The following is a 55,474-nucleotide window of genomic DNA, read 5'->3' as shown; positions in this document are numbered from 1 at the left end:
GCCGGAGCGCTGCTGGTGATTATCGGCGTTCTGCTCCCTTCCGAGGATAACAGCAGCGAGGTTCAGGCCAGCCGCGAGGCGAATCTCAACCTGCAATCCCAGTCGCAGCCCTCTTCCGGTAATCAGGCTGTCCCGCTGCCGCCCATCACCAATACGCCGCCCGTGAACGATGCCGATCAGGTGGCGCCGGTCGCGCCGGAGCCGATTCAGGATGAGCAGCCGGATCAGCCGCAGCAGCAGGCCGCTTCCCAGCCGTATCAGGAGCCGCAGTCGACGCCGGGCATCGAGCAGCAGTGGCGGACCTACCGCATTGAATCGGGGAAAACTCTCGCGCAGCTGTTCCGCGACCACAACCTGCCGCCGACCGACGTTTACGCCATGGCCCAGGTGGAAGGCGCAGGAAAACCGCTAAGCTCACTGCAAACCGGGCAGACGGTACAGATCCGTCAGAACGCCAATGGCGTAGTCACCGGGCTGACCATCGATACCGGCGGCGGCCAGCAGGTGCTGTTTACCCGCCAGTCGAACGGCAGCTTTATTCGCGTCCGTTAAGATCTCACGGCCGGGTAACTGACCCGGCCAGCCGTGAAGCTTTGCCGGGCTTATTTACCCACCAGATCCCGGTGCACACCAGCGCCAGCGCAACCGCATATTTCAGCTCAAGAATATTCTCGCCGAGGAAGATGGCCGACAGCACGGTGCCGGCAACCGGGACCACAAAGTTGAACGGCGCAATCATACTCACGCGGTTATGCTTAAGCAGCACGCTCCATAGCGCAAAAGCGATGGAAGAGAGCAGGGTCAAATAAGCCAGCACCAGCGCAGCAGCGGCGCTGTGGACCGCCAGGGTTCCGCCGGTCAGGTAACCGCCGCCAACCAGCACCAGGCCGCCAAACGCCAGCTGCCAGCCGGTCATCACCGTCGGGTCAACCGTCTGCGAAATGCGCTTACCGTACAGCGTCGCCGCCGACAGGATAAAAGCCGCCAGCACCACAAAACCGTCGCCCTGCCAGACAAAGCTAAAATCGCTCAATGAATGATTAACGTTCACCAGCATCACGCCGGCAAAACCGAGAATGCAGCCGACGGCTTTGTTGTAGCTCAGCCTGTCATTCTGATAGATAAAGTGCGCCAGCAGGACGCTGAAGAAGGTGCCGGTGGCGTTCATAATCGAGCCCTTCACGCCGGTGGTAAACGCCAGGCCAACGTAGAAGAAAATGTACTGGATGGACGTTTGCGTGACGCCCAGTATCGCCAGTTGGCCGCACTGACGGGAATTTAAGCAGGCGATCGGCTTACGCTGCGCCAGCGCGAAGAGCAGCAGTAGCGCTCCGGCAAACAGGAAGCGATAGCCAGCGAAGACGATTTTAGACGGCACATCATCAGTGGCAATCTGAAATAGTTCATAGCCGCTTTTAATCGCCGGGTAGGAGCTTCCCCACAGCAGGCAGCAGAGGGTTGCGCAGGCATAAGCCACTTTCTTGCGGGTAAAAATCGAGGGTGCGTCCATTCACTTCACCAGAAATAAAATAGTGTTTTATTTTATTATCCAGAAAGTTGCTAAGAATAGCCACCATACCAGGAAAAGATTCAGCAAAGACAGAAAAGCAAAACGCCGGCACAAGGCCGGCGTCTCGACGTGAGTTGAGTAATAAATTACTCAGCTACAACGTTAACAACCAGTTTAGCGAAAACTTCGCTGTGAACCTGGAAGTCCACTTCGTGCTCACCGGTGGTGCGCAGAACGCCGTTCGGCAGACGAACTTCGCTCTTAGCAACGGCAACGCCAGCTGCAGTTACAGCGTCAGCGATGTCGCGAGTACCGATGGAACCGAACAGTTTACCTTCGTCGCCAGATTTAGACGCGATGGTAACGGTGCCCAGTGCGTTGATTGCTTCAGCACGTGCGTTAGCAGCGCCCAGAACTTCTGCCAGTTTGGCTTCCAGTTCAGCACGGCGTGCTTCGAAGAACTCAACGTTTTTCTTGGTAGCAGGAACAGCTTTACCCTGTGGTACCAGGAAGTTACGAGCATAGCCCGCTTTAACGTTAACCTGATCACCCAGGCTACCCAGGTTTGCTACTTTATCAAGCAGAATAACTTGCATTACCTTATCCTCTCAAAGTCGTATTAATGGACCGTGACCGATTACTGATGACGATCAGTGTACGGCAGCAGGGACAGGTAGCGAGCGCGTTTGATAGCGCGTGCCAGCTGACGCTGATATTTTGCACGGGTACCGGTGATACGGCTCGGGACAATCTTACCGCTTTCGGTGATGTAGTTTTTCAGCGTAGCGATATCTTTATAGTCGATCTCTTGAACGCCTTCCGCGGTGAAACGGCAGAACTTGCGACGACGGAAATAACGTGCCATATGGCTAGTCTCCAGAATCTATCAATTCAATCTGCTCGGCATGCAGAACCATTTTGCTCAAGCCGTTCTTTGCCTTGTGGCAAGAGATGAACCCTCGAACGATTACTGCGCTACCGACCGTTATACTGTGAGTAATGGCCTGGTTCTCGTGTCCGCTGATTATCACGGGCATTTGGCACCATGCCTGCCGGTGAAAACCGGCTTCCTCCTGCACTGAACGATGCTCAAGCACGAACTGGCAGTGTGGAATTCCTGACGGGCTGACCTTACGAAGTGGAGTCCTGCATACAATGCCGGACAGCTCCAGACGGTTGGTCATCAGGATTACTCTTCAGAATCCCCAGCTTCAGAATCATCTGCGGTTTCGTTGGCGAAATCTTCGCGACGCTCGCGGCGCTCGTCTTTCGCTTTAACCATCGGAGATGCTTCGGTAACAGCGTGCTTAGTACGCATTACCATGCTGCGGATAACGGCGTCGTTGAAGCGGAAGTTAGTTTCCAGCTCATCGATCGCTTCCTGCGGCGCTTCAACGTTCAGCAGAACGTAGTGAGCTTTGTGCAGTTTGTTGATCGGATAAGCCAGCTGACGGCGGCCCCAGTCTTCCAGACGGTGGATCGTACCTTCTGCTGCAGTGATTGCACCAGTGTAACGTTCGATCATGCCCGGAACCTGTTCGCTCTGGTCAGGATGGACCATAAAAACGATTTCGTAATGACGCATCGAATTGCTCCTTACGGATTATTCAGCCTCCTGTCTGGGTCAGCCGCGGCCCATGGAGGCAAGGAACGTGTTAAAGGGCGGCTGAAAAATTGACGCGTCATAATACGGGCGAGCGGGTTTTAAGACAAGTGAATTGTGCAAATAATTCGCACTAAGCGCGAAGTGGCCTTAAGCCAGTGATTTAAAATTAATCAACGGCGGAAGCGACAATTTTTTGAACAACTGCATCAGAAATGGTCGCGATACGCCAGCGAGGCAGCGATTACACTTAGATTAGAAGCAATCCATACCCCAGGGAAGCGGGTTAACGTCAGGACTGTCATAAGGAGCGTAGATGATGAAATACATCCTCATAACCATGATGGCAGCGCTTTTGTTGAGCGCCAACGCGCTGGCTGCTATTAAAATCGATGCCCGCCAGGCCCGCAACATGGACGATGTGCAGAGCCTCGGCGTTATCTATATCAACCACAACATCGCCACCGAGCAGGAAGCCGACCAGGCGCTTAGCCAGCAGAGCGATGCTCAGGGAGCGAAATACTTCCAGCCGATCCTCATTCATGAACCGGGAAGCGACGGTCCGATTCACGCCAGTGCGGCCATTTACCGTTAATTTGCCTGTTTTTTGACTTCGCCCGATAGTCAGGGCGAAGTCTTAATGCAATTGAGAATTATTTTTCTTCGTGCCTTATCAGCAGGAACGTAACCTGATTTAATCTCTCTTTAACCACATGATTATCCGGAGTGATTCATGGTTCCGCGTTTTGCCACGCTAAGCCGTATCCCGAAAGGGGTTTGGGTTCTTGGCGGCGTTAGCCTGCTGATGGATGTTTCGTCAGAGATGATCCACAGCCTTCTTCCTCTATTTATGGCCACCACGCTGGGGGCCAGCGTGATTATTATCGGCATTATCGAAGGCGTTGCTGAAGCTACCGCGCTGATGCTGAAGGTTTTCTCTGGCGTCATCAGTGATTATGTCGGCAAACGCAAAGGCCTTGCGCTGCTCGGCTATGGCCTGGGGGCGCTAAGCAAACCTCTTTTCGCCATCGCGCCAACCTCCGGCGTGGTGTTCAGCGCGCGAATGATCGACCGCGTGGGCAAAGGGATACGCGGCGCGCCGAGGGATGCGCTGGTCGCCGACGTCACTCCGCCGGAAATCCGCGGCGCCGCCTACGGGCTGCGCCAGGCGCTGGACACTATCGGCGCTTTTCTGGGACCGCTGCTTGCCGTCGCGCTGATGTTTCTCTGGGATAACGACTTCCAGTCTATTTTCTGGGTCGCGGTCATTCCTGCCGCGCTCTCCATCGCTTTATTAGGCTTTGGGCTAAAAGAGCCAAAAACGCCGATCACCCGGAAACGGACCAATCCCCTGCGCCGCGAGAACCTAAAAAAGCTTTCAGCCGCCTACTGGTGGGTTGTGGTTATCGGCTCGATTTTTACCCTCGCCCGCTTCAGCGAAGCGTTTCTGGTGCTGCGCGCCCAGCAGATGGCGATCCCGCTGTTCGCGATTCCGCTGGTGATGGTCGCGATGAACCTGGTGTACAGCCTGACCGCCTATCCGTTCGGTAAACTATCGGACAGCATGAGCCACAGCAAAATGCTGCAGTGGGGTCTGCTGGTGCTGATCGCCGCCGATATCGTGCTGGCCTTAAGCAGCCACTGGAGCACGCTTTTAGCCGGCGTGGCGCTATGGGGCATTCATATGGGGATGACGCAGGGACTGCTGGCGGCGATGGTGGCGCATACCGCCCCGCCGGAGCTGCGCGGAACGGCGTTCGGGATGTTCAACCTGATGAGCGGCGTTGCGCTGCTGCTGGCCAGCGCAGGTGCGGGCGTGCTGTGGGAAGTATTCGGTGCCGCCTCGACGTTTTACGCCGGCGCGGTAATCTGCGTGCTGACGCTGATCGGTATGCGCTGTATGCCGTCGGCTTATCAGCAAAACTAAAAATGGCTCCGGAGCAGACCGGTTGATTCATCATAAAGATGAATGCTCCGGAGCACGTCTTTCACTTTTGCCCGTAATAGGCATCTGGCCCGTGCTTACGCATAAAGTGCTTGTCCATCAGCCAGCTATCGATGGGCTTCAGCTGCGGGTTGATCCCGCGCGCAATCCACGCCATCCGCGCCACTTCTTCCATCACCACCGCGTTATGCACCGCATCGTGCGCATCTTTGCCCCAGGCAAAAGGCCCGTGCTGATAGACCACGATGCCCGGCGTATGCAGCGGCTCAACGTCGCCCAGCGTTTCAATAATTACGCGGCCGGTGTTCAGCTCATAAGCCTCAGCCACTTCCTGCGCGCTTAACGCCCGGGTGCAGGGAATATCGCCAAAGAAGTAGTCCGCGTGGGTCGTCCCCAGCGCGGGAATGGCCAGGCCCGCCTGCGCCCAGGCCGTCGCGTGCGTCGAGTGGGTATGCACCACGCCGCCGAGGCTTGGATAGCGACGATACAGCGCCAGGTGCGTGGCGGTATCGGAAGAAGGACGATAGCGCCCCTCCACCACCTTACCCTTGAGATCGACTACCACCATATCGTCCGCTTTCATGGTCTCATAGGCGACGCCGCTGGGCTTAATCGCCACCAGCCCACGTTCACGGTCGATGGCGCTGACGTTACCCCAGGTAAAAGTGACCAGTCCGTAACGCGGCAAATCCATATTAGCGTCAAAGACCTGCTGTTTTAACGTTTGCATTATGCCGCCTCCACCAGACCGGCGCTGGCCATCCGCGCCTTCACCCAATCGCGCGCTTTCGCAACTTCAGCGGCCGGATCGTCGGTCGTTTCGCTCCACATTTCAATCAGATACGGGCCGCAATAGCCGCTCTGCCTGAGCGTTTCAAAGCAGCGCTCGAAATCGACAACGCCTTCGCCAAACGGCACGTTCTTGAATACGCCCGGTTTAGTATCCTTCACATGTACGGCAACGATATGCCCGATCCCGGCCTGCAATTCCATCTGTACGTCGTTATCCCATGCCGACAGATTGCCGATATCAGGGTAAAGCTGGAACCACGGATTATTGAGATAGTGGGCATAGCCCAACGCCTTGCTGATCGAGTTCATCAGCGGGTAGTCCATGATTTCCATCGCCAGCGTCACCTGCGCGCGGCTCGCCATTTCGACGCTCTCTTTTAGCCCGTCGCGGAAACGACGGCGCGTCTCGTTATTGGCTTGCTGGTAGTAAACGTCGTAACCCGCCAGTTGGATAACGCGAATACCCACATCCTGCGCCAGCCGAATCGCTTTGCGCATAATCTCCAGGCCCTGCGCCCGAACCGCGTCGTCTTCGCTACCGAGCGGAAAGCGGCGATGGGCGCTCAGGCACATAGAGGGTACCCGCACCCCGGTTTCAGCAATCGCGTTGACCAGCGCAAGGCGCTGCTCCCGGCTCCAGTCGAGCCGCGCCAGACGGGCGTCAGTTTCATCGACCGACATTTCGACGAAATCAAAGCCGAGCTCTTTCGCCAGCCGTAGGCGTTCCTGCCAGCACTCCCCCGCGGGGAGCGCTTTTTCATAGATACCGAGCGGAATTTGTTTTGACAGCATGACCGCTCCTTAGCCCCACAGCTGGGCGATAGAACGTTTAAACTGCCGGGCGGCCTCTACCGGAGAAGCGGCGTCGCGAATGCTGCGACCGGCGATAAAGACGTGAATGAGAATACCTTTAAACAGCGGTAAATCTTCCAGCGCCAGGCCGCCGGTGACGGTGACTTTAAAGCCCATTTCGGACAAGCGTTTGATCGCGCTGATATCCGCCTCGCCCCACGCCACACCGGCCGCCTGGGCATCGCGGCTACGGTGATAAACCACCTGCTGAATACCCGCTTCGCGCCACTCCTGCGCCTGCTCCCAGGTCCAGTAGCCGGTCAGTTCGATCTGGACGTCGCCGTTGAACTCTTTCGCGACGTCCAGCGCGCCTTTGGTGGTGTTGATGTCCGCGCAGCAGATCACGGTGACCCAATCGGCGTTGGCTTCAAAGCACATGCGGGAGAGAATTTTACCGGCATCGGCGATTTTGGCGTCCGCCAGCACGATTTTATTGGGATAGAGCGCCTTCAGGTCGCGAACGGCGCGTACGCCTTCAGCCACACAAAGAATGGTGCCGACTTCAATAATGTCCACTTCATCGGCTATCAGGCGCGTCGTTTCATACGCGGAAGACATGGATTGATTATCGAGCGCAACCTGCAACATAGGTAATGACATTGTAGTGTTCCTTTTAAACGGCCGCCGCCGTGGCGTTATCAATTAATTCCAGCACTTCCTGCGCGGTGCGGCAGGCGCGTAAACGGTCAAAATTGGCTTCATCTTCAAACAGGTTGACGATCTGCATGATGCCGACTTCCTGATGGGTATTGGCATCCACGGCCGCCATGGTGATCAGAATATCGACCGGGTCGTTATCCTCGTGATTAAAAACCAGCGGCGTTTTCAGCGTGACCAGCGCAAAGCCGGTTTTCTTAACCCCCTCTTCCGGGCGGCCGTGCGGCATCGCCAGACCGGGAGCAATCACAAAATAGGGGCCATGCTGGGCTACGCCATCGAGAATGGCCTGGTAGTAGCGCGGCTCAACGACATCCGCCTTCACCAGTAAATCAACGCTCAGCTTGACGGCTTCCTGCCAGGTACTGGCGTCGGCCTGGAGAAGGATGGAGTTATTCTCCACCAGCGAATCGCGTAATTTCATTTGGTCTCCTTACTTCACATCCTGCGGGAAGTGCGCTTTGATCACTTCCAGCAGTTTTGGGCCAAAATCCGCAGGCGAGAGCATGTTGCGCACGCCAACCACATATTTGTTGCCGGAGACGCTAATCTCACCGGCGATATGGGTGGAGGCGATGATGATGTCCGCGCCGTTTAGTTCACTTTTGTATTCACCCACCGCGCAGCTGTTCACCGTGTGATCGATATTTGACTGGGTCAAAAACTGGTCCACCTTCATCTTCATGATCATGGAACTTCCTTGCCCGTTGCCACATACAGCCAGAATACGTACGGTCATAGTCAAAACTCCTTATTGAGCAGAAGCATCTGCCAGTTGTTTTTCCGCGTCCTCTTCAGCACGCAGCGTGCGCCCTGCGAAGAACATATAAGCCAGTGCGATAATGATGATGACGGCCATAAACGCGATACCGATGGAGGCGAAGCCCTGCATCATCGGCGGCGCCAGAATTGACCAGTCCGCCATACCCATCCAGGCGCTCATACCGGTCAGCTTCACCGCCCAGACGCAGCCAAAAATTTCGATCATCCCCATTACCAGACAAATTTTGAGCGCCGCGCGCCAGCCGCCAAAGTGGTTAGCAAACACGCCGATGGTGGCGTTAGAGAAGAACATTGGGATAAAGCCCGGAATAATCAGAATGGAAGAGCCGAAGCCGACCAGAATACCGACGGCGATCAGTTGGCCGATGGTGCCCCACATAAACCCCCAGACGACGGCGTTTGGCGCAAAGCTATAAATCGCGGCGCAGTCAATCGCCAGCACGGCACCGGGAATCAGGCGCTGGGAAATGCCGTTGAACGCTTCAGAAAGTTCGGCGACGAACATGCGCACGCCCTGGGTGATAATGAAAATAGCGACGGCGAACGAGAAGCCGGTTTGCAGGATATAGATCGTCCAGTGGGTTTTACCCGCCATCGCCTGTACGGTGTCGATGCCGAAGGAGAGCAAAATCGCGCCGAAGAAAATGGTCATCACGATGGCCGTGGAGACGATGTTGTCGTGAAAGATGTTCAGCCAGCCCGGCAGCTTGAGATCCTCAACGCTCTCCTCTTTTTTACCCAGATACGGGGCGACCTTGTAAGCAATCCATGAAGCGAACTGCTGCTGGTGTCCGATGGAGAAGCCGCAGCCGTCGGTCACTTCCTGGGTCGGCTTATACATCATGTTCGAGGTAATGCCCCAATAGAGCGACACCAGCACCGCCGTGCAGATAATCGTCGTCCACATCGGGTAGCCGAAGATATAAAAAAAGACGGCAATCAGCCCCGCCTGCTGGAACATGATGTGCCCGGTCAGCATGATGGTACGAATACCGGTAATACGCCGCAGCAGGACATAACAAATATTCAGCGCCAGGGCTAACAGCACGGCATAGCCCACCCAGCTGTAGGCATCGCCCATCCGCTCAATGGTCGCCATCATGGAGGCGTAGGTATCAGAAATAGCGCCGTTGATGCCGTAAACCTCAGACATTTTCGCCACCACCGGTTTAAACGTGCTGGTCAGAATGCCGGAGCCGGCCTGCAGCAGCATAAAACCGATAATGGTTTTAATTGTTCCTTTAACGATAACGCTGGCGCTTTTGCGCAGCAGGATATAACCCAGGCAGGTCACAATACCCAGCAGCAGCGGGGCGTTGGTCATAACCTGGTTAAAGAACACGGTAAAGATGTGGTAGAGAATCTCCATAACACACTCCAGAAGGTGGACGCTCTGAACGCACGCTACGCCCAGGTTGGTTGTTGCGATCACTCTAATAATCAAAAATAATCACAACAAGATTATATTTGATTAAATGTGACGCACGCCGCAAATAATCACACAATCCGTCATGGTATTAATTCTCATTTTCATAACCTGAAAAATAGTATATGTAAATCAATTAAATAAAATAACACGCATATCATGAAGTATGCCTCCGCCTCTTTTTAACCCCCACTATTCCTCTCATGAAGGGCGAAATTCAGGATTGCAATCCTGAACAAACGATGCCAGTATTCGTCAAAACAAATCACATCGTGATTACTTTTGATAATATGTGAGGGAAAAACAAATGAGTAAAGTGCAAACCATCACCCGCGAATCATGGATCCTGAACACTTTTCCGGAATGGGGTAGCTGGCTGAATGAAGAAATTGAACAAGAGCAGGTTGCGCCGGGCACCTTTGCGATGTGGTGGTTGGGTTGTACGGGCATCTGGCTGAAATCCGAAGGCGGAGCCAATATCTGCGTCGATTTCTGGTGCGGTACCGGCAAGCAAAGCCACGGGAATCCGCTGATGAAAACCGGCCACCAGATGCAGCGTATGGCCGGCGTGAAGAAGCTCCAGCCCAACCTGCGCACCACCCCGTTTGTTCTCGATCCGTTCGCTATTCGCCAGATCGACGCCGTGCTGTCTACCCACGATCATAACGATCACATTGATGTGAACGTGGCCGCCGCGGTTATGCAGAACTGCGCCGATGACGTGCCGTTTATCGGCCCGCAAACCTGCGTCGATCTGTGGATTGGCTGGGGCGTACCGAAAGAGCGCTGCATCGTGATGAAGCCGGGCGATGTGGTCAAAATAAAAGATGTTGAAATTCATGCGCTCGACGCTTTTGACCGTACGGCTCTGATTACCTTACCCGCGGATCAAAAAGCGGCAGGCGTACTGCCGGACGGAATGGATCAGCGCGCGGTGAACTACCTGTTCAAAACGCCGGGGGGCAACCTGTACCATAGCGGCGATTCCCACTACTCCAACTATTACGCGAAGCACGGTAACGAACACCAGATCGACGTGGCTCTCGGTTCCTATGGCGAGAACCCGCGCGGTATCACCGACAAAATGACCAGCGCCGATATCCTGCGCATGGCCGAATCGCTGAATGCCAAAGTGGTGATCCCGTTCCATCACGATATCTGGTCAAACTTCCAGGCCGATCCGCAGGAAATCCGCGTTCTGTGGGAAATGAAAAAAGACCGTCTGAAGTATGGCTTTAAGCCTTTCATCTGGCAGGTGGGTGGGAAATTCACCTGGCCGCTGGATAAAGATAACTTCGAATACCACTATCCGCGCGGATTCGACGATTGCTTCACCATGGAGCCGGACCTGCCCTTTAAGTCTTTCCTGTAAGGCTTCTCCGGCGGGACCGCCCGCCGGAAATTATCCCCGTCAGCATTAGTATTTTCACCTGATTTCAAATATCATCTTTGCTTATCACTTTTAATCGGATTTGCTCATGACGGAAGCGCAAAGACATCAAATTTTACTGGATTTGCTGGCACAAACGGGATTTGTCACCGTGGAGCAGGTGATTTCCCGGCTGGGAATTTCTCCGGCGACGGCACGACGCGATATCAACAAACTCGACGAAAGCGGCAAGCTGAAAAAAGTCCGCAACGGCGCAGAAGCCGTCAGCGAGCAGCGCCCGCGCTGGTCGCCAATGAATATTCACCAGGCGCAAAACCACGATGAGAAGGTACGGATTGCGCGCGCGGCTTCGCAGCTGGTGAACCCGGGCGAAAGCATCGTCATAAACTGCGGCTCTACCGCATTCCTGCTTGGGCAAGAACTGTGCGGTAAACCGGTGCAGATCATCACCAACTATTTGCCGCTGGCTAACTACCTGATCGATCAGGAACACGACAGCGTCATTATTATGGGCGGGCAGTATAACCGCAGCCACTCCATCACGCTGAGCCCTCAGGGCAGCGAAAACAGCCTGTACGCTGGGCACTGGATGTTTACCAGCGGCAAAGGGTTGACCGCGGAGGGGCTATATAAAACCGATATGCTGACGGCGATGGCGGAGCAAAAGATGCTTAACGTCGTCGGCAAACTCGCGGTACTGGTCGACAGCAGCAAAGTTGGCGAACGCGCCGGAATGCTCTTCAGCCAGGCCGGGCAAATCGACCTGGTGATAACCGGTAAACAGGCGGATGAAGCGATTCTCAAGCAGCTTGAAGATCAGGGCGTTCAGGTGATTCGCGTTTAAAGGTGACGTTGAAAAAAAGCCACCGTCGCAGCTAACGCTTCCGGCGTAATGCGGTGACGGACGCCTTTCTGCCAGATGCAGGTTAGGTTGTCGGCCAGTGCGTTTTGCTGCAGCGCCTGCTGCAGACGGAAGGTCTCCCCCGGCGGTACCACATCATCCTCATCGCCGTGCCAGAGCAGCAGCGGTCGGCTGGCGAGGGTCGCCAGCTGCTGGCTGACGTCCCACTCCGCCAGCTGCCCTGCCTCCCACGAAGGCGAAGGAAAAAGCGTCTGCGAGAGCGTACTGAAATAGCCTGACCCCATCAGGCAGGCGACGCTTTTCAGCTCCGGGTGATGGGTCATAATCCCCAGCGCAGTCATTCCACCCATCGATGCGCCGGCCACCGCCAGCCTGTCGCCCGCAAGCCATCCTTGCTCCCGAATCGCCTCCTGTAATGCCGGAAACTCAACAAAATTGTGCGTCAGAATCGGCCAGAAGCGCTGCATCCGCCCCTGTTCGTCTCCCCGGTAGCGCGCGCCGTGTTCCGCAGCATCAGGCATAATCACCCGAAACCCCGCCTCTGCAAGCGCAACGGCGAAATAGCTGTAGACCAGCTTAGAAGAGGTAAAGCCATGATAAAAGACAATGCAGGGAAGCGGAGTATCCGCGGCGCCCTGCGGGTACGCATGGAGAACCTCCCCGCCCGCAAGGTTACGCATTTCTAGTGCGATCATTTACCGTCTCCTTTCTCTAAAGTGATGTTATGTTAGTACTCAAGCCACGCGTTCGCACATGATTCATAATCTTGAGAACCAGATTACGCTTTCACGATATTTTCATTCGAAAATCGCGTACGGGATAACAATTTGGGAACATTCCCCGGCAATGACATTCAGGCTACCACTACACTATGGCTAACAGGAAACGAGATATGGTTATGCGTAGGTTTACACCGTGGTTACTGGCAATCGCTTTAACCGGCTGTAGCGCCCTACAGGGGACGCCAAAGGCGCCGCCGCCAGCAACCAACCATCCACAAGAGATCCAGCGTAACCAGACGACGGGTCTGCAGAAGATGGGGACGGTGAGCGTATTAATGTACGGCTCGCCGATGGATGTAGAGGCTGCGCTGAAGGTCAAAGCAGAGGCGGCTAAGGCGGATTACTACGTCATCATTATGATTGATGACACCATGGTTCCAGGCCAGTGGTATTCGCAGGCAATTTTGTACCGTCAATAGCGGTCAACCTTTAAGCCAGCTTGACACTGCTTTGCATCCATTCACGTTCTCCTGCGCCTAATAACGTTCAGCCAGCCGTAAACCTGGCAGAACGTTAGCAACGGACTGCCCTCAGGACTATGTGAAATGGAGCTGACGATGAAACGAACTTTTACCCTACCCAGCCTGATGCTGACCTCCGCCACGGCCAATACTTCCGCGCAGTCGGCGGAGTTTGCCAGCGCTGACTGCGTAACTGGCCTGAACGAAATTGGCCTGATTTGCGTTAACAACATCTCCGGCAGCCAGCAGGATGTGGAGCACGCCATCGCCGTGCAGGCCGACGAGCAGGGCGCGTCCTGGTATCGCATCGTCCAGATGTACGAGGAGCAGCAGCCGGATAACTGGCGGGTACAGGCCATTCTTTATGCCTGAGGCGCCTGGCGTCCGCGCCCCATTGCCCGTAACAGTAAGTCGTCGAGCGTTTGCTCATCCAGGCGCATGCCGCCGCGCGTATCGAGCATCATCCGGCACCAGGCTTCAGCCAGCGGCGGTGAAGCGAAGCGTAATACCTGCGCGCCAACGCCAAGCAGATAAACCAGCCGGGTAATCTCCCGTCCCTGCTCTTCCAGAGGGCGCCGTAGCCACTGCTGCAGCTGCCGCCACGCCCGATCGAAATGACGATTTTGCCCTTTCACTTCCGCGCACTCCGCCGCCAGAAGCTCAAGCGCCGCCGGCTGCTTCATCACAACCCGCATCACGTCCAGACACATAATATTCCCTGAACCTTCCCAGATGCTGTTTACCGGCATTTCACGGTACAAACGCGGCAGTTCACTTTCTTCACAGTAGCCGGAGCCGCCCAGCACCTCCATCGCCTCGGCGACGAAGGCGATCCCGGATTTGCAGATAGCAAATTTCGCCGCGGGCGTGAACAACCTTGCCCATAGCGCTTCCTGCGCATCATCGCGCCTGTCCCATGCCCGCGCCAGGCGGAACAGAAACGCGGTTTGCCCTTCAAGCCGCAGCGCCATCTGCCCCAGCACCTGACGCATCATCGGCTGATCGACCAGATTTTTGCCAAACGCCTGACGCTGCAGGGCATGGTACAGCGCCACCGAATAGGCCCGGCGCATCAGCGCATGGCTGCCCAGGGCGCAGTCAAAGCGGGTCAGGCCGCCCATTTTGAGAATTTGCCGGACGCCATCCCCCTCTTCTCCGACCAGCCAACCGCAAGCGTTGAAAAACTCGACTTCACTGCTGGCGTTCGCGCGGTTACCCAATTTATCTTTCAGCCTCTCCAGATGTACGCCGTTACGCTGACCGTCCGGCAGCAGGCGCGGAACAAAAAAGCAGGAGAGCCCCGCCGGCGCCTGCGCCAGTACCAGATGAGCATCGCTCTGCGGCACGGAGAAAAACCATTTATGTCCAATCAGATGATAAAAGCCTTCGGCGGTCTTCTCCGCACGGGTCGTGTTGCTCAGGACATCAGATCCCCCCTGCTTTTCAGTCATCCCCATGCCGATAAGCAGCCCGCGTTTCTGATTCCCCGGTATCAGATGCGGATCGTAGCGATCGCTTAATAGCGGTGATAACCAGTCGCTAAAGGGCCTGGGTAAGGAACGCTGCAGCAATGGGATAGCGGCAAAGGTCATGGTGGTGGGACACAGGGTTCCCGCTTCTACCTGCGCGTGCAGCATAAAGCGGGCAGCGCGGGCAACGAAAGCGCCTTCTCGAGCGTCCTCCTGCCAGGCAAGGTTATGTACCCGGTTAGCGCATAGTCCCTGCATCAGGAGATGCCAGGCCGGATGGAAACGAACATCGTCAAGCCGCGATCCCGTGGCGTCATAGCGCAGCAGTTCCGGCGGGTTGCTGTTGGCCAGGCGCCCCAGCTCCAGCGATTCCGCCGTCCCCAGCTGTTGACCAATGCTCGCCAGCAGATCGCCATCCCAGCCCGCGCCTTCGCGGACGACGGCTTCACGCAGGGCGGTATCGGACAAGAACAAGTTGCTGTTGCACAGCGGCGAGGGTTGATTAAATACGGTATGAGTTTGCCAGTGCATTATGTTTCCCTCCTTCAATGGCTCTATGCATAAGTATGGACAACGGCGCACTTTCCGTCAGAGAACTCTGTTATAAAGTTCTCTCACAATCAGAAAGGGAATTTCATGATTCATTTAATTATTGAAGATCGGGAAAACGCGCTGATCTATATCCCGCTTATCCGCCGCCATTTTCCCCATCTCGCTATCAACGCCATCAAACAGAACCTGAACGCTTCGGGTTACGTCACGTCATTTGATGAAGACACGATCTGCGCAGACATTCTGGAAGAGCAGAACCCCATTGGAAATTTTCTTAATCTCATCAAGGTATTAAAGCATCGAGGCGCGCGGCTTAAATTCATCGAGCAAACGGGAGATGAACCGGGAGATGAATTACTCTTGAGCCAGGTGTTGAACTATGTGGAAAGAGGTCTCGAAATCGCCCGTCAGAGAGAGCGAGAGGATGAACAGGACTGATGAAGATAAGCCATTCCGGAGAATGGCTTATTCAGAAAGAAGAGATTAGCTGCGCTGGCGCACCGCTTCAAACAGGCAAATACCGGTTGCAACCGATACGTTCAGCGACGATACGCTACCGGCCATCGGAATGCTGATCAACTCATCGCAGTGTTCGCGAGTCAGGCGACGCATGCCTTCGCCTTCCGCGCCCATCACCAAAGCCAGCGATCCGGTCATCTTGCTCTGGAACAGGGTATGGTCGGCCTCACCGGCGGTCCCGACGATCCAGACGTTCTCTTCCTGCAGCAGACGCATGGTGCGGGCCAGGTTGGTGACGCGGATCAGCGGGACGTTTTCCGCCGCGCCGCAGGCCACTTTTTTCGCCGTGGCGTTCAGCTGCGCAGAGCGGTCTTTGGGGACAATCACCGCATGCACGCCAGCGGCGTCGGCGCTACGTAAACAGGCGCCGAGGTTATGCGGATCGGTCACGCCATCGAGGATCAAAAAGAACGGCCGATCGAGAGAGGCGATCAGATCCGGCAGATCGTTCTCCTGATACTGACGTCCGGGCTTCACGCGGGCAATAATCCCCTGATGAACGGCGCCTTCGCTTTTCTCATCGAGAAACTGGCGGCTGGCGACCTGAATCACCACGCCCTGCGCTTCCAGAGCATGGATCAGCGGCATAAGGCGCTTATCCTCACGGCCTTTCAGAATAAAGACTTCCTGGAAACGCTCAGGAGCGCGCTCCAGCAGCGCCTGCACCGCGTGGATGCCGTAAATCATTTCACTCATTTATCTACTCGTTTAGGTTCTGTTTTCAGTCCCTTCACCCCGGCCCCATCACGATGGTGGGAGACGCCGGGGCAAAGGGAGATCATTACTCAGCTATTTTCTTTTTCGCCGCGCGCTTGGCCTTGGTCGCTGCGGCGATCTTCTGGGTTTTCTCCGACGGCTTCTTCGCTTTCTTCTCGCCTTTTGGCTGAGCGGACTTCGGCTGAGATTGGCCTTTCTGCTTGCGGAATGCGCTATCTGGCTCGAAGTTCACCTGCTTGCCCGCCTGGCGGCGGCGCCCGGACGATTTACCTCCGGCGCTTTTCTTCGCCTTTTCACGCTCGGTTTTACCGACGTTGCGCGGCGCGCGTTCGCTGGAGATAAGCGAGAAATCAATTTTACGCTCGTCCATGTTGACCGCTTCAACGCGCACTTCTACACGATCGCCCAGACGATAGGTCTGACCGCCGGATTCACCGATCAGACGCTGCCCTACCTGATCGAAGCGGTAGTAGTCGTTATCGAGGGAAGAGACGTGCACCAGACCGTCAATAAACAGCTCATCCAGACGGACGAAGAACCCAAAGCCGGTCACGCTGGCAATCACGCCCTTAAAGACGTTACCGACCTGATCCAACATGAAATCACACTTCAGCCAATCCGAAACATCGCGCGTCGCTTCATCAGCACGGCGTTCGGTCATCGAACAGTGCGCCCCCAGCTGCAGCATCTCATCCATGCTGTAGTGCCAGCCGCCGGTCTCGGTGCTGTTGCCTTTATGTCCATGCTCTTTCGCCAGTAAATACTTGATCGCACGATGCAGAGAAAGGTCAGGATAGCGGCGAATCGGCGAGGTGAAGTGGGCGTAGGATTGCAGCGCCAGGCCAAAGTGACCGCGATTTTCCGGGTCGTATATCGCCTGTTTCATCGAGCGCAGCAGCATGGTTTGCAGCATCTCCGCATCCGGACGATCGGCGATAGACGTCAGTAATTCCGCATAGTCGCGCGGCTCCGGCTTGTTGCCGCCAGGCAGCTCAAGCCCCAGCTCCGCCAGAACCGAACGGAAGGCGGTAATCGCTTCGGTGCTTGGTTTGTCATGGATACGGAACAGGGCCGGTTCCTCGGCCTTCTCAACGAAGCGCGCAGCGGAAATGTTCGCCAGGATCATGCACTCTTCAATCAGCTTGTGCGCATCGTTACGCTGAGTCTGTTCAATGCGTTCAATACGGCGTTCAGCATTGAAGATGAATTTAGCTTCTTCACTCTCAAATGAGATACCGCCGCGCTCTTCGCGCGCGCCATCCAGCACTTTGTAAAGGTTATGCAGCTCTTCAATATGCTTAACCAGTGGCGCGTACTGCTCGCGCAGATCCTGGTCACCCTGCAGCATATGCCAGACTTTGGTATAGGTCAGACGGGCGTGGGAGCTCATCACCGCTTCGTAGAATTTGAAGCCGGTCAGACGCCCCTTTGCTGAAATGGTCATTTCGCAAACCATACAGAGTCTGTCGACCTGGGGATTCAGTGAACACAGGCCGTTAGAGAGCACTTCAGGCAGCATGGGAACCACCTGAGACGGGAAGTAGACCGAGGTGCCGCGGCTGCGCGCTTCGCCATCCAGCGGCGTCCCCGGACGCACGTAGTAGCTCACATCGGCGATCGCCACCCACAGACGCCAGCCGCCGCCGCGTTTCTTCTCGCAGTACACGGCATCATCAAAGTCGCGGGCGTCTTCGCCATCAATGGTGACCAGCGGCAGGCTGCGTAAATCAACGCGCCCTTTTTTCGCCTCTTCCGGTACCTGTTCTTTCAGGCCGGCGACCTGTTTTTCGACCGCTGGCGGCCAGACGTAGGGGATTTCATGGGTGCGCAGGGCCATATCGACCGCCATGCCGGTCCCCATATTGTCGCCGAGCACTTCAACGATTTTACCGATCGCTTTAGTGCGGCGGGTTGGACGCTGGGTCAGCTCAACCACCACGACAAAGCCCATACGCGCGCCCATAATCTGTTCCGGGGGGATCAGGATATCGAAGCTTAAACGGCTGTCATCCGGTACCACAAAGCCGACGCCTGCATCGGTAAAGTAGCGGCCCACAATCTGGCCCGTTTTTGGCACCAGTACGCGGACAATTCGTGCTTCCCGACGGCCTTTACGGTCGGCGCCCAGCGGCTGCGCCAGCACCTGATCGCCGTGAATGCAGGTTTTCATCTGCTCAGACGACAGATACAGGTCATCTTTACGGCCTTCCACGCGCAGGAAGCCATAGCCATCGCGATGGCCAATAACGATACCTTTCAGCAGGTCAAGACGTTCCGGCAGCGCATAGCACTGACGACGCGTAAAGACCAGCTGACCATCGCGTTCCATTGCGCGCAATCTGCGGCGCAATGCTTCTTGTTGTTCTTCGCCTTCAATATTCAGCTCTGTTGCCAGCTCATCTCGGCTAGCCGGTTTTTCGCGTTTTGCTAAATGATCGAGGATAAATTCCCGGCTCGGGATTGGATTAGCGTATTTTTCAGATTCGCGGTCCAGGAAAGGATCTTGTGACATGTCGGTTCCTCCGTTGTCATCTCCAGTGAAGTTTACGTCACTCCACCAGTAATAATTTATAAAGCGGTTGATTCTTTTCAACCAAATCGGCCAGCGTGTAGTTATCCAGTTCCTTGAGAAAACTTTGCGCGGCTTCAGCAAGCGCCTGTTTCAGACGACAGGCGGGCGTAATATGGCAAAATTCGCTACTACAATTGACCAACGAGAGCGGCTCCAGATCGCGAACAACATCACCCACGCGAATCATATTTGCCGGTTTACCAAGACGAATCCCTCCGTTCTTTCCCCGTACCGCCGTCACATACCCTACGCGACTTAGCTGATTGATTATTTTAACCATATGATTACGAGAAACGCCGTAAACCTCCGTTACTTCGGAGATGCTGGTCATTCTTCCATCCGGCAGCGACGCCATATAGATCAGCGCGCGTAATCCGTAATCAGTGAAACTCGTTAACTGCACAATCAACCTCAGGGAAAAGAAAAACAGAGTGCGTCGGTAGACGTAATTACTATTGATGATAAACCAGCCAGCGCTCAGGCCGCTAATTTATTTAAGTGGGGCGGGCGAACAGTAAAAACAAGAGGCGCCTTAACGGCGCCCCTGGAGATCATTACGCGTCGAATGGATCGCGCAAAATCATCGTCTCGGTACGGTCAGGACCGGTAGAGATAATATCAACCGGTACGCCGGTCAGCTCTTCAATGCGTGCGATGTAGTTCAGCGCTGCCTGCGGCAGGCCGCTGCGCTCTTTCACACCAAAGGTGGTTTCAGACCAGCCCGGCATGGTTTCATAAATCGGCTCGATGCCTTCCCAGTTGTCAGCAGCCAGCGGAGTGGTCGTCACTTCGCGGCCATCCGGCATACGGTAGGCAACGCAGATTTTAACTTCTTTCAGGCCGTCCAGGACGTCCAGCTTAGTCAGGCAGAAACCCGACAGGGAGTTAATCTGCACCGCGCGGCGTACCGCCACGGCATCCAGCCAACCGGTACGACGACGACGGCCGGTGGTGGCGCCAAACTCGTTACCCTGCTTGCACAGGAACTCGCCGGTTTCATCAAACAGCTCAGTCGGGAACGGACCCGCGCCTACGCGAGTGGAGTAGGCTTTAATGATACCCAGAACGTAGTCTACATAACGCGGACCCAGACCGGAACCGGTCGCCACGCCACCGGCGGTGGTGTTGGAAGAGGTCACGTACGGATAAGTACCGTGGTCGATATCCAGCAGCGTACCCTGCGCGCCTTCAAACATGACGAAATCGCCACGCTTGCGCGCCTGGTCGAGCAGATCGGAAACGTCAACAACCATCGCGGTCAGGATGTCGGCAATCGCCATCACGTCATCGAGAACTTTCTGGTAATCAACCGCTTCGGCTTTGTAGAAATTCACCAGCTGGAAGTTGTGATATTCCATCACTTCTTTCAGTTTCTCAGCGAAGGTGGCTTTATCAAACAGATCGCCAACGCGCAGACCGCGGCGAGCCACTTTATCTTCATAAGCCGGGCCGATACCGCGACCGGTCGTACCGATAGCTTTCGCGCCACGCGCTTTCTCGCGGGCGACATCCAGCGCAACGTGATATTCGAGGATAAGCGGGCAAGCTTCAGAAAGCAGCAGACGCTCGCGGACAGGGATACCACGGTCTTCCAGACCTTTCATCTCTTTCATCAGCGCAGCCGGAGACAGCACGACACCGTTGCCGATGATGCTGGTGACATTCTCGCGAAGAATACCTGATGGAATAAGATGGAGGACGGTTTTTTCACCGTTGATTACGAGAGTATGGCCGGCGTTGTGACCGCCCTGATAGCGCACAACATATTTAGCCCGTTCAGTCAGGAGATCGACGATCTTCCCTTTACCTTCGTCACCCCATTGGGTGCCCAGTACGACGACGTTGTTACCCATTTTTCAAAATCACCGTTTGCTTAAAAATGGATTCTACCATCGCTTTTTCAGAGTTACAGCACTTTTTGCACTCGAAAGACGGGAAATTAGTCTACTTTACGCTCAGCCAATCGTTTTCCTCAACATGTAGTAGATGACGATGCCAGCAACCACAAGACCACCGCCAAACCGGCGTAATAAATTATCCGGTAGTTGGCTCATGGTGGCGACCATTCGACGCCACGCGCGTGGATAAAGCAGCGGACCCAGTCCTTCAAGGACTAAAACCAGCGCCAGTGCCAGCCAGATTGTTGAATTCATTATCCACCTTTATTTATACGCCGCCCAGTACAGAACCAGTCGTTTATCAACGTTGCGTTTACTTTTATTTCATATTGTCCGGTATTTCATCGTTATTATGAACCTATTTAGTGAAACAAAATTCATAATTTATTGTATTGAATGTGTTTTTTTAAATTGCAACTATGCCAGCGCGTATCAGTTTCAGATACGAGCATAAAATAATCAGGAGGATTATGATGAGAGAATTAACCGCAATTGAAATCGACGCCGTAAGCGGCGCAGGCTGGTTACAGGATAGTCTCGCTTCTATAGGTGCAAAAGCTGGCGCCGCCGTGTGGTCGCTCAGCAGCGATATGTTGAACATTGAACTGCCGATTATAGGCACTATCAATCTTTCAACTATTGCTCCCGATTTAGGCAAAACCGTAGGCGAGACGGTTGGTTTCACCGTTGGCGGAGCCATTGAGAGTACCCTGGCAGGCCTGCCGGTAATCGGCGGTCTGCTCAATAAACTTCTCGGCAATTAATTCCAGCTCGGTTGTAAAAAAGGCGCCTTATAAAGGGCGCCTTTTTACTTATGCCATCAGTTATTAACGATTCGTTGCCGTAGGTGATTTCATATAGCGGAAGAAATCGCTGTCCGGGCTGAGAACCATCACATCCTGATTGCTCTGGAAGCTGTTCTCGTACGCGCGCAGGCTACGGATAAAGGCATAGAAGCCCGGATCCTGACTGAATGCGTCAGCAAACAGTTTCGCCGATTCCGCATCGCCTTCACCGCGCAGGATACGTCCCTGACGCTCGGCTTCCGCCAGCGTTTTGGTCACTTCATAATCCGCGGTCGCGCGCAGTTTTTCAGCTTCTTCCTGACCTTGTGAACGATGGCGACGGGCAACCGCTTCACGCTCGGCGCGCATACGGTTGTAGATCGCTTCAGACACTTCAGCCGGCAGGTTGATCTGTTTGATTCGCACGTCGACGACTTCAATACCCAGCGCCGCCATACTGTTCGGGTTGATCACCTGAACCTTACCGTTGGTTTCCGCTTCAATACGCTCTGCCGCTTTGGCAATCGCGTCATCGGCAGCCGGCGTGCTGACTTCATCTTCCGTGCCCGCGGAACCTGAGTTCAGCGCATCGCGCACTTCCAGGGTCAGACGACCGCGGGAGTCGGTCACGATGTCTTTCACATCGAGACGGCCAATTTCAGAACGCAGACGGTCAGAGAATTTACGTTTCAGCAGCACCTCGGCCTGGGAGACATCACCGCCGCCGGTTGCCAGGTAGTAACGGCTAAAGTCGCTGATGCGCCACTTGATGTAGGAGTCAACGATCAGGTCTTTCTTCTCTTTGGTGACGAAGCGGTCGGCCTGATTGTCCATCGTCTGGATACGCGCATCGAGCATCTTCACAGACTCAATAAACGGAATCTTGAAGTGCAGTCCTGGCGCGTACACCAGAGGTTTGTTTTCATCGTCGCGCAGAACTTTACCAAAACGCAGCGTGATCCCGCGCTCGCCCTCTTTGACCACAAAGATGGACATGTAGAGCACCACCAGCACGATGACAATTATCGCGATAACAGATTTACGCATCGTTATTCCCCCTGACGCTGGTAGTCGTTACGCTGCGCGTTGGCGCGGCGTTGGTCCATAATGGTGCCTCCCGTAGAGGTAGAAGCGTTACTGGCGCTGTTTGAGCTGGATGCAGGCGGCAGACGCAGCAGATCGCTTGCGCCACTGCTATCGCTCTTTGCCGCCGGCGCGCCGGCGCCTTTCAGCATCTGATCCAGAGGCAGAACCATCAGGTTGCTCCCCTTCTCGTTAACCAGCACTTTGCGCGTATGGCTCAGCACTTTTTCCATGGTTTCGATATACAGACGCTCGCGGGTGATTTCCGGAGCCGCTTTATACTCAGGCAGGATTTTCGCAAAGCGAGCCACTTCACCCTGAGCTTCAAGAACGGTCTGGGTCTTGTATGCGCGAGCTTCTTCAAGAATACGCTGCGCCTGACCGTTAGCCCGCGGCTGAACTTCGTTGGTGTAAGCTTCCGCTTCACGAATGTACTGCTGTTCGTTTTCACGTGCGGCAATCGCATCGTCAAACGCGGCTTTTACTTCTTCCGGCGGACGCGCCGTCTGGAAGTTGACGTCCAGCAGGGTAATACCCATGTTGTACGGACGAATGGTCTCTTCCAGCTCACGCTGAGTATCGCTACGAATGACGGTACGTCCTTCGGTCAGGATACGGTCCATGGTGTATTTGCCGATCACGCCGCGCAGGGCGCTGTCGGTAGCCTGACGCAGGCTGTCGTCCGCGCTGGTGACGCTAAACAGATAGCGTTCCGGATCGGTCACGCGGTACTGCACGTTCATCTCAACGCGCACGACGTTTTCGTCAGACGTCAGCATGACGCCGGAAGCCGCCAGTTCACGGACCGACTCAACGTTAACCGCCTGAACGCTATCAATGAAGGTCGGTTTCCAGTTAAGGCCAGGCTCAACCAGATGGCTAAATTTACCAAAGCGAGTGACGACGCCACGTTCAGCTTCTTTAATGGTATAGAAACCGCTGGCTGCCCAGATAATAACCGCAGCGGCGGCAACGATGCCGACGATACGCCCGCCCATTGGCCCGCGAGGTCCCTGAGAGCCGCTACCGCCGCCCAGTCCACCTTTTCCGCCACCCAGGCCGCCAAGTTTTTTGCTTAGCTTACGGAAGATATCATCCAGATCGGGAGGTCCCTGATCGCGACCGCCTTTGTTGCCATTTCCCCCAGAGTTGCCGCCTTGGTTATTGCTGCTTCCCCACGGGTCGCGGTCCTGTCCGTTATTACCGGGCTGATTCCACGCCATGTATATGCTCCATATTTGTTTTTGATATCCCCACAGGGGTTAATATCTTCAGGCAAGCTGCAAGGTCAAATCACGTATTCAACCAGCGCTGGCTCTTGTTTACAGAGGCGACGCCAGTCAACGATCGGCATGCGCACCTGCAGACCAACGCTACCGTCATCCTCCATCCACTCTTTCTCTATCGCCTGAAGCTGATAGAACCGGCTTCTCAACCGGCCTTCCTGCGGTGGCAGGCGCAGCGTGTGCTGCGCCACTTCACCAGAAAGCCGTTCCGTCAAAGCCTGAAAAAGCAGCGGTACGCCAACCCCGGTCTGGGCGGAAAGCCAGACCCGAATCGGTTTATTTTCTTCATCTCGATCGATACGCGGCTCAAAATCATCCAGCATGTCGATTTTATTCATAACCAGCAGCGTCGGGATCTCATCGGCCTCGATCTCCGCGAGCACCGTATTTACCGCGTCAATGTTTTCCTGCACACGCACATCGGCCGCATCAATAATATGCAGCAGCAGCGTCGCCTGGCGCGTCTCCTGGAGCGTCGCTTTAAACGCGGCCACCAGGTCGTGCGGCAGGTGGCGGATAAAACCTACGGTATCCGCCAGTACGGTTTCGCCAACATCAGGGACGTCAATGCGGCGCAGCGTCGGATCCAGAGTGGCGAACAGCTGGTTCGCAGCATAGACCTCGGCTTCAGTTATCTGGTTGAACAACGTGGATTTACCGGCGTTGGTATAACCGACCAGCGACACGGTAGGAATATCGGCTTTGGCGCGTGAACGCCGTCCCTGCTCGCGCTGTTTTTCAACTTTTTCCAGCCGCGCCAGGATCTGCATAATACGGTTACGCAGCAAACGGCGGTCAGTTTCGAGCTGGGTTTCACCCGGGCCGCGCAAACCAATCCCGCCTTTCTGTCTTTCAAGGTGGGTCCAGCCGCGAACGAGGCGAGTCGCCATGTGACGCAGCTGCGCCAGCTCGACCTGCAGTTTCCCTTCGTGGGTACGCGCTCGCTGGGCAAAAATATCTAAAATCAGGCCGGTACGATCGATAACCCGACATTCGCATAAGCGCTCCAGGTTTCGTTCCTGAGCCGGACTCAGGGCATGATCGAAGAGCACGACCGATGCTCCGGTCGCTTTGACGGCTTCCGCTATTTCGACAGCTTTACCTTCACCAACAAAATACTTCGGGTGCGGTGCTTTACGGCTACCGGTAATCACCTGCATTGCTTCGACACCGGCGGAAGAGGCCAGAGTTTCAAACTCCTGGAGATCTTCCATATCTTTGTCTTGCGAAAAATAGATGTGTACCAGTACCGCCTGCTCACCGGCATCATAACGGTCAAACAAGCGTAAACCCCTTATAAAATACCAGCGGGGAACGCAGAAAACCTGGCTCCCCGACGTGGAAAAACAGCTTCTGCCTTATTCGGCGTCTTCGCTGTCTTGCTGCGACGCAGAAGTACCCTGCGCACCACCACCGTGGTGATAGTTGTTTGTACCGCCGCCAGCATTATTGCTGTGGTGTGACACCGGGCGAGACGGGACAACAGTAGAAATTGCGTGCTTATAGACCATCTGGCTGACCGTGTTTTTCAACAGGATCACGAACTGATCGAAAGACTCAATTTGCCCTTGCAGCTTAATACCATTCACCAAATAAATAGAAACCGGAACACGTTCCCGACGCAAAGCGTTCAGGAACGGATCTTGTAAAGATTGCCCCTTAGCCATTCTCTCTTTTCCTTATATGTATGCTTGTTTTGTACTCAGAACCTTACGATTCTTAAAAAAATTACGCACGATACCTGTTCAATTGTACACGTTCAGTCCAGGCTAGCACCAACAACCTGTAATACTTTGTTGAACGCTTGTTCAGGTTGTTCACTGTCTAACCAGTGAATACCTTCCCAACCGCGCAGCCAGGTAACCTGACGTTTAGCCAACTGTCTCGTGGCGCAAACACCTCGATAAACCATTTCATCATACGGGATCTCGCCATTTAGGTACGACCACATCTGGCGATATCCGACACAACGAATGGAAGGCATATCCGTATGCAAATCTCCCCGGGCAAAAAGCGCCCGCACTTCTGCTTCAAAACCTGAAGCCAACATCTGATGAAAACGCTGTTCTATGCGTTGATGGAGCAGTTCACGGCTCGCCGGGGCGATGGCGAACTGGTGCACCTTATACGGCAGAGCATCACCTGACGTTTGCGTCAGCTCCGTTAAAGTTTTACCCGAAATGAAAAAAACTTCCAGTGCTCGGGAAAGTCTTTGCGGATCATTTGGATGAATACGCGCGGCGGCAACCGGATCAATTTCCTGTAGCTGCTGGTGCAACGCGTTCCATCCTTGCTCTGCGGCCTGTTGCTCGATCCTGGCCCTGACCTCAGGGTCAGCCGAGGGTAGAGGCGACAATCCTTCCAACAACGCCTTGAAATACAACATCGTTCCGCCAACCAGTAGCGGAATACGCCCGGCGGCAACAATATCAGCCATCTCAGCCAGCGCATCACGACGAAAATCCGCCGCGGAATAAGCTTCAGCCGGATCAAGAATATCCAGCAGCCGATGCGGCGCAGCGCTTAGCTCCGCGGCATCCGGCTTGGCCGTGCCGATGTCCATTCCTCGATAAATGAGGGCTGAATCAACGCTAATCAACTCTACTGGCAAAACTTTACGTAAGGCGATCGCCAATGCGGTTTTACCAGAGGCCGTCGGGCCCATTAAAAATATTGCCTTAGGCAGGCTTGCCTCGGTTACATCACTCATCTTTCAGGGCATTCATCGCCGAATGTAAATCAACAGGTTGTAACAGACCACCCGGCGGCGCTTTAACCAGCTGCGGACATAAGCGCTCAATATCCGCCAGGACGGCAATCGCCTGCGCCATATTCCACTGCGCATGTTCGCTCGCCAGGTTACGCGCCATCCACTGAGCAATATTGCCGACGTCGACGGTTTTTTGCTGCGCCAGGTAGCCTATCAGTTCAGGAATCAAGATTTGTAAATTTTGTTGTCTTAAGGGTAAAGGCACTGCGCGGATCGTCACGTGGTGCGCATCGGACTGGAGTTCAATCCCGACCTCTGCCAGCGCCGACTGCGCCTGCTTGAGCGCGTCTTTTTCCTCTTCGGACACTTTTATCCGTAGCGGGATAAGCAACGGTTGGGCGCAAACCGCCTCTGCGCCCGGCGTCAGCTGCGCCTGGCGCAGCCAGCGCTCAGCGACCGGCAGGGCCAGCAGCGCTAACTTACCGTCGCGCTCCAGCAGCGCGCAGTCGCTATCGATAATGGTCAGCACGCGGCCAAAGCTTTGGCTATGACCTGACAGGCCTTCCGCCGCCGGTGCGGGAGATTTGTGTTTGCGCTCCGCGGCAGGAGTATCCAGCAGTTGGCGGTAGAGCGCACCCTGCTGTTTTTGATAGCCTGGCTGCGCATGCGGCCAGCCGGCTCCGCCAGTTGAAGATGACCCCGAGGCGGCAGGTTCTCGCGAACCGCCAGCGTTAAAGCGCGGCGCGGCGGGCTCATCACGATATCGGGGAGCCGCGTTTTCACGCACGACCGCCGGCTGGGCAAAATGATTGCCGCCTGCCGCAACGCGATTTTCCGGCACCTGCCGCAGCGCGGGCTCATCGCCCTCTTTTGCCAACGGCACCTCCAGCTGCTGCTGCAGGACGCTCAGCACGCCCTGATAGATAAAATCGTGCACCAGGCGCGATTGATGAAAACGCACTTCATGTTTGGCCGGGTGGACGTTCACATCCACCTGATGCGGATCTATCTTCAGGTACAGCACAAAAGCAGGCTGCTGATCGGCCCCCAGTTTGTCTTCACAGGCCTGACGAATCGCGTGATTAATCAGGCGATCGCGCATCATCCGCCCATTGACGTAGCAATATTGAATCTCCGCCAGCGTCGGATTGGTATGCAGAGGATCGGCCACCCAGCCGCTGAGGGTAAGATCCCCATGCTGCCACTCAATCGCCAGCGCGTGTTCGAGAAATGGCAAACCGCAGATCGCGCCCAGACGCCGCTCGCGCTGGCCGTCCTGCGATACCGCCCGGTACTGGCGCACGACTTTACCATTGTGGCTGAGGTTGATAGTGACGTCGAAACGCGCCAGCGCGATGCGCCGGACGATCTCGTCGATATGGCCAAATTCGGTTTTTTCGGTGCGCATAAATTTGCGCCGGGCGGGGGTGTTATAAAACAGATCCAGCACTTCCAGCGTTGTCCCCACCGGGTGCGCCGCCGGCTTCACGGTGACCGCCTGATCGCGCCCTTCGGCATAGGCCTGCCAGGCCTCCTGCTGATCCTCGGTACGCGAGGTCAACGTCAGGCGAGCCACTGAGCTGATACTGGCCAGAGCTTCGCCGCGAAAGCCGAGGCTAATGATCGCCTCAAGGTCGTCCAGCGAAGCAATTTTACTGGTGGCGTGACGGGCCAGCGCCAGCGCCAGCTCGTCTTTTTTAATGCCGCAGCCGTTATCGCGAATGCGGATTAACTTCGCCCCGCCGCGCTCAATATCAATGTCGATGCGCGTCGCCCCGGCATCGAGGCTATTTTCCACCAGCTCTTTGACCACCGACGCCGGTCGTTCCACCACTTCACCTGCGGCAATCTGGTTGGCGAGCTGCGGCGGTAGAACCTGTATCGGCATGGCCGTCTCCTTAATTTAACAACGTCCCATCAGACGAACCTGCGCTGGCGGTCTGCGCGGCTGCCCCGCGCGGCGCGGATTGCAGAGGATGCTGCATAAAGTAGTTACGCAGACCGTTATAAATCGCTTCTGCGACCTGCTGCTGATAGGCATCGCTGCCCAGCAGCCGCTCTTCGCCGGTATTACTGATAAAACCCGTTTCGACAAGGATCGACGGGATATCCGGCGAACGCAGTACGCCGAGGCTGGCGTGCTCAGGACGACGCTTATGTAAATCGCCGATACGCTGCAGCTGGCTCAGCACATTGGTCGCCACATCATACCCGACGCGCTGGGAATGGCCGAACTGTAAATCCAGCACCGCCTGGCTCAGGTAAGGGTCCGACTGGCTATTGGCCAGCACATCACCCGCGCCGCCCAGCAGCTCGGACTGCTTCTCATGTTGTTCGAGCCAGCCGGCCATTTCGCTGTTCGCGCGGCGGTTGGAAAGTACCCAAACCGAGGCTCCGGTTGCATCGCGATTCGGCGCAGCGTCGGCGTGAATGGAGACAAGGAAATTGGCGTTTTGCTTACGCGCGACGTCAGATCGTCCCATGACTGAAATAAAGTAATCGCCGTCGCGCGTCAGAACGGGCCTGAACTGCGGATCGGCATTCAGCAGCGCGCGGAGCTTACGCGCAATAGCAATGGTCACGTTCTTCTCTTTCGTGCCGTTCGGGCCAATGGCCCCCGGATCCTGGCCGCCGTGGCCGGCGTCAATGGCGATAATCACTTTGTCGTCGCCAGAAACGGTACGCGCCGCGGGACGCGTTACGCTACTGGTGCTGGTCACCGCGGTGAGCCGGTCGTTATCGGCTTTAAACGGGTTGCGTGCGGGTTCGCTCGGACGCACGGGCTGCGCCATGGGCCTTTCCGCCTGTCTAACCACCACTGGCTGCGGCGGTGGCGGCGGTGCGTCGGCGTTAATCGTAAACACCACGGTGTAGTTAGAGCCGTTCTGCTGTTTCACCGCGCGGGTTTTGCCATCGGCAGTTAAATCCACCAGCAGGCGCAGCGACTGCGTATCCTGCGGCGTCCCGGAACGAATACTTTTTACCAGATTATTACCGCTAAACTGCAGCGGTAGCCCCTGGAGTACGCCGGTCTGTTTAATATCCAGCGCCACGATGCGTTTGCCCTGGGGGCTAAACGAATACTCAGGCTCGCCGATAAAACTAATGGTAATGCGGGCCTGCCGATCGCCATTTGAGACCTGGATATCGGATAAACTTGCCGCAGTGGCCTGAATGCTGAACAGCATCAGCGCGGCGGCCAGCCAACTGGTTAAGCGATACATCATCCCGTCGTCCTTCAGGCTAATTAGCCAAACGCGCCAATAAAGACTCACCCAATGAGGAGACCGCGGTTACGCGCGCCTCACGCCCTTGTGCCTGATACTCGAGGTGAATTTCAACATCCGGGTCCGGCAGTACTCCCGTGCCCTGCTGCGGCCATTCCACCAGGCAGATAGCATCGTCAGTAAAATAATCGCGGATCCCCATAAACTCGAGTTCCTCAGGATCCGCCAGGCGATACAGATCGAAGTGATAGACCATCAAATTCTCGAGACTGTAAGGCTCGACGAGGGTGTAGGTTGGGCTTTTAACGTTGCCACGGTGACCGAGAGCCTGAAGGAAACCGCGGCTAAAGGTGGTCTTACCCGCCCCTAAATCGCCATACAAATAGATGACCGTCGCGCCATTGCATGCCTGCGCGACGCGGTTGCCAAGGCTTAAAGTCGCCTGCTCATCGGGTAAAGGAATCACTCGGTTAATCATGGTCTACGTCAATCACATCCGGGTTAACAACACGCCTGAGCGTGGAAAAAAGATCGGTCGCCAGCATTCCGCGGGTACCGTGTCTCGCCGCCAGCCGATCGGCGGCTTCGCCATGAGCAACGCATCCGGCGCAGGCGGCATCATACGGCGCCAGGCGCTGGCCTAACAACGCAGCGATAATGCCGGTCAGCACATCGCCCATCCCGCCGCTGGCCATTCCAGCATTACCGGCGTCAATAATGCCCATTTCGCCGGTTTCGCTCGCCACGACCGTACCTGCACCTTTCAGCACCACGATGCCACCATAACGTTTTACCAGACGTTGTGCAGAATGTAAGCGATCGCTTTCAATTTCTGCCACACTCACGTTCAGCAGACGGGCGGCTTCGCCGGGATGCGGCGTCAGCACGCGATTGTGACGTTTATCGGGATTGATTGCCAGCAGGTTCAGCGCATCCGCATCCCAGACCATCGGTTTGCGAAAATTCTCCGCCTGGCGCAGCGCATTCTTACCCCACTCGCTCTGACCAAGACCCGGCCCAATCGCGACGACATCCGCCCATTGCAGGCTTTCCTCAAGCGCGCGGGATGACAGTTCATGGACCATCAGCTCCGGCCTGGCGGTCAGAACGGGGGCGATATTGTCCTTATGAGTCAGGACGCGCACCAGCCCGGCGCCCGCGCGCAGCGCCGCTTCCCCGCTCATCCGAATGGCTCCCGCCGTACCCGGTTCGCCGCCAATAATCACCAGCTTACCGTGATCGCCTTTGTGCGATGTTGGGCGTCGCGGCGGCAGCCAGTCGGAAAGCTGCGAGGCATCGAATCGACTGATTGCCGTCGTCTGGCCTGCCAGCCAGCGCTCAAGCCCTAAAGCGTGATGATGCAGGCGGCCCACGACATCGCGGGCTTTGCCGGTCAGCAGCCCCGGCTTAAGCGCGATAAACGTGATGGTATGAGCAGCATGGATAACCGCGCCTGGCGTCGTACCTGTCTGCGCGTTCAGACCAGAGGGAATATCGAGCGCGACAACCGGCGCCGGATGAGCGTTAGCATGCGCGATAAGCTCAGCGACGTTTTCCCGGGGCGCGCTCTGTAGCCCGGTACCGAGCAGGCCGTCAATAATCAACGTGATATCTTCAGGCCAGGCGATGTTCGCGGCGTGAATCGTCCCGCCGGCGTTAAGCCACTCTTCACGCGCCAGGCTGGCCTCTTCCGGCAGCGGCTTCTCACTCTCCAGCGCCAGCAGCGTAACCTGAATCCCGCGCGCCTGCGCCAGGCGAGCCACCACGTAGCCGTCTCCGCCGTTATTACCGTGGCCGCAAAGAATCAACCAGTGCTGGCTTCCTGGATACTGTACGCAGGCAAGTTCAAAAGCCGCTTCGCCCGCACGGCGCATCAGCTCATATAACGTCAGCCCAAGGGCATCCGCCGCCTCTTTTTCCGCCCGCCGTAGCGCCTCCGCCGGCCAGATGATATGTGGTATACTGTCGGTGTTTTTCGTCATCGTATGGTCCATCATGTCACAGCCCCTCGATCTCAATCATTTAGCGCAGCAAATCAAACAGTGGGGCACAGAGCTGGGGTTCCAGCAGGTCGGTATTACCGATACCGATCTCAGCGCCAGCGAACCTAAACTACAGGCGTGGCTGGATAAACAATACCACGGCGAAATGGAGTGGATGGCGCGCCACGGCATGATGCGCGCGCGCCCTCATGAACTCCAGCCCGGTACCTTACGCGTGATTAGCGTGAGGATGAACTATCTGCCCGCTAATGCCGCATTCGCCCGCACCCTGAAAGATCCCGCGCGGGGTTACGTTAGCCGTTACGCCCTCGGAAGGGACTATCATAAGCTGTTACGTCATCGCCTGAAAAAATTAGGTGAGATGATTCAGGCGCAGTGTGCTTCGCTCAATTTTAGACCCTTTGTCGATTCCGCGCCGATTCTTGAACGCCCTTTAGCCGAAAAAGCGGGGCTGGGATGGACAGGTAAGCACTCACTTATCCTCAGCCGCGATGCCGGCTCGTTCTTTTTCCTCGGCGAGCTGCTTATCGACCTCCCTCTTCCCATCGACCAACCCGTCGAGGAAGAGTGCGGGCGCTGCGTGGCCTGCATGACTATCTGCCCAACCGGCGCCATCGTCGAGCCCTATACCGTCGACGCCCGGCGCTGTATCTCCTATCTGACGATTGAACTGGAAGGCGCCATCCCGGAAGAGTTCCGCCCGCTGATCGGTAACCGCATTTACGGCTGCGATGATTGCCAGCTGATTTGCCCGTGGAACCGCTTCGCGCAGCTGACCGATGAAGATGATTTCAGCCCGCGCAAGGCGCTGCATGCCCCTGAGTTACTGGAGCTTTTCACCTGGAGCGAGTCATATTTTCTAAAAGTGACGGAGGGATCGGCTATTCGCCGTATTGGCCATCTGCGCTGGCTACGTAATATCGCTGTCGCGCTGGGCAATGCGCCCTGGGATGAAGCCAACCTCAAAGCGCTGGAGAGCCGCCGGGGTGAGCACCCACTTCTCGATGAACACATCGAGTGGGCGATGACGCAGCAAATGGCAAAACGAAATGCCAATGTGGTTGAGGTGCAATTGCCCAAGAAGCTACGGCTGGTCAGGGTGGTTGAAAAAGGACTACCGCGCGACGCCTGATTCATTCACAGGGTGTGAATAAAAATAAAAACACATTGCGTTTCAACGGGCAGACGTTCGTCAAGTGATCGGATTAACACTTTGAAATGAAATTTAATTCTTATATTTCAGTTATATATAAAAATACTATTTACATAGTGAAGTGTTTTTCTGAGAAAAGACGAAAGACTAACCTGTGGATAACTCTGTTCACAGTATTTTCAGGACATCGCGAAAAGCATTCATGACGCGTAGTTGCGCTGTGGATAAACTGGATATGAGAAGAAATTTTGGAGCGGGAAACGAGACTCGAACTCGCGACCCCGACCTTGGCAAGGTCGTGCTCTACCAACTGAGCTATTCCCGCTTGGGTGTGGTAACTTTCAAATTTTGGAGCGGGAAACGAGACTCGAACTCGCGACCCCGACCTTGGCAAGGTCGTGCTCTACCAACTGAGCTATTCCCGCTTGGGTGTGGTACTTTCAAATTTTTGGAGCGGGAAACGAGACTCGAACTCGCGACCCCGACCTTGGCAAGGTCGTGCTCTACCAACTGAGCTATTCCCGCATACTTCTGGCCATATTTCTATGGCGTCGTGATTTGCATTTCTGCTTCGTCACGGGAGGCGCATTATACGAGAATTCGATTTAGCTGCAACCCCCCTGAACGCAATTTTTTTCGTTTTTGGTTTAAGTGACCACTTTATCACCACATCCAGGCCTGGTTTGTCTAAATAAACAGCAAATGCCGCAAAATGACTTTTTCCGGGCTCGCTAAAGGCGCAAAATCGCTCAAGTTTACAGGCGGATATCGCCCGCTGACGGTCAACAACGATGATAACCAGGGAAATAAAATGAAAAAAGCGCTTACCGTCCTGCTGCTGGCCACGCTTGCCACAGGAACAGCATCGGCAACAACGCTACATTTTGGGACAACGACGGCCAATCCGCCGTTTGAAACCGTCAGTGGCAAAAACCAACCCACGGGTTTTGATATCGACCTGGCCAATGCGCTGTGCAAGCAGATGCAGGTTGAATGCAAATTTACTCCCCAGGGGTTCGATACCCTCATCCCGGCGCTGCGCTTTAAGAAATTCGACGCCGTGATTGCCGGTATCGAAGTGATTCCGATGCGGGAAAAACAGGTCGCGTTCAGCCATCCCTATCGTCAGGCGCTGTCCGGCGTAGTGGTCACAGCGAAAGACGCCGCCCATACCTTTGCCGATCTGAAGGATAAAAAACTCGGCGTCGTGAAAGGCACCCTTCATCAGCGCTATCTGCGGGACAAACAAAAAGCCGTGCATGCGGTGCCTTACGACAGCGACGAAAGCGCCCTGCGCGCGCTTAAAGAAGGCGTGATTAGCGGCGTGATGGGCGATCAGGAGACGTTAACGAAATGGCTCCAGGATAACCCCGACTACGCCATGATGGACGAACGCGCCACGGATCCCGGCTACTACGGTAAGCAGTACGCCATTGCGGTACGTAAAGACGATCCTGAGCTGCTGAATAACCTCAATGCCGCTCTGGATGTCGTAAAGGCCTCGCCGGAATTCCAGGCGATGGAACAGAAGTGGTTTAAATAATCAGACGTCATGCCGGGGCGCTTCTGGCCCCGGCATAAACATTAAAGCTTGATGAAGTGCTCGCGGTAGTAAGCCAGTTCCGCGACCGACTCGCGAATATCGTCCATCGCCTGGTGCGTCCCCTGTTTCTTAAAACCGTCAAGAATTTCCGGTTTCCAGCGACGAGCCAGCTCTTTCAGCGTGCTGACGTCGAGGTAACGGTAGTGAAAATAGGCTTCCAGCTCCGGCATATATTTAAACAGGAAGCGGCGATCCTGGCCGATGCTATTGCCGCAGATTGGCGACTTACCCGCCGGTACCCATTTTTTGAGGAATTCGATAGTCGCCAGTTCGGCTTCACGATCGCCCTGGGTGCTCGCCTTCACCCGCTCCACCAGCCCGCTGCCGGTATGGGTACGCACGTTCCACTCGTCCATCAACGCCAGCTGCGCATCTGACTGGTGTACCGCAATCGTCGGCCCTTCCGCCAGAATGTTCAGATTCGCGTCGGTCACCAGGGTGGCGATTTCGATGATGCGATCGCGCTCCGGATCCAGCCCCGTCATTTCAAGATCGATCCAAATCAGGTTGTTTTCATCTGCACTCATGTTATTTTCCACCCTTCTTACGTCACTATATTCATCTAAAATAGCGTGTATCATAGAGGTTTTGCCCGTACAGGGCGACCAGGAGCCAGTTCGATTGAGTAAAAATAAACTCTCCAAAGGCCAACAGCGCCGCGTGAAGGCCAACCACCAGCGCCGCCTGAAAACGACTTCGGAGAAGGCCGATTTTGATGACAACCTGTTCGGTGAGAAATCCGAAGGGACCGTCATTAGCCGCTTTGGCATGCATGCCGATGTCGAATCCGCCGACGGTAGCGTCCACCGTTGCAATATTCGCCGAACTATTCGTTCGCTGGTTACCGGCGATCGCGTGGTCTGGCGCCCGGGCAAAAGCGAAGCTGACGGCGTCAACGTCAAGGGTATCGTCGAGGCCGTACATGAACGAACTTCCGTACTGACGCGTCCGGATTTCTACGACGGCGTCAAACCTATCGCCGCCAATATCAATCAGATTGTTATTGTCTCCGCGATTTTGCCTGAGCTTTCTCCGAATATTATCGACCGCTATCTCGTGGCCTGCGAAGCGCTGAACGTTGAGCCGCTGATCGTACTCAACAAGATCGATCTGCTGGATCAGGAGAGCATGGCCTTCGTCAACGAGCAGATGGACATTTATCGCCATATTGGTTATCGCGTATTGATGGTTTCCAGCCGCACGCAGGATGGCCTGAAGCCGCTTGAAGAGGCGCTCACCGATCGTATCAGTATTTTTGCCGGGCAGTCCGGGGTAGGCAAATCCAGCCTGCTGAACGCGCTGCTGGGCCTGCATGATGACCAAATCCTTACCAATGACGTTTCGGACGTCTCAGGACTGGGGCAACACACCACCACGGCCGCGCGCCTGTACCACTTCCCGCACGGCGGCGATGTGATTGATTCGCCGGGCGTACGCGAGTTCGGTCTGTGGCACCTCGACGCGGAACAAATCACCCACGGCTTTGTCGAATTCCATGATTATTTAGGCCGTTGCAAATACCGCGACTGCAAGCACGACGCTGACCCGGGCTGCGCCATTCGCGAAGCGGTGGAGAAAGGGGAAATCGCCGAAAGCCGATTTGAAAACTACCACCGCATTCTGGAAAGCATGGCGCAGGTACAGGTAAAAACGCGTAAAAGCTTTTCATCATCTGATGACTGACATTTAACCTGAGCATCGTTAGAATCGTCCCCCTTTTTCAGGTCCCGCTGTTGCGCGGGGCCAGGAACGACAAATAATGGCCTGGAGGCTACCTTGTTAAACGATCTTAAACTTTCACTGCAATACATTCTGCCTAAACTGTGGCTCACCCGCCTCGCAGGCTGGGGTGCGCGCAAGCGAGCAGGCTGGCTGACAAAGCTGGTCATCGATCTGTTCGTGAAATATTACAAGGTCGATATGAAAGAGGCGCAAAAGCCTGACACCGCCAGCTACCGCACCTTTAACGATTTCTTCGTTCGCCCGTTGCGCGATGACGTACGTCCGTTAAACACCGACCCGAGCGTGCTGGTGATGCCTGCCGATGGCGTCATCAGCCAGCTCGGCGCCATTGAAGACGACAAAATTTTGCAGGCCAAAGGTCACAACTACAGCCTGGAAGCGCTGCTGGCCGGTAACTACCAGATGGCCGACCTGTTTCGTAACGGCAGCTTCGTCACCACGTATCTGTCACCGCGCGATTACCACCGCGTGCATATGCCGTGCAACGGTATTCTGCGCGAAATGATCTACGTGCCGGGGGACCTGTTCTCCGTGAACCATCTGACCGCGCAAAACGTGCCGAATCTTTTTGCCCGCAACGAGCGCGTCATCTGCCTGTTCGATACTGAATTCGGCCCCATGGCGCAGATCCTCGTCGGCGCCACCATCGTCGGCAGCATCGAAACCGTATGGTCCGGTACCGTGACGCCGCCGCGTGAAGGCGTCATTAAGCGCTGGACCTGGCCCGCCGGCGATAGCGAAGGCTCCGTCGCCCTGCTTAAAGGCCAGGAGATGGGCCGCTTTAAGCTGGGCTCCACGGTGATCAACCTATTTGCGCCAGGCCAGGTGACGTTGGTTGAGCAGTTACACAGCCTGTCGGCCACCAAAATAGGCCAGCCGCTGGCAACCGCGCCTGAAGCCGTAGCGCCTGTCGAGCCCGCTCCGCTGGCAGAGGAAGAAGTCCGCGCTGAACATGCCGCCAGTCCGCTGGTTGACGATAAACAAGACGAAGGTTAATTCCTGAAAGAAAAAGGTTACGCCGTGCGCCTGATATACACTTTCCTGCTGGCCTGGTGCCTCAGTTTTGGGGCGTACGCAGCGACAGCCCCGGATGCTAAACAGATAGCTCAGGAACTGGAACAGGCGAAGGCGGCGAAGCCCGCCCAGCCTGAGACCGTCGAAGTCCTGCAATCTGCCCTCAACGCCCTTGAGGAGCGTAATGCTTCCCTTGAGCGCGTCCGTCAGTACCAGGACGTTATCGATAACTTCCCCAAACTGTCGCAAACCCTGCGCGCGCAGCTCAATAATCTGAGCGATGAGCCGCGCCAGGTCTCTACTACCCTCTCCTCTGATGCGCTGAACCAGGAGATTCTCCAGGTCAGCAGCCAGCTGCTGGAAGCCAGCCGTAAAGCTCAGCAGGAGCAGGATCGCGCCCGGGACATCGCCGACTCGCTTAACCAACTGCCGCAGCAGCAGAGCGATGCCCGCCGCCAGTTGAACGAGGTTGAGCGCCGGGTTGGCGCGCAAAATAGCAATACGCCGCTGGCGCAGGCGCAGAATCTTGGTCTGCAGGCGGAGTCCGCGCGGCTGAAAGCGCTGGTCGATGAGCTCGATCTGGCCCAGCTCTCCGCCAATAACCGTCAGGAACTTTCACGGTTGCGCTCCGAGCTGGCGCAGAAAGAGAGCGAACAGCTCGACGCCTGGCTACAGGCGCTGCGTAATCAGCTAAATAATCAACGACAGCGCGAGGCGGAGAAAGCGCTGGAAAGCACCGAACTGCTGGCGGAAAACAGCGAAAACCTGCCGCCGGATATCGTGGCGCAGTTTAAAGTTAACCGCGAGCTGTCGCAGGCGCTCAACCAGCAGGCGCAGCGGATGGATCTGATCGCCTCGCAGCAGCGCCAGGCGACCAATCAAACCCTGCAGGTGCGTCAGGCTTTAAACACCCTGCGCGAACAGTCCCAGTGGCTGGGTTCTTCCAATCTGCTCGGCGAAGCCCTGCGCGCGCAGGTTGCGCGGCTGCCGGAAATCCCGCGACCGCAGCAGCTGGATACCGAAATGGCGCAGCTGCGCGTGCAGCGTTTACGCTATGAAGATCAGCTCGGCAAACAGCCGCAGCTAAGACAAATTCGTCAGGCGGATGGGGAACCGCTCACCAGCGAGCAGAACCGTATTCTGCAGGCTCAGATGCGTACGCAGACTGAGCTGCTCAACTCCCTGCTGCGCGGTGGCGATACGCTTATGCTCGAACTGACCAAGCTAAAAGTCGCTAACGGTCAGCTTGAGGATGCGCTTAAAGAGATCAACGAAGCGACCCACCGCTATCTGTTCTGGACCTCCGACGTCAGCCCAATCGGCTTCTCATGGCCGCTGGAGATCGTTCAGGACCTACGCCGTCTGATCTCGCTCGATACCATGAGCCAGCTCGGCAAAGCCAGCATGATGATGCTCACCAGCAAAGAGACCCTGCTGCCGCTCTTCGTCGCGCTCATTCTGGTGGGGTTCAGCATCAGCTCGCGCCGCCATTTCACCAGCTTCCTTGAGCGCTCCAGCGCGCGCGTCGGCAAGGTTACGCAGGATCACTTCTGGCTCACGCTGCGCACGGTGTTCTGGTCAATACTGGTGGCCTCGCCGCTGCCGGTACTGTGGATGACGCTGGGCTATGGTCTGCAGGCCGCCTGGCCTTTCCCGCTGGCGGTCGCCATTGGCGATAGCGTCACCGCCACGGTGCCGCTGCTGTGGGTGGTGATGATTTGCGCCACGTTCGCCCGCCCGAACGGCCTGTTCGTCGCCCACTTCGGCTGGCCGCGTAGCCGCGTCAGCAAAGCGATGCGCTACTACCTGATGAGCATCGGGCTGATCGTGCCGCTGATTATGGCGCTGATTACCTTCGATAACCTCAACGATCGCGAGTTTTCCGCCTCGCTGGGCCGCCTCTGCTTTATGCTGATTTGCGGCGCGCTGGCGATGGTGACCCTGAGCCTGAAACGCGCCGGAATCCCGCTGTATCTGGATAAAGAAGGCAGCGGCGACAATATGCTGAACCGGCTGCTGTGGAATATGCTGCTCGGCGCGCCGCTGGTGGCGATGCTGGCGGCGGCGATCGGCTATCTCGCCACGGCGCAGGCGCTGCTCGCCAGGCTCGAAACCTCGGTCGCCATCTGGTTCCTGCTGCTGGTGGTCTATCACATCATCCGCCGCTGGATGTTGATCCAGCGGCGCCGCCTGGCGTTCGATCGCGCCAAGCACCGACGGGCGGAGATCCTCGCCCAGCGCGCACGTGGCGAAGAAGAGGCTCAGCATACCAGCAGCCCGGAAGGTTCAATGGAAGCCGAGGTCAGCGAGGTCGATCTGGATGCCATCAGTACCCAGTCGTTGCGTCTGGTGCGCTCCCTGCTGATGCTGATCGCGCTGGTGTCGGTTATCGTGCTGTGGTCAGAAATCCATTCCGCGTTTGGCTTCCTGGAGAATATCTCGCTGTGGGACGTCACCTCTACGGTACAGGGCGTTGAGAGCCTGGAGCCGATTACCCTCGGCGCGGTGCTGATTGCCATCCTGGTGTTGATTATTACCACCCAGCTGGTGCGCAATCTGCCCGCGCTGCTGGAACTGGCGATCCTCCAGCATCTGGAACTGACGCCGGGCACCGGCTACGCCATCACCACCATCACGAAGTATCTGCTGATGCTGATCGGCGGTCTGGTCGGCTTCTCGATGATTGGCATTGAGTGGTCCAAGCTACAGTGGCTCATTGCCGCCCTCGGCGTCGGTCTCGGTTTTGGCTTGCAGGAGATCTTCGCCAACTTTATCTCCGGCCTGATTATCCTGTTTGAGAAACCGATACGGATTGGCGATACGGTCACTATTCGCGATCTCACCGGCAGCGTGACGCGTATTAATACTCGCGCCACGACTATCAGCGACTGGGACCGTAAAGAGATTATCGTGCCGAACAAGGCGTTCATCACCGAACAGTTCATCAACTGGTCGTTGTCGGATTCCGTGACCCGCGTAGTGTTAACGGTGCCTGCGCCGGTGGATGCCAATACCGAAGAGGTGGCGCAGATCCTGTTAAATGCCGCGCACCGCTGTTCGTTGGTTATCGATACCCCGGCGCCGGAAGTGTTCCTCGTTGATCTACAGCAGGGGATCCAGATTTTCGAGCTGCGTATCTACGCCGCCGAAATGGGTCACCGTATGCCGCTGCGCCACGAGATGCATCAGCTGATTCTGGCCGGGTTCCGCGAGCACGGTATCGATATGCCGTTCCCGCCGTTCCAGATGCGCCTGGAGAGCATTGATGGCAGAAAAAGCAGCAGAGCGCTAACCTCGGCAGGGAAAACCAGCCGCACGCCCGGCAGCCTGTAAGAACGGCCTTGCCTGAAAGCAGGCAAGGCCAGAACGATCGCACTACCGGACAATCAACCATACCGCCGTACATCGGCGATCATCCCCGTCAATGTCCTGCAGGAAAGTGGAAAGGAAGATCAGGCGCGGTCGACGGTAAACGAGATAACGTCGCCGATGCTTTCTGCGCCCAGCGCCAGCATCACCACCCGGTCAACGCCCAGCGCTACGCCGGAACAATCCGGCAGCCCGGCTTCCAGGGCAGCCAGCAGATGATGATCGATGGGCTGCTGCGGCAGGCCGCGAGCCGCACGCTTGCGGTTATCCTGCTCAAAACGCTGCCGCTGTTCGCGGGCGTCGGTGAGCTCATGAAAACCATTAGCCAGCTCAATGCCTTTGTAATAGACCTCGAAACGTTCCGCTACGCGATGATCTTCAGTGCTGATTTGCGCCAGTGACGCCTGGCTGGCCGGGAAATGATAGATAAACGTCGGACGATCTTTACCAATATGCGGCTCGACGCCCATGACAAAAAGTAGCTGAAGCAGCGTGTCCCGATCCTCTTCCGTATCGGCAATATTGCTCAAATCGAGCTTCGCCGCCACTTCGCGCAGCTGCGTTTTATCTGCCGACAGCGGGTCGATTTCCAGATGACGCAGGAAGGCTTGCTGATAAGAGAGGCTTTCGGCCGGCTGGCAGTCGAGTACCTGCTGTAGCAGATCGTCTACTTCGTTGATTAGCCGGTACATGTCATAGCACGGACGATACCACTCCAGCATGGTGAATTCCGGATTATGGTGACGCCCCATCTCTTCATTACGGAAGCTACGGCATAGCTGAAACACCGGGCCGCAGCCGGCCGCCAGCAGGCGCTTCATGTGATATTCCGGGCTGGTCATCAGGTACAGGTTCAGCCCCTGAGAGTGGCCAGGACCAACGAAACGCGTCTCAAACGGGACCATATGAATATCCGTCACCGTCGCCTGACTCATGCAGGGCGTCTCCACCTCCAGCACGCCGCGGTCGGTAAAGAAACGGCGAATTTCCGCCATCACCGCTGCACGTTTTAACAGATTTGGAATGGATGCGCTCGGCTGCCAGGTTGCCGTTTCGCTCATGGTACTTTCTCCGATTTGAAACAAGGGCACGAAGTCTACTCGTAACTGGCAGATGAAACAAATTTTGTGCGAATGCGTAAACGCGTTACATACACTTAATTTATTGATAACCCAAAAGCATAAAGCAAGCAGATAAACAACCGCACAGAACGATAAAAAAATCGAACACGTCAATTTTCCCTTATGACCCTACGGCTATACTCCTTACCTATAAAGGAGCAGTGATACGTTTTCGCCAGCCCGGCGGCGAAATAAACAAAAACTGGAGGAATGTCGTGCAAACTTTTCAAGCCGATCTTGCCGTAATAGGCGCAGGCGGAGCAGGTCTTCGCGCCGCAATAGCCGCCGCGCAAGCTAATCCAAATGCTAAAATCGCTCTAATTTCAAAAGTCTATCCTATGCGCAGCCATACCGTTGCTGCTGAAGGGGGTTCCGCTGCCGTCGCGCAGGATCATGATAGCTTTGAGTACCATTTCCACGACACCGTTGCAGGCGGCGACTGGCTGTGTGAGCAGGACGTCGTTGACTACTTCGTTCATCACTGCCCGACGGAAATGACCCAGCTCGAACAGTGGGGATGCCCGTGGAGTCGCCGCCCGGACGGCAGCGTCAACGTCCGGCGATTCGGCGGCATGAAGATCGAGCGAACCTGGTTCGCTGCCGATAAAACCGGCTTTCATATGCTGCACACCCTGTTCCAGACTTCGCTTCAATTCCCGCAAATCCAGCGCTTCGATGAGCATTTTGTTCTGGATATTTTGGTGGATGATGGCCAGGCTCGCGGTCTGGTCGCGATGAATATGATGGAAGGTACGCTGGTGCAAATCCGCGCCAACGCGGTCATTCTGGCGACCGGCGGCGCAGGACGCGTGTATCGCTACAATACTAACGGCGGTATCGTCACCGGCGACGGTATGGGTATGGCGCTCAGCCACGGCGTACCGCTGCGCGATATGGAGTTCGTGCAATATCACCCCACCGGTCTCCCGGGTTCCGGAATTCTGATGACGGAAGGCTGCCGCGGCGAAGGCGGTATTCTGGTCAACAAGAACGGCTACCGCTATCTGCAGGATTACGGCATGGGTCCGGAAACTCCGCTGGGCGAACCGAAAAATAAATATATGGAGCTGGGCCCGCGCGATAAAGTCTCCCAGGCTTTCTGGCACGAATGGCGTAAGGGCAACACGATCCCCACGCCGCGAGGCGATGTGGTCTATCTCGATCTGCGCCATTTGGGCGAGAAAAAGCTGCTTGAACGTCTGCCGTTTATCTGCGAACTCTCGAAGGCCTACGTTGGCGTCGATCCGGTGAAAGATCCCATTCCGGTACGTCCGACCGCGCACTACACCATGGGCGGCATCGAAACCGACCAGCAGTGTGAAACCCGCATCAAAGGGCTATTTGCCGTGGGCGAATGTTCTTCGGTCGGCCTGCACGGCGCCAACCGCCTTGGCTCCAACTCCCTGGCGGAGCTGGTGGTGTTTGGCCGTCTGGCCGGAGAACAGGCCATGCAGCGCGCAACCGAAGCGGGCGAAGCCAATAGCGCCGCGCTGGACGCGCAGGTCGTCGATATCGAGAACCGCCTGAAAGATCTGGTTAATCAGGAAGGTAACGAGAACTGGGCCAAGATTCGTGACGAAATGGGCCTGTCAATGGAAGAAGGCTGCGGTATCTACCGTACGCCGGAGCTTATGCAGAAAACGGTTGATAAGCTGGCCGAGCTGCAGGAGCGCTTCAAGCGCGTGCGTATCACCGACACCTCCAGCGTGTTCAATACCGACCTGCTGTACACCATCGAACTGGGCCATGGCCTGAACGTCGCCGAATGTATGGCGCATTCCGCCCTCGCGCGTAAAGAGTCCCGCGGCGCGCATCAGCGTCTGGACGAAGGCTGCACCGAGCGTGACGACGTCAACTTCCTCAAGCATACCCTCGCCTTCCGCGATGCCGACGGTAATACCAGTCTGGAGTACAGTGAGGTGAAAATCACCACTCTGCCGCCGGCAAAACGCGTGTACGGTGCGGAAGCGGAAGCAGCCGAGAAGAAGGAGACGACGAATGGCTGAGATGAAAAATATGAAAGTCGAAGTGGTGCGCTACAACCCGGAAGTGGACATCGCACCGCACAGCGCTTTCTATGAAGTTCCCTACGATGAGCAAACCTCACTGCTTGATGCTCTGGGCTACATCAAGGACAACCTCGCGCCAGACCTCAGCTACCGCTGGTCCTGCCGCATGGCGATTTGCGGTTCCTGCGGCATGATGGTGAACAAGGTGCCAAAGCTGGCCTGTAAAACCTTCCTGCGCGAATACACCAAAGGTATTAAAGTCGAGGCGCTGGCCAACTTCCCAATCGAGCGCGATCTGGTGGTCGATATGACCCACTTTATCGAAAGCCTGGAAGCCATTAAGCCGTACATTATTGGCAACCCGCGCACGCCCGATCAGGGCCCAAACACGCAGACGCCGGCGCAAATGGCCAAGTACCACCAGTTCTCCGGTTGCATCAACTGCGGCCTGTGCTACGCGGCCTGTCCGCAGTTTGGTCTTAATCCGGAGTTTATCGGCCCGGCAGCGATCACCCTCGCCCATCGCTACAACGAAGACAGCCGCGACCACGGTAAAAAGGAACGTATGGCGCAGCTTAACGGCCAGAATGGCGTCTGGACATGTACTTTCGTAGGCTACTGCTCCGAAGTCTGCCCGAAACACGTCGACCCGGCGGCCGCGATCCAGCAGGGCAAGGTAGAAAGCTCGAAAGACTTTCTTATCGCCACCCTGAAACCACGCTAAGGAGTGCTGTATGACGACTAAACGCAAACCCTACGTGCGGCCGATGCCGTCCACCTGGTGGAAAAAGCTGCCGTTTTATCGCTTCTATATGCTGCGTGAAGGAACGGCGGTACCCACGGTCTGGTTCAGCATCGTGCTGATTTACGGGCTGTTCGCACTGAAGCATGGCGCGGAGAGCTGGGCGGGCTATATCGGTTTCCTGCAAAACCCGATTGTCGTGATCCTGAACCTGATCACGCTTGCAGCCGCACTGCTGCATACCAAAACCTGGTTTGAGCTGGCGCCGAAAGCCGCCAATATTATCCTTAAAGGCGAGAAAATGGGGCCAGAGCCAATTATTAAAGGGCTTTGGGTCGTCACTGCGGTCGTCACCGTGGTGATCCTGTTTGTCGCGCTGTTCTGGTAAGGAGGCTGGAATGATTAATCCCAATCCAAAACGTTCGGATGAGCCGGTATTCTGGGGGCTGTTTGGCGCTGGCGGCATGTGGGGAGCGATTATCGCCCCCGTCATTGTGCTGCTGGTAGGTATTATGCTGCCGCTGGGCCTCGCGCCTGCTGACGCATTCAGCTATGAACGCGTACTGGCTTTTGCCCATAGTTTTATTGGCCGTGCATTCATTTTCCTGATGATTGTTCTGCCGCTATGGTGCGGGCTTCACCGTATTCACCATGCGATGCACGATTTGAAAATTCACGTACCCAACGGTAAGTGGGTCTTCTATGGACTCGCGGCGATTCTGACCGTCGTCACCCTCGTCGGCATATTGTTCATCTAAACGGATAGCCGTACGCGGCTTTTACCTCAGCTGCAATAAGCCCGGTAGCATTCTGTTACCGGGCTCGCTTCTCAAGAAAATTCTGCCGCATTTTTCCTGCCTGACTCTACACTTAGCTTAAAACTGGCAAGGAAAAAATTATGCGTCTGCTACCCGTTATTGCGGTTGTTGCCGCTTCATTTCTGCTTGTAGCCTGTACTACGCCGGCACCGCCTCCTGGCGTAACCGTGGTTAGCCCCTTCGACGCTCAACGCTATCTTGGTACCTGGTATGAGATTGCCCGCTTCGATCACCGTTTTGAAAGCGGCCTGGAAAAAGTCACCGCAACGTATAGCCTGCGCGATGATGGCGGGCTGAACGTGGTAAATAAAGGCTACAACCCCGATCGGGGTATGTGGCAAAAAACCGATGGCGTAGCTTATTTTACCGGGGAACCCACTCGCGCCGCGCTGAAGGTCTCATTTTTCGGCCCCTTCTATGGCGGCTATAGCGTGATAGCGCTGGATAAGGATTATCGCTACGCGCTGGTTTGTGGACCCGATCGCGACTATCTCTGGCTACTGGCGCGCACGCCGAAAATCCCGCCGGAAGTGAAGCAGCAGATGCTGGATATCGCTACCCGGCAAGGATTCGACGTGAGCAAACTGCTATGGGTCAATCAGCAGTATTAATGCGCGCTCATTTTCAGGCCAATGATGCCAATCACAATGCACGCCAGGCTGGCAATGCGCATCGGGCTGGCGGATTCGCCCAGCAGGATAATACCCGTCACGGCTGCGCCGACCGCGCCTATTCCGGTCCAAACGGCGTAAGCCGTCCCTACGGGCAACGTTTTCATCGCCCATGACAACAGCGCCATGCTGATGACCATGGCGGCAATCGTTATTACGCTTGGCACCAGGCGGCTAAAACCGTGGGTATATTTCAGACCGACTGCCCAGACGACTTCCAGCAGACCAGCGATAAACAGAACTAACCAGGACATATGGCTCCTTTGATGGGGCCGTCCCCAGATGTGAAACGCTTACAGGTCGTCCCGTAAGGTAGATGATATTTCACAGGAATTATACACGACGTGACTAAGGTGAGGAAGAACGGTACGACCAGCGGCCGTACCGCTATGGTCTATTGCTGAGCTTTGGTCGCGGCGCCCGAAATCGCGCTGCCGCCTTCTGAAATATCCTGACCAACACCGCGCGTGGTGTTACAGGCAGTCAGTACAGAGGAAAGTGCCAAAACCGTAAAGAACGCTGCAATCGCTTTTTTTACCATAATGTCATCCTTATTAACCAGTTTTAGTTATCGTGCTCTATAAGCATAGACAAACTGGTCCAGGATGAGGGAAACGCGGCGATTTTTAAGAGAAAAAGAGGTTAAAAGGATTGAGCCAAACGGAGAAACTAATTGTGAATGAGGATTTCCTGATGAAATCAGGTTAACTGGCAGCATGAGAAATGACATGGCCCAGACTTTGGATATCTTCACCGACGCCGCGAGCCGTATTGCATCCGGCCAGAAGAGCGCAGCTTAGTAATAATAGTAGTACCGGAAGTTTTAATTTATGAGCCATCTTCCCTGCCTGCGTCTACGCTCGGTAGAGGGCGCAGCGAAACGCTGCGCCAACCATCTCAGCGCATAAATTACTTCACGCGGGATACGTATTCGCCAGAGCGAGTATCCACTTTGATGACTTCGCCGATCTGTACGAACAGCGGAACCTTAACCACGGCGCCAGTGGAGAGAGTTGCAGGTTTACCGCCGGTACCAGCAGTATCGCCTTTCAGGCCTGGATCGGTTTCAACGATTTCCAGCTCAACAAAGTTCGGCGGCGTAACGGAGATTGGCTGACCGTTCCACAGAGTCACAATACATTCAGCCTGATCCAGCAGCCATTTAGCGTTGTCGCCAACGGCTTTAGCGTCAGCGGCCAGCTGTTCGAAAGTAGAGTTATTCATGAAGTGCCAGAACTCACCGTCGTTGTACAGGTAAGTCAGGTTCATATCGACAACGTCCGCGCCTTCAGCAGAATCCGTAGACTTGAAGGTTTTCTCTACACGGGTACCCGTCAGCAGGCGGCGCAGCTTAACGCGCGCAAAAGCCTGGCCTTTACCTGGTTTAACGAATTCACTGGCTTCAACTGCATAAGGTTCGCCATCCATCATGATTTTAAGACCGGCACGAAAATCGTTGCTATAGTAAGTCGCCATAAGGCCCTCTGAAACTTTGTTAATTGGTAGCTAAGCCACAAAATGGCGCATATTGTAACCCTAAATACCCCATCCAGAGAAGATTGGTTAACGCAACTTGCCGATGTTGTGACCAGTCCTGATGAACTGCTGCATCTTTTAAATGTAGACGCTGATGCGAATCTATTGGCGGGACGCGATGCCAGGCGCCTGTTCGCACTGCGTGTCCCGCGGGCATTTATTGCCCGTATGGAACCAGGAAACCCCAACGATCCACTTCTCCGTCAGGTACTTACCTCCCGGGAGGAGTTTGTTAATGCTCCGGGATTTACCACCGATCCGCTGGAAGAACAGCACAGCGTTGTGCCTGGTCTACTGCATAAATACAGCAACCGCGCGTTACTGCTGGTTAAAGGCGGCTGTGCGGTTAATTGTCGTTATTGCTTCCGCCGCCACTTTCCCTATGCTGAAAACCAGGGTAATAAGCGCAACTGGCAGATGGCTATGGAGTACATTGCGTCTCATCCAGAGCTGGATGAAATCATTTTTTCCGGCGGTGACCCGCTGATGGCGAAAGACCCAGAACTAGACTGGCTGCTTACGCAGCTGGAAGCCATCCCGCATATTAAGCGTCTGCGTATCCACAGTCGGTTGCCCATTGTGATTCCTGCGCGCATTACCGATACGCTGGTTGCGCGTATCTCTGCTTCATCGTTGCAGGTACTGCTGGTGAACCATATCAACCATGCTAACGAAATAGATGCGGCGTTTCGTACCGCGATGAAGAGTCTGCGTATAGCTGGCGTCACTTTACTTAATCAAAGCGTACTACTGCGCGGCGTAAACGATGACGCGCGCACGCTCGCCGATCTGAGCAATGCGTTATTCGATGCCGGAGTCATGCCTTATTACCTTCACGTTCTGGATAGAGTGCAGGGCGCAGCACATTTTATGGTCAGCGACGAAGAGGCGAGGAAGATTATGCGTGAACTGCTCACGATGGTATCTGGTTATTTAGTACCAAAACTTGCACGGGAAATCGGTGGTGAACCGAGCAAAACACCGCTGGATTTGGGCTTAAAACAGCGCTAATCAATATGTCTGCCGGGCCCGGCCTGGCAGACACTATCAGGATGCAGTCACTGACTGACATCAGAACGCAAATGCAACATTACTTCACGTGAAAAAATCAACCCAGCTAAATATTACATATACGTATAAAAGAATAGCCTAAGCACATATTAATTTTATTCATAATATTAAAGAAAGTATATTGGTTGCTATTAAGGCTACCAGTAGCAGCAAAAACCAGCCCGGCAAACTCAAAGCTGGCTGCTTATTATTATCATTTATATGTAACTCTGGAGTCCTTGCGGGGTTATCAAGCACCTTCCTTTCCGCCATGAGAGGAGCAACATTGCTTATTAGCGGTATGTTTTCTAAATTTCCTGACTCTTCCTCATCGGTTCTGGACAAAAAATCAACGTGGGAATCTGCTGCCAAAACAAAGCCACGCTGCCGTACAGTAACAATGATATCTTGCGATAATCCAGCTTTTAGTAGTGACTTTCTTAATAGCGAAATATTTTGATAGAACGTATTTTGCGAGACAACAACGCCTCTCGTTTTCCACACTGTATCTAAAAACTCCTCACGAGATATAACTTTTCCATTGCTTTCCAGCAATAGTTGAAGACAACGCGCGGTAGGTGCATTTAGCGCAACGCAATCACCGTGCTCACCTAATGGTTTTAGCTTATTCACATTTGTATCAAAAATAACTTCATTATTAATGATATATTCGTTGAATACCATAATGTTATCCCTTCCTTTATTGGATATGTGAAATCACAACAAATAAACATAGAGTTCATCGTCAAAGGCCAGAAAATCCTTTTCACAACCGGAGTTAGTTGACTGCAGACAAAAAAACCACGTTATCCGTCCGACATGAACAAGATTAACATGTTATTTTTAGGCAAAGAGACGATGGCGCCATTATTATACTAGCCATCTTAAACCATTACTAAACAGACAACAAAACATGAACTAATGACAATTCAAGTTTTAAATAAATTTTAGATAAAATTCACATGCATTTTGCCCCCCTTCCATTTAAATTCGTCGTCGCTCAAGCCTATAAAGCCTGAAGACTGGCATAAGGACGAGCGAAAGGAAACGATAGGGCTCAGGCGCAGATAAAGGTCAGTCAGTCATTAACTACTAGTTAATTATTAACAATAGTTATAGTTGATAACCAAGCCAGGCATCTATTCAGGAATTTTTAAGCTTTTATAAATGGATTAAATAAATGAAAAAAACAATCGTAGCTGTAATGGTCGCTGCATCAGCAGTTCTGAGCGCACAGGCTTTCGCGGCAGGAAACAGTTCTAACCTGACTATTCTGGGAAACGTAACTGATAAAGGTGAATCCTGTAACGTTACTCCGTCAGCACTCATCAATGGCGGCTCCTTGACGCTGGATGATGTCCAGGCTTCTAAACTGGAAGGCTTAGCAGTAAACACTCCGTATATGAGTCTTGCTAAAGATATTGAGTACACCATTACTGATTGCCAGAAAGGCTCTACTGATTACACTGGTAATATCAACGTCAGCGTTACTGGCGATTACATCAGCGGCCAGGATAACGTTCTGACCAACACTGCTGTAGGCCCGGCTACTAACGCCGCTGTAACCCTGGTTAACACCGACGGTTCTCGCGTAAGCTTCACCGGCACCACTGCTCAGACCATCGACTATAAGCCTAGCCAAATTTCTTATATGCGCTTTAAAGCTGCATATGTAAAAACTGCAGCTGGCGTTAAAGATGGTGCAGTTAAGGGCGTAGCGACCTTCACTATCAGCTATTAATACAAATTCAATGGGGTTTGCCTTCGGCAGATCCCATTATTTTATTCAGGGAATGAATTATGTTTAAGTCTTTATTGAAAATAATGGCAGTTGTTTCTCTAACCACAACCTTCACTGCCAATGCAGGTGTAGTCATTGACTCTACTCGTCATCTTTACAAGGAAGGGGTCCGTGAAATAAACGCAAACCTGGAGAATAAAGACAATATTCCATATTTGATAAAGTCATGGATAGAACCCCGCGAAGGAAGTAGTACATCTTTTTTCATGGTAACCCCGCCCCTTTTTCGTCTGGAAGCAAATCAGAGAAACACTTTGCGTATATTTCCAAATGCCAACATCTCTGGCGCACCAAAGGATAGGGAGACCGTTTACTTTTTTAACGTAATGTCTATCCCGCCAACCAACGATACAGATACAGAAAAAAACAAGATCCAATTGGCAGTGCGCCATAGAATGCGCTTAATCTATCGCCCATTGGCTTTACAGGAACTTTCCATTAATCAGGAAGCCAAAAAGTTAGAATGGCGGAGAAGTAACAATAAGATAACAGTTAAGAATACCACCCCATTCTTTATGTATTTTAAATCAATAAAAATTAATGGTGCGGAGGTGAGCAACTTAATTAATAACATCGACGCATTTACTACTAGAGAGTTTACGTTACCTACGGGTATTAATGGTTCCCAAATAGAATGGAAAATTGCCACCGACAATGGCGGCATGGGTACAGCCTACTCGTCAACTCTTTAATTCGTTCTTTGATCGACCAGGGTGAAAAGTATGTCTATTTCAATAAAAAAAAATGATTGTATTTTTTGTGGTGCGCCCCAGTTTTTATTCGTTCTCATTCCTGCGTTAGCCCTTGGTTTATGCAATAGCGTTTCGGCACGTGATTTCTTTGATCCTGAATTTATGAAATCAGTAGGTCAAACCGACCCATCATCAATTCCGGACTTATCAATATATGCTACGCAAGATGCTCAGGCTCCAGGAAAGTATCGTGTTGATGTGATTTTAAATAGTGAAATGAAAGAGACAGCAGATATTTTGTTTGTCGAACAAAAAGACTCAACTACTGGTGACAATAAACTTTCCCCATGCCTAAGCATTGCAAAACTTGCAAGCTATGGATTGCGAACAGAGGCATTTCCGTTTTTAAAAGAAGACGCAAATGGATGTGCCAATGCTAGCGATATACCTGATTTCTCAGCTAAGTTTAACTTCAATTCGCAACAGTTAATTATATCCATACCGCAAGCGGCTTTATCGAACGCTGTACAAGGTTTTGTTCCGCCAGAAGAATTTGATGAAGGCATTAATGCGTTGTTGGTCAATTACCAATTCAGCTCAGGTAAGGATTATGAGGCCGATAATGAAAACTACAACCTCAATTTACAGTCTGGCCTGAATATTGGCCCGTGGCGCCTGCGTAATCTTGGCACCTGGAATAAATCAGCGGGTGGCTCAAGTGATTGGGATTCAGTCTACCTTTACGCCCAAAGAAGCATTATTCCACTAAAAAGCACGCTAGTGATGGGTGAAAGTAGTTCTTTATCCAGTATTTTTGATAGCGTACCGTTTACAGGAATTCAGCTGGCCACTGATACAGATATGATTCCTGATAGCCTGCGAGGGTTTGCGCCTATCGTTCGCGGTATAGCCCGAACTAATGCCCGCGTAGTCATCAAACAAAATGGTTATCAGATCTATCAATCTTTTGTCGCTCCTGGCGCCTTTGAAATCACTGATCTCTACTCAACCGGCGGCAACGGTGATCTGTATGTCACAGTAGAAGAATCCGACGGTTCAAAACAAAACTTCATAGTACCTTATGCTTCCTTACCATTAATGCTCAGAGAAGGGCAAATGGAGTATGAGATTACCAGTGGTAAGTATCGTCCCTACAGTGGGGATATTGATGAGAAACCATTTACTCAGGCCACAATCAGCTACGGTATATTAAGCAATACAACTCTTTATACTGGGTTGCAGGCCGCATCAAACTATCAAGCACTGGCTCTTGGTGTTGGGCAGAACTTGGGTGATATTGGTGCTGTATCAGCTGATGTGACTGATGCATGGTCTAAGAAAAAAGATTCAGAGAAAACAACCGGTCAGTCCTGGCGCATTCGCTATGGTAAAAATATTCTTGAAACAGGTACTAATATAACAGTAGCTGGTTACCGCTATTCAACTTCAGGATACAATACACTAACCGACGTATTTAATACCTATAATAACCACTATGGCGGCTATTCATCCCGTTCTATACGTAACAGAACCAATATCACTGTAAGTCAAAGTTTGGGCTCCGGGCTCGGAAGCCTTTCTGTATCCGGTATATTTGAAGATTACTGGGATAGCAATCGCCATAACAACTCAGTAAACATTGGCTATAACGCTGGGTTCCGTCGCTTCAGTTACTATGCCGGTTACAGCTATAGTCGATATTCGTGGGGAGGGGACGGCGGAGGCCGTACCGTAGAAGATGACCATGTCTTCTCGTTTAACATATCGGTACCTTTAAGCGAGTGGCTACCTAATACATATGCATCCTATAGCATTACCAATAGCAATCCAGGCTCTACAGATCAGTATGTATCTTTGAACGGCACTGCACTGGAAAATAACAATCTTGACTGGAGCGTCCAGCAAGGTTATAGCAATCGCGAAAATGCCAGCGGTGCTTTATATGGTAACTATCGCGGTTCAATGGGGTCAGTTAATGCAGGCTATAGTTACAACAAAAATAGTCAGTTAATCAATTACGGCCTTAGTGGTGGTATGTTAGCCCATGCCGATGGCATTACTTTTGGGCAAGAAATATCGGAGAGCGCGGCCTTAATTAAGGCGCCAGGATTAACTAATGTACGTATGGAAACGGACCCAACGATTTCAACTGATTATCGTGGATACGCTATTTATCCTTATTTGACGCCTTATCACCGGACCATGTTGTCGCTTGATAAAGCGTCCTTGGGCGATGAGATGGAATTATCTGAATCGAGTAAAAACACGGTCCCTACAAGAGGTGCAATTACACGTGTTAGTTTTGACAGTAGTATTGGTCGCCGTGCCTTCATCAAACTCGTAATGCCATCTGGCACTGTGGTTCCTTTTGGAGCAACGGTGGTCCCAACATCAAAACTTGATGCGCCAGCAGGTATCGTCAGCGATGATGGCTTAGTTTACCTCTCAGGTTTAAAAGATACCGGGCAATTGGCTATTCAATGGGGTAAAAAGTCTGAGCAGCAATGCAAGGCTGATTATAACCTGTCCGATACAAATGGACAGTTAAGACAAACCACCGCGGTATGCCGTTAATGAGATCTCAGGGAACGGGAGTTTTTATGAAAAAACACATAATATTAATTATTGGCATGCTATTTTTCAGTTCGCAAAGCTTTGCTGACTGTAAATATCTAGGCAGCACGAAAAATCTTGGTGTGCCTTTCAGTCCCCGAATTTTAGCGGATGACACGTTACCTGTCGGCAGCATTCTTTATGCAAAAACAGTGGGTATAAACACTATGAAAAGTGCTTATGGCTGTGATATCACATCTACAGACCCCGATATGTATCGGATTGACGTAGGCGCACATCCAGAAGTCCCTGGTGTAAAGGGTATGCAAGGAAAACCGGTATATGAAACAGGTATAGATGGTATTGGCTTTCAGATTTCAGATGGATTAATAGGTGTGCCCGGGCGTCCGGTAGTAGCTACCGCCGGGATGACTCCCATGACAACGACTACCACTACTCCAGTAAAGCAGTGGACTATCTGGTTGATAAAGACAAAACCAGTCATTGACACGTCAATAAATACAATTCCTCAAATAAGTGCCATATATGCAGTAGGTAGAGCAGGACAAATCAATACCCTGACATCTAATACTGTCCTGCTAAAAGTTGATACAAATATTGGCCCAATTACCTACCGTTCTACATCCTGTAATTTGACGGCAAAGGGGGGGAGTATAATCAAACTCAGTGACATTTCAGTTGCCGAATTGAAAGCAATAACACCTCCGAACTCCACTGGAAAAGGAAAGAATGTCACTCTGGAAATGAACTGCCCCCGGGATGTATTGGGATCAAGCTATAATTATTGGTTTAACGCCATATCTGGCTCAACATCAACCGATGGTGTGTTAACTAATTCGACTAGTGAAAGCGCTGGCGGCGCCAAAAATGTAGGCTTTATTGTTAAGCAGGGCGTATCACCTGTCAAATTTTTTGATTACGACGATTATTCTGTTAACAATGTTAAAGCTACCCAAGAAATTAATTTCAGCGTGGACTACTATCGGTTTTCATCAACTATTTCGCAGGGTAACGTGAGCGCCTTGCTTGAAGTAGTATTACAAGAGAAATAAACACTAACTGGAGTGGCAACGGAGTATTCGTATCTTGCCACTTCAATTAGATAACCTTTTAAAATCATCAATTAATTCATTCCCTTCACGTTGACTTTATAAAAATTCTGATGCAACATTTCGCGGTCAATTCTTAATAAGAGCTGACTTCATTTAATTTTCAATATCATATAGCAAAGGATAGACTTGATTATGAAAAGGCTAACAAATGAAGAAATGGGACAAATTGAAGGCGGACTATCTTTAATGTCTTTATTTTCTGACTTATTTAACCCAGCAACAACAAACAAATCGGGAAGCCAACCGCAAACAGATCCTTTCGAGAAAAACATGCGAAAAATGTTTGGTGCTACAGCCGGTCGCGATCTTGCGAAAATAGCACAGAAATATGGGCTAGTGAAAATCGTCAATTCCATTTTCGGTTGGTGAAAATCGAAGTAAATGCAGAATGAACCATAAATATTATGAATAAAAACTATAATGCATTGATACCTGATGAAAATTCCTAAATTTTTCATCAACGATATTCATCGTTAATAAGTATTTTGCACTGTAGTCACAGTCATTATTCATATTATCTTCTCCCCTATTAAAGGAATATTAACATGAAAGAACTTACCGTTTTTGAAATGGAACAAATCG

59 protein-coding genes and 3 tRNA genes (1 of these 62 cut by a window edge) are annotated in these 55,474 nt (G+C 53.9%); 25 read left to right on the top strand and 37 right to left on the bottom strand.

What is annotated here, in order from left to right; translation table 11 throughout:
• Positions 1-552, top strand: partial view of a LysM-like peptidoglycan-binding domain-containing protein gene (locus KOSB73_RS03700; protein ID WP_004871078.1) — the 3' portion only. It extends 108 nt beyond the left edge of the window; only the last 552 of its 660 coding nucleotides appear in the window; its start codon lies off the left edge, out of view; it ends in the stop codon at positions 550-552.
• Between the two features lie 4 nt (positions 553-556).
• On the opposite strand, the gene KOSB73_RS03695 is transcribed toward KOSB73_RS03700, so the two are convergent.
• From KOSB73_RS03695 to rpsF, 5 genes are all read right to left on the bottom strand, one after another.
• The gene (locus KOSB73_RS03695; RefSeq protein ID WP_098140245.1) at positions 557-1,510 is read right to left on the bottom strand and encodes a DMT family transporter; all 954 of its coding nucleotides are present in this window, start codon (positions 1,508-1,510) and stop codon (positions 557-559) included.
• A 146-nt stretch (positions 1,511-1,656) separates the two neighbouring features.
• A complete protein-coding gene (gene rplI, locus KOSB73_RS03690; protein WP_004098003.1) occupies positions 1,657-2,106 on the bottom strand; it encodes a 50S ribosomal protein L9 in 450 nt (149 codons plus the stop codon).
• A 41-nt stretch (positions 2,107-2,147) separates the two neighbouring features.
• Positions 2,148-2,375: a 30S ribosomal protein S18 gene (rpsR, locus tag KOSB73_RS03685; RefSeq protein ID WP_000135199.1), complete on the bottom strand. Its 228-nt coding sequence runs from the start codon at positions 2,373-2,375 to the stop codon at positions 2,148-2,150.
• Between the two features lie 4 nt (positions 2,376-2,379).
• Positions 2,380-2,694, bottom strand: a complete 315-nt coding sequence (priB, locus tag KOSB73_RS03680) for a primosomal replication protein N (RefSeq protein WP_004128142.1) — start codon at positions 2,692-2,694, stop codon at positions 2,380-2,382.
• Between the two features lie 5 nt (positions 2,695-2,699).
• Positions 2,700-3,095: a 30S ribosomal protein S6 gene (gene rpsF, locus KOSB73_RS03675; RefSeq protein WP_004098001.1), complete on the bottom strand. Its 396-nt coding sequence runs from the start codon at positions 3,093-3,095 to the stop codon at positions 2,700-2,702.
• Between the two features lie 337 nt (positions 3,096-3,432).
• On the opposite strand from rpsF, the gene KOSB73_RS03670 reads away from it, so the two are divergent.
• Both KOSB73_RS03670 and KOSB73_RS03665 read left to right on the top strand, forming a co-directional pair.
• Entirely contained in the window at positions 3,433-3,708 is a 276-nt protein-coding gene (locus tag KOSB73_RS03670) for a YdgH/BhsA/McbA family protein (RefSeq protein ID WP_004871080.1), read from the top strand.
• Positions 3,709-3,846: 138 nt separating this feature from the next.
• A complete protein-coding gene (locus KOSB73_RS03665) occupies positions 3,847-5,040 on the top strand; it encodes an MFS transporter (RefSeq protein ID WP_024360265.1) in 1,194 nt (397 codons plus the stop codon).
• 61 nt (positions 5,041-5,101) lie between these two features.
• Here KOSB73_RS03665 and KOSB73_RS03660 read toward each other — a convergent pair whose 3' ends face one another.
• The 6 genes from KOSB73_RS03660 to ulaA are packed head-to-tail and all read right to left on the bottom strand — an operon-like array spanning position 5,102 to position 9,511.
• A complete protein-coding gene (locus KOSB73_RS03660) occupies positions 5,102-5,788 on the bottom strand; it encodes an L-ribulose-5-phosphate 4-epimerase (RefSeq protein WP_098140244.1) in 687 nt (228 codons plus the stop codon).
• Positions 5,788-6,642, bottom strand: a complete 855-nt coding sequence (ulaE, locus tag KOSB73_RS03655) for an L-ribulose-5-phosphate 3-epimerase UlaE (protein ID WP_024360263.1) — start codon at positions 6,640-6,642, stop codon at positions 5,788-5,790. The genes KOSB73_RS03660 and ulaE overlap by 1 nt, the downstream gene beginning before the upstream one ends.
• Before the next feature lie 9 nt (positions 6,643-6,651).
• A complete protein-coding gene (gene ulaD, locus KOSB73_RS03650; protein WP_098140243.1) occupies positions 6,652-7,302 on the bottom strand; it encodes a 3-keto-L-gulonate-6-phosphate decarboxylase UlaD in 651 nt (216 codons plus the stop codon).
• 13 nt (positions 7,303-7,315) lie between these two features.
• A complete protein-coding gene (gene ulaC / locus KOSB73_RS03645) occupies positions 7,316-7,783 on the bottom strand; it encodes a PTS ascorbate transporter subunit IIA (protein ID WP_024360261.1) in 468 nt (155 codons plus the stop codon).
• A 9-nt stretch (positions 7,784-7,792) separates the two neighbouring features.
• The gene (ulaB, locus tag KOSB73_RS03640; protein ID WP_004109091.1) at positions 7,793-8,098 is read right to left on the bottom strand and encodes a PTS ascorbate transporter subunit IIB; all 306 of its coding nucleotides are present in this window, start codon (positions 8,096-8,098) and stop codon (positions 7,793-7,795) included.
• A gap of 12 nt (positions 8,099-8,110) precedes the next feature.
• A complete protein-coding gene (ulaA, locus tag KOSB73_RS03635; protein ID WP_004871084.1) occupies positions 8,111-9,511 on the bottom strand; it encodes a PTS ascorbate transporter subunit IIC in 1,401 nt (466 codons plus the stop codon).
• A gap of 364 nt (positions 9,512-9,875) precedes the next feature.
• Between ulaA and ulaG the strand changes: the two genes are divergently transcribed.
• Together ulaG and ulaR are read left to right on the top strand one after the other, a co-directional pair.
• Positions 9,876-10,940 (top strand): L-ascorbate 6-phosphate lactonase, encoded by a 1,065-nt coding sequence (ulaG, locus tag KOSB73_RS03630; protein ID WP_024360260.1) that lies wholly within the window; start codon positions 9,876-9,878, stop codon positions 10,938-10,940.
• Between the two features lie 106 nt (positions 10,941-11,046).
• Positions 11,047-11,802, top strand: a complete 756-nt coding sequence (gene ulaR / locus KOSB73_RS03625) for an HTH-type transcriptional regulator UlaR (RefSeq protein WP_004871087.1) — start codon at positions 11,047-11,049, stop codon at positions 11,800-11,802.
• Here ulaR and yjfP read toward each other — a convergent pair.
• Complete coding sequence (gene yjfP, locus KOSB73_RS03620; RefSeq protein WP_004871088.1) at positions 11,799-12,515, bottom strand: esterase; 717 nt, start codon at positions 12,513-12,515, stop codon at positions 11,799-11,801. The genes ulaR and yjfP overlap by 4 nt on opposite strands.
• Positions 12,516-12,712: 197 nt before the next feature.
• Here yjfP and bsmA point away from each other — a divergent pair, with 197 nt between their 5' ends.
• Complete coding sequence (gene bsmA / locus KOSB73_RS03615; protein ID WP_024360258.1) at positions 12,713-13,021, top strand: biofilm peroxide resistance protein BsmA; 309 nt, start codon at positions 12,713-12,715, stop codon at positions 13,019-13,021.
• Between the two features lie 138 nt (positions 13,022-13,159).
• Positions 13,160-13,435 carry a DUF1471 family protease activator YjfN gene (gene yjfN, locus KOSB73_RS03610; protein ID WP_004871092.1) on the top strand — a complete coding sequence of 92 codons (276 nt, stop codon included), beginning with the start codon at positions 13,160-13,162 and terminating at the stop codon, positions 13,433-13,435.
• Here the strand turns inward: yjfN and KOSB73_RS03605 are convergent.
• Complete coding sequence (locus KOSB73_RS03605) at positions 13,426-15,063, bottom strand: isovaleryl-CoA dehydrogenase (protein WP_098140242.1); 1,638 nt, start codon at positions 15,061-15,063, stop codon at positions 13,426-13,428. The genes yjfN and KOSB73_RS03605 overlap by 10 nt on opposite strands.
• Positions 15,064-15,168: 105 nt before the next feature.
• Between KOSB73_RS03605 and KOSB73_RS03600 the strand changes: the two genes are divergently transcribed.
• Entirely contained in the window at positions 15,169-15,522 is a 354-nt protein-coding gene (locus KOSB73_RS03600) for a hypothetical protein (RefSeq protein ID WP_004871096.1), read from the top strand.
• A 45-nt stretch (positions 15,523-15,567) separates the two neighbouring features.
• Here the strand turns inward: KOSB73_RS03600 and rlmB are convergent, their stop codons facing one another.
• The 5 genes from rlmB to KOSB73_RS03575 all read right to left on the bottom strand — a co-directional run bounded on the left by rlmB (position 15,568) and on the right by KOSB73_RS03575 (position 21,045).
• The gene (gene rlmB / locus KOSB73_RS03595) at positions 15,568-16,299 is read right to left on the bottom strand and encodes a 23S rRNA (guanosine(2251)-2'-O)-methyltransferase RlmB (RefSeq protein WP_024360255.1); all 732 of its coding nucleotides are present in this window, start codon (positions 16,297-16,299) and stop codon (positions 15,568-15,570) included.
• Between the two features lie 85 nt (positions 16,300-16,384).
• Positions 16,385-18,832, bottom strand: coding sequence for a ribonuclease R (gene rnr, locus KOSB73_RS03590; RefSeq protein ID WP_098140241.1), 2,448 nt, complete (start codon positions 18,830-18,832; stop codon positions 16,385-16,387).
• 37 nt (positions 18,833-18,869) lie between these two features.
• A complete protein-coding gene (nsrR, locus tag KOSB73_RS03585; RefSeq protein WP_004097980.1) occupies positions 18,870-19,295 on the bottom strand; it encodes a nitric oxide-sensing transcriptional repressor NsrR in 426 nt (141 codons plus the stop codon).
• 151 nt (positions 19,296-19,446) lie between these two features.
• Positions 19,447-20,745 carry an adenylosuccinate synthase gene (locus KOSB73_RS03580; RefSeq protein WP_004097979.1) on the bottom strand — a complete coding sequence of 433 codons (1,299 nt, stop codon included), beginning with the start codon at positions 20,743-20,745 and terminating at the stop codon, positions 19,447-19,449.
• A 102-nt stretch (positions 20,746-20,847) separates the two neighbouring features.
• Entirely contained in the window at positions 20,848-21,045 is a 198-nt protein-coding gene (locus KOSB73_RS03575) for a DUF2065 domain-containing protein (RefSeq protein WP_004097978.1), read from the bottom strand.
• A 218-nt stretch (positions 21,046-21,263) separates the two neighbouring features.
• Here KOSB73_RS03575 and KOSB73_RS03570 point away from each other — a divergent pair, with 218 nt between their 5' ends.
• Positions 21,264-21,554 (top strand): hypothetical protein, encoded by a 291-nt coding sequence (locus KOSB73_RS03570; RefSeq protein ID WP_004871104.1) that lies wholly within the window; start codon positions 21,264-21,266, stop codon positions 21,552-21,554.
• Between the two features lie 63 nt (positions 21,555-21,617).
• Here KOSB73_RS03570 and hflC read toward each other — a convergent pair whose 3' ends face one another.
• From hflC to nnr, 9 genes are all read right to left on the bottom strand, one after another.
• A complete protein-coding gene (gene hflC / locus KOSB73_RS03565) occupies positions 21,618-22,622 on the bottom strand; it encodes a protease modulator HflC (RefSeq protein WP_004871105.1) in 1,005 nt (334 codons plus the stop codon).
• Between the two features lie 2 nt (positions 22,623-22,624).
• Entirely contained in the window at positions 22,625-23,881 is a 1,257-nt protein-coding gene (gene hflK / locus KOSB73_RS03560; RefSeq protein WP_098140240.1) for an FtsH protease activity modulator HflK, read from the bottom strand.
• Between the two features lie 65 nt (positions 23,882-23,946).
• On the bottom strand, positions 23,947-25,227 hold the full coding sequence (gene hflX / locus KOSB73_RS03555) for a ribosome rescue GTPase HflX (protein WP_004128082.1): 1,281 nt from the start codon (positions 25,225-25,227) through the stop codon (positions 23,947-23,949).
• Positions 25,228-25,302: 75 nt separating this feature from the next.
• Positions 25,303-25,611: an RNA chaperone Hfq gene (hfq, locus tag KOSB73_RS03550; RefSeq protein WP_004871115.1), complete on the bottom strand. Its 309-nt coding sequence runs from the start codon at positions 25,609-25,611 to the stop codon at positions 25,303-25,305.
• A 92-nt stretch (positions 25,612-25,703) separates the two neighbouring features.
• Positions 25,704-26,654, bottom strand: a complete 951-nt coding sequence (gene miaA, locus KOSB73_RS03545) for a tRNA (adenosine(37)-N6)-dimethylallyltransferase MiaA (RefSeq protein ID WP_032695150.1) — start codon at positions 26,652-26,654, stop codon at positions 25,704-25,706.
• Positions 26,647-28,542 carry a DNA mismatch repair endonuclease MutL gene (gene mutL, locus KOSB73_RS03540; RefSeq protein ID WP_098140239.1) on the bottom strand — a complete coding sequence of 632 codons (1,896 nt, stop codon included), beginning with the start codon at positions 28,540-28,542 and terminating at the stop codon, positions 26,647-26,649. Before mutL ends, miaA begins: the two co-directional genes overlap by 8 nt.
• Positions 28,543-28,552: 10 nt before the next feature.
• The gene (amiB, locus tag KOSB73_RS03535; RefSeq protein WP_098140238.1) at positions 28,553-29,881 is read right to left on the bottom strand and encodes an N-acetylmuramoyl-L-alanine amidase AmiB; all 1,329 of its coding nucleotides are present in this window, start codon (positions 29,879-29,881) and stop codon (positions 28,553-28,555) included.
• Between the two features lie 16 nt (positions 29,882-29,897).
• The gene (gene tsaE / locus KOSB73_RS03530; protein ID WP_098140237.1) at positions 29,898-30,359 is read right to left on the bottom strand and encodes a tRNA (adenosine(37)-N6)-threonylcarbamoyltransferase complex ATPase subunit type 1 TsaE; all 462 of its coding nucleotides are present in this window, start codon (positions 30,357-30,359) and stop codon (positions 29,898-29,900) included.
• Positions 30,352-31,863 carry a bifunctional ADP-dependent NAD(P)H-hydrate dehydratase/NAD(P)H-hydrate epimerase gene (gene nnr, locus KOSB73_RS03525; RefSeq protein WP_165774982.1) on the bottom strand — a complete coding sequence of 504 codons (1,512 nt, stop codon included), beginning with the start codon at positions 31,861-31,863 and terminating at the stop codon, positions 30,352-30,354. The genes tsaE and nnr overlap by 8 nt, the downstream gene beginning before the upstream one ends.
• 13 nt (positions 31,864-31,876) lie before the next feature.
• On the opposite strand from nnr, the gene queG reads away from it, so the two are divergent.
• Positions 31,877-33,016 (top strand): tRNA epoxyqueuosine(34) reductase QueG, encoded by a 1,140-nt coding sequence (gene queG, locus KOSB73_RS03520; RefSeq protein ID WP_024360250.1) that lies wholly within the window; start codon positions 31,877-31,879, stop codon positions 33,014-33,016.
• Positions 33,017-33,286: 270 nt separating this feature from the next.
• Here the strand turns inward: queG and KOSB73_RS03515 are convergent.
• From KOSB73_RS03515 to KOSB73_RS03505, 3 genes are all read right to left on the bottom strand, one after another.
• Positions 33,287-33,362 (bottom strand) — tRNA-Gly (locus KOSB73_RS03515).
• 24 nt (positions 33,363-33,386) lie between these two features.
• Positions 33,387-33,462 (bottom strand) — tRNA-Gly (locus KOSB73_RS03510).
• 24 nt (positions 33,463-33,486) lie between these two features.
• A tRNA-Gly gene (locus KOSB73_RS03505) sits at positions 33,487-33,562 on the bottom strand.
• 286 nt (positions 33,563-33,848) lie between these two features.
• Between KOSB73_RS03505 and KOSB73_RS03500 the strand changes: the two genes are divergently transcribed.
• A complete protein-coding gene (locus KOSB73_RS03500; protein WP_024360249.1) occupies positions 33,849-34,580 on the top strand; it encodes an arginine ABC transporter substrate-binding protein in 732 nt (243 codons plus the stop codon).
• A 41-nt stretch (positions 34,581-34,621) separates the two neighbouring features.
• Here KOSB73_RS03500 and orn read toward each other — a convergent pair whose 3' ends face one another.
• A complete protein-coding gene (orn, locus tag KOSB73_RS03495; RefSeq protein ID WP_004097954.1) occupies positions 34,622-35,167 on the bottom strand; it encodes an oligoribonuclease in 546 nt (181 codons plus the stop codon).
• Between the two features lie 94 nt (positions 35,168-35,261).
• Here orn and rsgA point away from each other — a divergent pair, with 94 nt between their 5' ends.
• The 3 genes from rsgA (at position 35,262) to mscM (ending at position 40,730) form a co-directional block, all read left to right on the top strand.
• Entirely contained in the window at positions 35,262-36,323 is a 1,062-nt protein-coding gene (gene rsgA, locus KOSB73_RS03485; protein WP_004871132.1) for a small ribosomal subunit biogenesis GTPase RsgA, read from the top strand.
• A 93-nt stretch (positions 36,324-36,416) separates the two neighbouring features.
• A complete protein-coding gene (gene asd, locus KOSB73_RS03480; RefSeq protein ID WP_049086623.1) occupies positions 36,417-37,379 on the top strand; it encodes an archaetidylserine decarboxylase in 963 nt (320 codons plus the stop codon).
• Between the two features lie 24 nt (positions 37,380-37,403).
• Positions 37,404-40,730, top strand: coding sequence for a miniconductance mechanosensitive channel MscM (gene mscM / locus KOSB73_RS03475; RefSeq protein WP_098140235.1), 3,327 nt, complete (start codon positions 37,404-37,406; stop codon positions 40,728-40,730).
• Between the two features lie 119 nt (positions 40,731-40,849).
• Here mscM and epmA read toward each other — a convergent pair whose 3' ends face one another.
• Positions 40,850-41,827, bottom strand: a complete 978-nt coding sequence (epmA, locus tag KOSB73_RS03470; protein WP_004117360.1) for an elongation factor P--(R)-beta-lysine ligase — start codon at positions 41,825-41,827, stop codon at positions 40,850-40,852.
• A 275-nt stretch (positions 41,828-42,102) separates the two neighbouring features.
• Here epmA and frdA point away from each other — a divergent pair, with 275 nt between their 5' ends.
• The 5 genes from frdA to KOSB73_RS03445 all read left to right on the top strand — a co-directional run bounded on the left by frdA (position 42,103) and on the right by KOSB73_RS03445 (position 46,067).
• Complete coding sequence (gene frdA / locus KOSB73_RS03465) at positions 42,103-43,893, top strand: fumarate reductase (quinol) flavoprotein subunit (protein WP_004871137.1); 1,791 nt, start codon at positions 42,103-42,105, stop codon at positions 43,891-43,893.
• A complete protein-coding gene (locus tag KOSB73_RS03460) occupies positions 43,886-44,620 on the top strand; it encodes a succinate dehydrogenase/fumarate reductase iron-sulfur subunit (RefSeq protein ID WP_004097940.1) in 735 nt (244 codons plus the stop codon). Before frdA ends, KOSB73_RS03460 begins: the two co-directional genes overlap by 8 nt.
• Before the next feature lie 10 nt (positions 44,621-44,630).
• Positions 44,631-45,026, top strand: coding sequence for a fumarate reductase subunit FrdC (gene frdC, locus KOSB73_RS03455; RefSeq protein ID WP_004871138.1), 396 nt, complete (start codon positions 44,631-44,633; stop codon positions 45,024-45,026).
• 10 nt (positions 45,027-45,036) lie between these two features.
• Positions 45,037-45,396, top strand: coding sequence for a fumarate reductase subunit FrdD (gene frdD, locus KOSB73_RS03450; RefSeq protein ID WP_004871139.1), 360 nt, complete (start codon positions 45,037-45,039; stop codon positions 45,394-45,396).
• Between the two features lie 140 nt (positions 45,397-45,536).
• Entirely contained in the window at positions 45,537-46,067 is a 531-nt protein-coding gene (locus tag KOSB73_RS03445) for a lipocalin family protein (protein WP_024360245.1), read from the top strand.
• Here KOSB73_RS03445 and sugE read toward each other — a convergent pair.
• The 4 genes from sugE to efp all read right to left on the bottom strand — a co-directional run bounded on the left by sugE (position 46,064) and on the right by efp (position 47,603).
• Positions 46,064-46,381: a quaternary ammonium compound efflux SMR transporter SugE gene (gene sugE / locus KOSB73_RS03440; protein WP_004128029.1), complete on the bottom strand. Its 318-nt coding sequence runs from the start codon at positions 46,379-46,381 to the stop codon at positions 46,064-46,066. The genes KOSB73_RS03445 and sugE overlap by 4 nt on opposite strands.
• Positions 46,382-46,521: 140 nt before the next feature.
• Positions 46,522-46,668 (bottom strand): lipoprotein toxin entericidin B, encoded by a 147-nt coding sequence (ecnB, locus tag KOSB73_RS03435; protein WP_004097935.1) that lies wholly within the window; start codon positions 46,666-46,668, stop codon positions 46,522-46,524.
• A 163-nt stretch (positions 46,669-46,831) separates the two neighbouring features.
• A complete protein-coding gene (locus KOSB73_RS03430) occupies positions 46,832-46,966 on the bottom strand; it encodes an entericidin A/B family lipoprotein (RefSeq protein WP_049250003.1) in 135 nt (44 codons plus the stop codon).
• Between the two features lie 70 nt (positions 46,967-47,036).
• Positions 47,037-47,603 (bottom strand): elongation factor P, encoded by a 567-nt coding sequence (efp, locus tag KOSB73_RS03425; protein ID WP_004097931.1) that lies wholly within the window; start codon positions 47,601-47,603, stop codon positions 47,037-47,039.
• 42 nt (positions 47,604-47,645) lie between these two features.
• Here efp and epmB point away from each other — a divergent pair, with 42 nt between their 5' ends.
• Positions 47,646-48,674: an EF-P beta-lysylation protein EpmB gene (gene epmB / locus KOSB73_RS03420; RefSeq protein WP_024360244.1), complete on the top strand. Its 1,029-nt coding sequence runs from the start codon at positions 47,646-47,648 to the stop codon at positions 48,672-48,674.
• Between the two features lie 159 nt (positions 48,675-48,833).
• Here the strand turns inward: epmB and KOSB73_RS03415 are convergent, their stop codons facing one another.
• Positions 48,834-49,397, bottom strand: a complete 564-nt coding sequence (locus KOSB73_RS03415) for a transcriptional regulator (RefSeq protein WP_098140234.1) — start codon at positions 49,395-49,397, stop codon at positions 48,834-48,836.
• Between the two features lie 496 nt (positions 49,398-49,893).
• On the opposite strand from KOSB73_RS03415, the gene KOSB73_RS03410 reads away from it, so the two are divergent.
• The 5 genes from KOSB73_RS03410 to KOSB73_RS03390 all read left to right on the top strand — a co-directional run bounded on the left by KOSB73_RS03410 (position 49,894) and on the right by KOSB73_RS03390 (position 55,261).
• Positions 49,894-50,454 carry a fimbrial protein gene (locus KOSB73_RS03410; protein WP_098140233.1) on the top strand — a complete coding sequence of 187 codons (561 nt, stop codon included), beginning with the start codon at positions 49,894-49,896 and terminating at the stop codon, positions 50,452-50,454.
• A 59-nt stretch (positions 50,455-50,513) separates the two neighbouring features.
• The gene (locus KOSB73_RS03405; protein WP_098140232.1) at positions 50,514-51,206 is read left to right on the top strand and encodes a fimbrial biogenesis chaperone; all 693 of its coding nucleotides are present in this window, start codon (positions 50,514-50,516) and stop codon (positions 51,204-51,206) included.
• 30 nt (positions 51,207-51,236) lie between these two features.
• Positions 51,237-53,780, top strand: coding sequence for a fimbria/pilus outer membrane usher protein (locus KOSB73_RS03400; RefSeq protein ID WP_098140231.1), 2,544 nt, complete (start codon positions 51,237-51,239; stop codon positions 53,778-53,780).
• A gap of 26 nt (positions 53,781-53,806) precedes the next feature.
• Complete coding sequence (locus KOSB73_RS03395; protein ID WP_165774979.1) at positions 53,807-54,832, top strand: fimbrial protein; 1,026 nt, start codon at positions 53,807-53,809, stop codon at positions 54,830-54,832.
• Between the two features lie 192 nt (positions 54,833-55,024).
• The gene (locus tag KOSB73_RS03390) at positions 55,025-55,261 is read left to right on the top strand and encodes a hypothetical protein (RefSeq protein ID WP_098140229.1); all 237 of its coding nucleotides are present in this window, start codon (positions 55,025-55,027) and stop codon (positions 55,259-55,261) included.
• Positions 55,262-55,474: the final 213 nt, after the last annotated feature.

This window comes from Klebsiella grimontii, assembly GCF_900200035.1.
Taxonomy (GTDB): Bacteria; Pseudomonadota; Gammaproteobacteria; order Enterobacterales; family Enterobacteriaceae; genus Klebsiella; species Klebsiella grimontii.
Note: the sequence above shows the minus strand (reverse complement) of the source record. Positions and strands in the feature narration are given on the sequence as shown.

What these genes read in the sequence shown, in the direction of transcription:
- KOSB73_RS03580 (WP_004097979.1), bottom strand. Translation starts at nt 20,745, where the DNA reads ATGGGTAACAACGTCGTCGTACTGGGCACCCAATGGGGTGACGAAGGT.
- rlmB (WP_024360255.1), bottom strand. Translation starts at nt 16,299, where the DNA reads ATGAGTGAAATGATTTACGGCATCCACGCGGTGCAGGCGCTGCTGGAG.
- yjfP (WP_004871088.1), bottom strand. Translation starts at nt 12,515, where the DNA reads ATGATCGCACTAGAAATGCGTAACCTTGCGGGCGGGGAGGTTCTCCAT.
- queG (WP_024360250.1), top strand. Translation starts at nt 31,877, where the DNA reads ATGTCACAGCCCCTCGATCTCAATCATTTAGCGCAGCAAATCAAACAG.
- rpsF (WP_004098001.1), bottom strand. Translation starts at nt 3,095, where the DNA reads ATGCGTCATTACGAAATCGTTTTTATGGTCCATCCTGACCAGAGCGAA.
- priB (WP_004128142.1), bottom strand. Translation starts at nt 2,694, where the DNA reads ATGACCAACCGTCTGGAGCTGTCCGGCATTGTATGCAGGACTCCACTT.
- ulaB (WP_004109091.1), bottom strand. Translation starts at nt 8,098, where the DNA reads ATGACCGTACGTATTCTGGCTGTATGTGGCAACGGGCAAGGAAGTTCC.
- nnr (WP_165774982.1), bottom strand. Translation starts at nt 31,863, where the DNA reads ATGACGAAAAACACCGACAGTATACCACATATCATCTGGCCGGCGGAG.
- sugE (WP_004128029.1), bottom strand. Translation starts at nt 46,381, where the DNA reads ATGTCCTGGTTAGTTCTGTTTATCGCTGGTCTGCTGGAAGTCGTCTGG.
- tsaE (WP_098140237.1), bottom strand. Translation starts at nt 30,359, where the DNA reads ATGATTAACCGAGTGATTCCTTTACCCGATGAGCAGGCGACTTTAAGC.
- orn (WP_004097954.1), bottom strand. Translation starts at nt 35,167, where the DNA reads ATGAGTGCAGATGAAAACAACCTGATTTGGATCGATCTTGAAATGACG.
- ecnB (WP_004097935.1), bottom strand. Translation starts at nt 46,668, where the DNA reads ATGGTAAAAAAAGCGATTGCAGCGTTCTTTACGGTTTTGGCACTTTCC.
- frdD (WP_004871139.1), top strand. Translation starts at nt 45,037, where the DNA reads ATGATTAATCCCAATCCAAAACGTTCGGATGAGCCGGTATTCTGGGGG.
- KOSB73_RS03500 (WP_024360249.1), top strand. Translation starts at nt 33,849, where the DNA reads ATGAAAAAAGCGCTTACCGTCCTGCTGCTGGCCACGCTTGCCACAGGA.
- KOSB73_RS03600 (WP_004871096.1), top strand. Translation starts at nt 15,169, where the DNA reads ATGATTCATTTAATTATTGAAGATCGGGAAAACGCGCTGATCTATATC.
- epmA (WP_004117360.1), bottom strand. Translation starts at nt 41,827, where the DNA reads ATGAGCGAAACGGCAACCTGGCAGCCGAGCGCATCCATTCCAAATCTG.
- epmB (WP_024360244.1), top strand. Translation starts at nt 47,646, where the DNA reads ATGGCGCATATTGTAACCCTAAATACCCCATCCAGAGAAGATTGGTTA.
- KOSB73_RS03445 (WP_024360245.1), top strand. Translation starts at nt 45,537, where the DNA reads ATGCGTCTGCTACCCGTTATTGCGGTTGTTGCCGCTTCATTTCTGCTT.
- KOSB73_RS03570 (WP_004871104.1), top strand. Translation starts at nt 21,264, where the DNA reads ATGAGAGAATTAACCGCAATTGAAATCGACGCCGTAAGCGGCGCAGGC.
- ulaG (WP_024360260.1), top strand. Translation starts at nt 9,876, where the DNA reads ATGAGTAAAGTGCAAACCATCACCCGCGAATCATGGATCCTGAACACT.
- efp (WP_004097931.1), bottom strand. Translation starts at nt 47,603, where the DNA reads ATGGCGACTTACTATAGCAACGATTTTCGTGCCGGTCTTAAAATCATG.
- KOSB73_RS03395 (WP_165774979.1), top strand. Translation starts at nt 53,807, where the DNA reads ATGAAAAAACACATAATATTAATTATTGGCATGCTATTTTTCAGTTCG.
- ulaA (WP_004871084.1), bottom strand. Translation starts at nt 9,511, where the DNA reads ATGGAGATTCTCTACCACATCTTTACCGTGTTCTTTAACCAGGTTATG.
- ulaC (WP_024360261.1), bottom strand. Translation starts at nt 7,783, where the DNA reads ATGAAATTACGCGATTCGCTGGTGGAGAATAACTCCATCCTTCTCCAG.
- rplI (WP_004098003.1), bottom strand. Translation starts at nt 2,106, where the DNA reads ATGCAAGTTATTCTGCTTGATAAAGTAGCAAACCTGGGTAGCCTGGGT.
- frdC (WP_004871138.1), top strand. Translation starts at nt 44,631, where the DNA reads ATGACGACTAAACGCAAACCCTACGTGCGGCCGATGCCGTCCACCTGG.
- ulaR (WP_004871087.1), top strand. Translation starts at nt 11,047, where the DNA reads ATGACGGAAGCGCAAAGACATCAAATTTTACTGGATTTGCTGGCACAA.
- KOSB73_RS03430 (WP_049250003.1), bottom strand. Translation starts at nt 46,966, where the DNA reads ATGGCTCATAAATTAAAACTTCCGGTACTACTATTATTACTAAGCTGC.
- hfq (WP_004871115.1), bottom strand. Translation starts at nt 25,611, where the DNA reads ATGGCTAAGGGGCAATCTTTACAAGATCCGTTCCTGAACGCTTTGCGT.
- rpsR (WP_000135199.1), bottom strand. Translation starts at nt 2,375, where the DNA reads ATGGCACGTTATTTCCGTCGTCGCAAGTTCTGCCGTTTCACCGCGGAA.
- KOSB73_RS03460 (WP_004097940.1), top strand. Translation starts at nt 43,886, where the DNA reads ATGGCTGAGATGAAAAATATGAAAGTCGAAGTGGTGCGCTACAACCCG.
- KOSB73_RS03695 (WP_098140245.1), bottom strand. Translation starts at nt 1,510, where the DNA reads ATGGACGCACCCTCGATTTTTACCCGCAAGAAAGTGGCTTATGCCTGC.
- KOSB73_RS03410 (WP_098140233.1), top strand. Translation starts at nt 49,894, where the DNA reads ATGAAAAAAACAATCGTAGCTGTAATGGTCGCTGCATCAGCAGTTCTG.
- bsmA (WP_024360258.1), top strand. Translation starts at nt 12,713, where the DNA reads ATGGTTATGCGTAGGTTTACACCGTGGTTACTGGCAATCGCTTTAACC.
- KOSB73_RS03665 (WP_024360265.1), top strand. Translation starts at nt 3,847, where the DNA reads ATGGTTCCGCGTTTTGCCACGCTAAGCCGTATCCCGAAAGGGGTTTGG.
- amiB (WP_098140238.1), bottom strand. Translation starts at nt 29,881, where the DNA reads ATGATGTATCGCTTAACCAGTTGGCTGGCCGCCGCGCTGATGCTGTTC.
- KOSB73_RS03605 (WP_098140242.1), bottom strand. Translation starts at nt 15,063, where the DNA reads ATGCACTGGCAAACTCATACCGTATTTAATCAACCCTCGCCGCTGTGC.
- rnr (WP_098140241.1), bottom strand. Translation starts at nt 18,832, where the DNA reads ATGTCACAAGATCCTTTCCTGGACCGCGAATCTGAAAAATACGCTAAT.
- KOSB73_RS03400 (WP_098140231.1), top strand. Translation starts at nt 51,237, where the DNA reads ATGTCTATTTCAATAAAAAAAAATGATTGTATTTTTTGTGGTGCGCCC.
- ulaD (WP_098140243.1), bottom strand. Translation starts at nt 7,302, where the DNA reads ATGTCATTACCTATGTTGCAGGTTGCGCTCGATAATCAATCCATGTCT.
- KOSB73_RS03660 (WP_098140244.1), bottom strand. Translation starts at nt 5,788, where the DNA reads ATGCAAACGTTAAAACAGCAGGTCTTTGACGCTAATATGGATTTGCCG.
- KOSB73_RS03415 (WP_098140234.1), bottom strand. Translation starts at nt 49,397, where the DNA reads ATGGTATTCAACGAATATATCATTAATAATGAAGTTATTTTTGATACA.
- ulaE (WP_024360263.1), bottom strand. Translation starts at nt 6,642, where the DNA reads ATGCTGTCAAAACAAATTCCGCTCGGTATCTATGAAAAAGCGCTCCCC.
- mutL (WP_098140239.1), bottom strand. Translation starts at nt 28,542, where the DNA reads ATGCCGATACAGGTTCTACCGCCGCAGCTCGCCAACCAGATTGCCGCA.
- hflK (WP_098140240.1), bottom strand. Translation starts at nt 23,881, where the DNA reads ATGGCGTGGAATCAGCCCGGTAATAACGGACAGGACCGCGACCCGTGG.
- hflC (WP_004871105.1), bottom strand. Translation starts at nt 22,622, where the DNA reads ATGCGTAAATCTGTTATCGCGATAATTGTCATCGTGCTGGTGGTGCTC.
- KOSB73_RS03390 (WP_098140229.1), top strand. Translation starts at nt 55,025, where the DNA reads ATGAAAAGGCTAACAAATGAAGAAATGGGACAAATTGAAGGCGGACTA.
- miaA (WP_032695150.1), bottom strand. Translation starts at nt 26,654, where the DNA reads ATGAGTGATGTAACCGAGGCAAGCCTGCCTAAGGCAATATTTTTAATG.
- yjfN (WP_004871092.1), top strand. Translation starts at nt 13,160, where the DNA reads ATGAAACGAACTTTTACCCTACCCAGCCTGATGCTGACCTCCGCCACG.
- KOSB73_RS03670 (WP_004871080.1), top strand. Translation starts at nt 3,433, where the DNA reads ATGAAATACATCCTCATAACCATGATGGCAGCGCTTTTGTTGAGCGCC.
- KOSB73_RS03575 (WP_004097978.1), bottom strand. Translation starts at nt 21,045, where the DNA reads ATGAATTCAACAATCTGGCTGGCACTGGCGCTGGTTTTAGTCCTTGAA.
- KOSB73_RS03405 (WP_098140232.1), top strand. Translation starts at nt 50,514, where the DNA reads ATGTTTAAGTCTTTATTGAAAATAATGGCAGTTGTTTCTCTAACCACA.